The sequence below is a fragment of the Arthrobacter sp. TJ-217 genome, assembly GCF_058269255.1.
In genome coordinates, this window is the sequence record NZ_JBZCNJ010000007.1 from 56,125 (window position 1) to 113,130 (window position 57,006).

A 57,006-nucleotide genomic window follows, 5' to 3' on the forward strand; every position below is an offset into this window, starting at 1 on the left:
GATGCTCATGAGGCCTCCTCGAATTTCAGGACGACCTGGAGGGCATCCTGCGGGTTTGTGTCGAGCATGCTGAACGCGGCACCGGCGTCTTCAAGCGGCACGGTGTGCGAGATCAGGTCGATCAGGTTCAGCCGGCCGGCAACGGCGAGGTCGATGGCCGTGCTTGCCAGCCGGTACTGGTCCCAGCGGTGCTGGAGTGTCGGGGATACACCCGAGATCTGGGTTGAGATCACCTGGACACGGTTGGGGTGGAATTCCTCGCCGAGGCGCAGCCCCATTCCCTCGCCTTGGAGGAAGCCGGCGGCGCAGACCCGGGAGCTGTAGGCCACGGCCCGGATCGCCTCGTGGAGGGCGCGGTAGTTGCCGGTCACCTCGAGGCATGCATCGGCGCCCCTGCCGCCGGTGAGTTCCCGGATGCGCTCTGCGACGTTCCCTTCGGCAGGATCGATCAGGACGTCGGCGCCGAGCTTGCCGGCCAGTTCGCGCCGCTCGGCGATCCCGTCGACCGCGATGACCCGTGCCCCGTTCAGGCGGGCAAGCTGCGCCACGATCTGCCCGGGAACACCGAGCCCGAACACCGCGACCGTTTCACCGATGTGGATGTCGGCGTCGAGGACCACGTTGAGGGCGATCGCACCGATCTGCGAAAAGATGCCGATCCGCGGGTCGGCGGCGGGATCCAGGATGCGGGCGGCCGCGTATTCCTCGGTCTGCACCGTATCGGAGCGGTGGCCCCAGGTGCCCCAGATCCGGTCGCCGACGGCCACGGAGGTTACCGCGTCCCCTACCTCGACGACTTCTCCGACCTCCTCGTAGCCCCAGCCGTTGACCGGGTAGCTGAGGGTGGAGGCGCCGTCGACGAAGAGCCGGCGTTCCTGGTTCCACTGCTTCTGCAGGTAGGGGTTGCTTCCGCGGTAGGCGGTGAGCTCCGTCCCGGCCGAGATGCCCGAGTAGAGGGTGCGGATCCGCACGTCGGTGGCGCCCACCGTTGGTACCGGTTCGCTGACGACCTCCGCGACGCGCGGAGAGGTGAAACTTACAACAGAAGCCATGAAGCTGTTTTCCTTTGATCGACGGTGCTGATGGGAACGGGCCGGGTCAGCCCTTCACTGCCCCCGAGATGAACCCTTCGGCCACCTGGCGCTGCATGAGCACGAAGAGGACGACGACGGGAATGATGGTGATGAGCGTTCCGGCGGCAAGCGGACCGATGTCGAGTGAGCGGCCGCCGGTGAACTGGTAGAGCCCGGTGGTGAGCGGGCGGAATTCCCCGCCCGGCAGGTACAGCAGGGGAACGAGGAAGTTGTTCCAGTTCTGGATGAACGTGAAGACTCCGAGGGCTCCTGCTCCCGAGGTGACAAGGGGCAGCATGACCCGCACGAAGATCTGCCACTCCGAGCACCCGTCGACCCGGGCCGCCTGCTCGAGCTCCTGCGGGAGGTCGGCGAAGAACGCCCTCATGAAGAAGGTTCCGAAGGACACTCCCGTGGAGGTCAGCACCAGGATGGCCCCGGGCAGCGTGTCGAGCAGGCCCAGTCCGCGCAGCTGGAAGTAGAGGGGGATCATGTAGGCGAAGAAGGGAACGAGCAGTCCCAGCACCACGAGGTAGAACGCGAACGACCGGCCCGGGAAGGGCAGCCGGGCGAAGGTGTAGCCGGCCATCGTCGAGAGCACGACGACCAGCAGGGTGCTCGGCACCGACAGCAGGACGCTGTTCAGCAGGTAGCTGCTGAAGTCGCCGACGGTCCACGCGTTGGTGAGGTTCTCAAGGGAGAACGATGAGAAGAGTCCGAACGGGTTCGTCCGCACGTCCGTCTCGGTCTTGAGCGCCGTCGAGACGACCAGGATGACCGGAAACAGGGAGATGGCCGAGAGCACGATCAGGATGAGGTGCTTCCCGGTGAGGGCGCCCCTGCGTCGTGCCGAGAGGTGGTTCTGCCGGACCGGCGGGGCCTTCCTGTCGAGTGCGGGCCGGCCGCTTGGATGCTTTACTGCGGTTGTGTTTGTCATACGCCTGTTCCTTGGAGAGAGAGCCGCCGCTGCAGTCGGTTGAGCGCCACGGCGCAGGGGATCGACAGGGCCGTGATCAACAGCGCCAGGGTGGTTCCGTAGCTGATCTGGCTGAGCTGGAACGCGCTGGAGTAGGCATAGGTGCCGATCACGTTTGTGGCGTTGGCCGGGCCGCCGCCGGTCATGATGAAGATGATGTCGAAGACGCTGAATCCGCCCACCAGGGTGATGGTGGTGACCATCAGGAAGACCGGCATGATCTGCGGCAGGATGATGTGCTGCAGGCGCTGCACGCCGTTGGCGCCGTCGAGCCGCGCTGCGTCGACGAGTTCGACGTCAACGTTCTGCAGGGCGGAGAGGAAGATGATCAGCACGAACCCGGCGGTGGCCCAGATCGCGGTCACCAGCACCGCGTAGAGGGCCGTGTTGGGGTTGCCCAGCCAGCCGGTGGTGAGCCCGCCGAGGCCCATCGCCTGGAGCGCCTTGTTCACCCACCCGTTGACCGGGTCATAGATCCATCCCCAGACGATGCCGATCGCGACCTGGGGCAGGACGTACGGGAGGAAGAAGGCAAGCCGGTAGAAGATTCCGACATGGCGGACCTTCCAGAGCAGCAGCGCCTGGGTGAGGCCGATGAGCAGCGGGGCCGCTGTGCCGATCACGATCCAGATCGCGTTGTTGCCCAGGGCATGCCACACCTCGGGGTCGGTGAACATCCGCGTGTAGTTGTCCAGGCCCACGAACGCCGGGGCGGGGGTGATGCCGTCGAAGTCCACGAACGAGTAGTAGATCGCGTTTCCGAGCGGGAAGAGGAAGAAAAAGGTGACGACCAGCATCAGGGGCAGGATGAGTGCGATGCCGAGGCGGGCCTGCGCCTTTCGCGTGACCGTGGGGGTTGTCGAGCGGATTTCAGTGCTCATTTCACTTCTTTTCGGGAGCTTGTGCGGCGGCGTCAAGGTCTTGGGCAACCTGCTCGGGGGTCTTTTGTCCCGTCAGGATTCCCTGGAACCCGTCCCACATCGCATTGTTGAAGACGTCGGTCGTGAGGACGTCGATGTTGTAGCCGAAGTCGCCGGACCCTTCGGCGATGCGCGCCGTGTCGTCGATCACCTGGGAGAAGAGCTCGGAGACTTCGAGCCCTTCCGTGTCCACCGGGTAGGCGGGGATCGTGCCAAGGTTTTCGACCTGCCAGCGCCCGCGTTCCTCGGTCTGCATGTAGTCGAGGAGCTTCACTGCGGCGTCGGGATTCTTTGTCGCAGACGAGATGAAGGTTCCGGCGCCGAGGCCTCCGCTGAAGATGCCTTCACCGTCTTCGGCGGGGAAGGGCATGAACCCGACCTCGAAGTCGGCCGACTCCTTCAGGGATGAGACGAGCCAGCTTCCGGTGGGATCCATCGCTGCCTTGCCCGAGTAGAACAGGGCGTTGCCGTCGTCGTAGGTGAGGGCATTGGGAGTATCGGGAAGGTGTCCGGACGCCGCGAAGTCCGCCCAGGTTTCGAGGGCGGCGACGACGTCGGGCGAGGTCCACGGGGTCTTTCGATCGAGGAGGTCCTGGACGCCGTCGGCGCCGACCCGGCTTGAGAGGGCCATGCTCAGCAGGTGCCCGCCCTGCCATCCTTCCTTGTCGCTGACCGCGAAGGGGGTGACCCCGGCCTCGGCGAGGTCCGCCGCGGCGTCCTTGAGGTCTCCGAGGTTCTTCGGCTGGGCGACGTTGTGTTCCGCGAAAAGGTCCTTGTTGTAGAAGACGCCGATCTCCTCGAGCTGGGTCGGCACGCCGACCACCTTGTTGTCGAAGGTGACCCGCTCGCGGGCGAAGTCGTAGATGGTCCAGTCATTCTGCTCGTAGGCCTCGGTGAGGTCGTAGAGGAGTCCCGCCTCGGCGAGTGTCCCGGCGAAACCGGGACCGGTGTCGTAGTTGAACACGTCGGGGCCCTGACCGGAGCGCAGCTGGGTCTGGAGGACGGTCCTGATGTTGTCGGCCGGCAGGACGTCGAGCTTGACCTTGATGCCGGATTCCTCCTCGAACTTCTTGAGGTCGGCCTTGATCAGGTCAAGTTCCGCGGGGAGCTCCGGCTGGCCGATGAGGTAACGGATCTCGTTCTCCCCGGCGCCGCCCTGGCCTGAGGGTGCTGGTCCGGTGCAGCCGGTCGTCGCGAGCGTGAGGACGGCGACGGCGGCTGTTGCCGCAATCGTCGGGAATGGCTTCTTCATGGTTGACTTCCTTGTCGGTTCTTCTGTGGGGAAGCGTGCGCGCGAGAGCCCGGGTTCGCTTAGCGCGGGGGGAGCTGGTGGACCTCGTTGACGGCCACCTCGGCCCAGCCGCCGGTGGCGGCGGAGGCGAGCACCGCCTCTGTGATCGCCGCGGTGCGGACGCCGTCGTCGAAGCTGGGCATGCGCTCGACGTCGCCGGTGAGCACGCTGGCGTAGACGTCGGAGACGAAGGCCCTGAAGCAGTCGTGGTAGCCCTGGGGGTGACCGGCGGGAAGCGTTGAAAGTGACGCTGCCTCGGGGCTCAGGGTGCTTGGGTCGCGCACGACCGTCTGGCTGCCGGAGCGCTGGCCGACCCACAGGCCCTCCGGGTGTTCCTGGTCGAAGGAGACGCTTGCGCGCTCGGCGCTGATGTCGAACCAGAGGCGGTTCTTCCGCCCCGGGGAAACCTGGCTCACGACGAGCGAGCCGACGGCCCCGCGGTCGGTGCGGAAGTTGACGCACGCGATGTCCTCGGTCGTGCCGGACCCGCTGCTGGCAGGCAGGGCGCGCTTGGCGAACGCCGTGGAGGTGAGAGCCGACACTTCGGTGATCCTGTGTCCGCTGACCCATTCCACGAGGTCGCACCAGTGGGAGCCGATGTCGGCGAATGCCCGCGACGCGCCGCCCCGTGCCGGGTCGACACGCCAGTCGGTGTCTTCGGGGGTGGAAAGCCAGTCCTGGAGGTACGAGCCGTGCATGAGGTGGATGCTGCCGCTGGAGCGGGCCGTGATGCGCACCCGGGCCTCCGCAACCAGTGCGTGGTAGCGGTAGACGAAGGGAACGGCGGCCACCAGGTCCGACTCCCTGGCGAGCTCGGCGAGGCGCCGGGCTCCCGCGGCGTCGAGGGCCAGCGGCTTTTCGCAGACAACATGTTTCCCGGCGTGAAGCACCTTCGCCGCCAGCTCCTCGTGCAGGTGGTTCGGCACGCAGATGTGGACGACTTCGATGAGTGGATGGGCAATCAGGTCGTCGACCTCAAGGGCAAGGCTTTCCGGTGCCCATGACTCGGTGGCGGCCTTCGCCGTCGCAAGGCTCGATCCGCTGACAGCAACGATCTGCGCGCCGACCCTGCGCGCCGCGTCGCCATGGACGCGGCCCATCATGCCTGTACCAACAATTCCAACACCGATATGTGCCACTGAACTCCTTGGGGTGTCACCTGAATCACACAAGCCATGAGCATATGGTGCAGTTCTTATGTTGGCAATCGCAAAAAGTTATGAGAATTTTGGCATAACTCTCGGAGAAGTTTGGGATGCTTGTGAGATGGTCATCACTCCAACAGAACAGCGCAGATCTCCTTCACCCTCCGGCGGGGACCTCAGCGCCGTGCTTCAGGCGATCGCCCGGGAACCCCGATGCACCCGCACCCGCCTCGCCGCCGTCACCGGCCTTTCCCGCGGCACCGTGGCGACCCGGAGCGATGAGCTGATCGGGCTTGGACTTGTGCTTGAGGAGGTGGGGACGTCGAAGGGCGGGCGGCCTCCCGGCGAACTGCGGCTCAACGGCTCAGCGGGGGTCATCCTCGGCGCCGACGTGGGCGTGACGCAGTGCGCGCTCTCGGTGAGCGACCTCGCCGGAACGACGCTTGCCCAGGTTTCCTACTCGATCCGCATCGCCGACGGCCCGCAGCCGGTCCTCGAGGGGATCGACAAGGCCTTCCAGGCCCTGCTGCGTTCGGCCTCGAGGGAGATCCCGGAGGTCTGCGCCATTGGCATCGGCGTTCCCGGACCGGTTGAGCATTCAACCGGGACGGTCGTTCGGCCTCCGATCATGCCGGGGTGGGACGGATGCGTGGTCCCCGGGTTCTTTGCCGAGCGGTACGGCGTTGCAACCCTCGTGGACAACGACGCGAACCTCGCGGCCCTGGGCGAGTACTGGGCCCGCAACGAGGACACCGAACACATCCTTTACGTGAAGGTCAGCACCGGGATCGGGTGCGGCATTGTCAGCGCGGGCCGGCTGCACCGCGGCGCGGAGGGCGCGGCGGGGGACATCGGGCATATCCAGGTACCCGGGCACGACGGCGAGATCTGCTCCTGCGGCAACATCGGCTGTCTCGAAGCCGTCGCCGGAGGCGAAGCGCTCGCGAGGAAGCTCCGCGCCCAGGGCGTCGAAGCCGCGCGCACCGGCCGCGACGTCACCCGCCTTGCCGCCGAGGGGAATCTCTACGCGAGGAGGGCGGTGCGCGAGGCCTCCGAGAGCATCGGCAAGGTCCTCTCAATGATCGTGAGCTTTTACAACCCGACCGCCATCGTGGTCGGCGGCCCCTTCGCTGAACTCAGCGAGGAGCTGCTTGCCGGCATCCGCTCCGCGATCTACCACCGCGCCCTGCCTCTTGCCACACGGTCCCTGCGCGTTGAACCGAGCACGCAGCAGGACACCGTCGGACTGCTCGGCGCCGTGGTCCTGGCCCATGAGCACGTGCTCTCCCCCGCAGGGATCGAAGCGCTCCTCGCGGCCCGCACTGCCGCGGTTCGGGCACCCGCTCCGCGGTAGCCCGCCCGGTGCCCGCCGGGGCGCACCGGTCCGAGGAGGCCTGACCGTCAGGAGTCCGCCTTTCACTGCATACCCCCTTGGGGTATCATGAAAGGGATCCGAAGGAGGACCCCATGAGCGAAGCTCCAACTACCGAGCCTTCCGCCTACGGCTACAGTGCGGACAAGGACGCCTACCTGAAGCGCCTGAAGCGCATTGAGGGACAGGTGCGCGGCATTGCGCGGATGGTCGACGAGGACAAGTACTGCATTGACATCCTCACCCAGGTGGCGGCGGTGAACAAGGCACTCCACGCCGTCAGCCTTGGCCTGCTTGAGGACCACATCACCCACTGTGTCGTTGGCGCCGCTCAGGATGCCCAGGCGTCGGGGGATCCGCAGGGCGTCCAGGGCAAGGTCCAGGAAGCCTCCGCCGCCATCGGCCGCCTCCTGCGCTGATTCCGCCGATCCGGCCAGTAACCCGCCAACCCGATTCAAGGAGCACATCATGGAAACAACAACCGTCAGCATCTCGGGAATGACCTGCGGCCACTGCGTCGATGCGGTGACCAGCGAGCTTGAGTCCCTGGAGGGGGTGACGGCGGTCGACATCGCGCTCAACAAGGAGGGCATCTCAACTGCCACCGTCACCTCGGACGCGCCGCTGGCCCCTGCCGAGGTTGGCGAGGCCGTGGCCGAGGCCGGGTACCTCGTGGTCGCGAACGACGCCTGAGCATGGACACAGACAGGCTCCCGGCGGTGGACGGCACCCGGGTGGTGGAGCTCGACATCTCGGGGATGACCTGCGCCTCCTGTGTGGCGCGGGTGGAACGCAAACTGGGCAAGCTCGAGGGTGTCGAAGCGAGCGTGAACCTGCCCCTGGAATCGGCCGTGGTGCGGGTGCCAGCGGCGATTTCGGACCAGGACCTGCTCAACACGGTCAAGGCGACCGGATATTCGGCAAGCGTCCGGCACACGGCCGCCCACCAGCGCCCCGACGACGGCCCCACCGCGGCGGCACGCCTGCGCCCCCGGCTGGTCACGGCCGCCCTGCTCACCGCGCCGGTGCTCCTGATCTCAATGCTCCCTGCGCTCCAGTTCCCCAACTGGGGCTGGGCCGTTTTCGCCCTGTCGACCCCGGTGGTCACCTGGTCCGCCTGGCCCTTCCACCGCGCCGCGGCCGTCAACGCCCGCCACCTCTCCTCGACCATGGACACCCTCGTTTCGATCGGGGTCACCGCGGCGTATCTCTACTCGGCGTGGCAGCTCTTCACCGATCCGTCGATCACCGCCCATACCGGGATGGACATGGGTGGCCACGCCCTGTACTTCGAGGTGGCCGCCGTCGTCGTCACCTTCCTGCTGCTCGGCCGGTACCTAGAGGCGAACGCCAAGGAGCGCGCCGGTTCGGCCCTCACGGCCCTGCTCAGCCTCGGAGCGAAGGAGGCACGCGTCCTGCGCGGCGCCGACGGCGACCGGCGGGAGATCAGCATCCCGGCCGAAACGCTCATCCCCGGCGACGTTTTCGTCACCCGGCCCGGGGAAAAGATAGCAACGGACGGCATAGTGCTCGAGGGGCACAGCGCCGTGGACGCCTCGCTGCTGACCGGCGAATCGGTGCCCGTTGAAGTCTCCCCCGGCGATCCAGTCACCGGGGCGACGATCAACGCCTCCGGACGCCTCGTCGTGACGGCGACAAGGGTGGGAAGCGATACAACGCTGGCGCACATGGGCCGCCTCGTAAGCCAGGCCCAGAGCGGCAAGGCCCGCGTTGCCCGCCTCGCCGACCGCATCAGCGCAGTGTTCGTCCCGGTGGTCCTGGTTATCGCCATCGGCACCTTCGCCGCCTGGGCCCTTATCACCGGAGACCTGCAGAGCGCGTTCACCTCCGCCGTCGCCGTGCTCGTGATTGCCTGCCCGTGCGCCCTGGGGCTCGCCACGCCCACCGCCCTGCTCACCGGTTCCGGCAGGGGCGCCCAGCTCGGCATCCTGATCCGCGGCCCCCAGGTGCTCGAGGACACCCGGACCGTCGACACCATCGTTTTGGACAAGACCGGCACGGTCACCACCGGCCGGCTCGCGGTCAGCGGCACGGCCGTGCTGCACGGAGCCCTGCAGCCCCCCGAGCTGCTGCGCCTCGCCGGCGCCGTCGAATCCGCGAGCGAACACCCCATCGCCCGGGCGATCGCGGCCGCCGCCGGCGCCCCGCCCCCGGTGACCGGCTTCTCGAGCGCCCCCGGCGGTGGCGTCCGGGGCACGGTCGAGGGCTCCACCGTCATTGCCGGCCGGCAGAGCTGGCTGCGGGAAAACGGCATCGAGCTCTCCGACAACGACATTGAGGCAATGCGCCTTGCCGAGGATCAGGGGGCGACGGCGGTCTGGATCGCCGTCGACGGCAGGGCCGTCGGCCTGATCACCTTGACGGACACGGTCAAGGAGGGCTCGGCACGTGCCATCCAGCGCCTGAAGAGTCTTGGGCTGCGCCCCATCCTGCTGACCGGGGACAACGCTTCGGTTGCCGCGCGCGTCGCCGAGGCAGTCGGCATTGCGCCCGAAGACGTACGGGCCGGGGTCCTGCCCGCGGGGAAGGTCGCTGCCGTGCGCGAGCTGCAGGCGCGCGGCGCAATCGTCGCGATGGCCGGCGACGGGGTCAACGATGCTCCGGCACTGGCCCAGGCGGATCTTGGGATCGCCATGGGATCGGGCACCGACGTGGCCATCGAAGCCGCCGACCTGACCGTGATGGGCAACAGCCTGGAGCAGGTGGCCTCGGCGATCGAGCTCTCGCGCAGAACCCTCTCCACCATCAAGACCAACCTGTTCTGGGCGTTCTTCTACAACACGATCGGCATTCCGGTGGCCGCCCTCGGCCTGCTCAACCCGATGGTTGCTGGAGCCGCAATGGCAGCCAGCTCCGTGCTTGTTGTAGCGAATTCGCTGCGGCTGCGCAGGTTCGGTAAGTGAGCCCGGCCCCGCTCCCCCCACGGCGGGTTGATTTCAGGGCCGGGGAACGGGCTCCACGCTGTTGGGTAGATCCGCGGTTCCCGGACGGGCTTCAGCGGCCCGGGTGCGTCCGGCGGAGCGCAGTTCGTCGACCCGCACGCACACCACTCCGGCCATGATCAGGACCCCGCCGAGAAGCTGGACGATCTTCGGAAGCTCCCCGAGCATCAGCCAGGCCGCCAGCACGGCGAACAGGACCTCGGTCAGCGCCGCGAACGAGGCAACCTTCGGGCCCAGCCGCTGCGCGGCGATGATTCCAGTAACGTACGCCGCGACCGTCGACACCAGCACCAGCCCCGCGACCGGCACCACCCAGCTGGTCTGCCACCCGGCCAGCACCACATCGCTGAAGACGAAGTGGAGGGGCATGACGCCGGCCACTCCCAGGGCGCCGATGGTCAGCGCGCCGGTCACCATGCCGCCCGCCGCCATGACCAGCGGAGGGAGGCTGTCGTTGATGCGGGCAGACATCAGGAAGAACACCACAAGGCACACCGCCGCGCCAAGGCCGTAGAGCACCCCGACCGGATCCAGCCGCTCCTCGGCCCCGAGGTCGAGCACGAACAGCAGCCCAAGGACAGCCAGGACGGCGCCCGCAAGCGTGAGCCGGTGCGGCGGCTTCCCCGAGCGCATCCAGAACCAGCCGACGATCAGCACCGGTGCGAGATACTCGAGCAGCAGTGAGACACCCACCGACATGCGGGAAACGGCATTGAAGTAGAAGAGCTGGCAGAGCGCAATGGCTGTGACACCGTAGACCGTCACGGTCAGCACGTTGCCGCGCAGGGTCGACCAGCGGCCATGGAGCACAAATAACGCGGGGACGACCAGTACGAGGGCGGCACCGGCGATCCGGATCCCCACGGCCGCGCCGGGGCTCCACCCGGTTTCGAGGAGGGACTTGGCGAACCCGCCGGAGAGTCCGAACGTTGCCGCCGACAACAGGGCAATCCAGATGCCCGACGCAGGACGCCGCTCCATCCGCTCACCGCCTTTCATACCCACCCGATTGATGCCATGATCTTGGTGTCATGATCAAAACCTACTAATGGTCGTGACACTATCCGCGGGCAATGTCAGGAGTCAAGATGTCTTTTACCTATGACACCGAGGTAGCGCTGGTCTCGGCGGCAGCGCTGATCAACACGGGCAAGGAAGACCGCGACCAGCTCAGCACGCAGGAGGACCTTGATGCATTCCTGGCGGCGCAGCAGTTCTCCGGGTCGCGGACGCACTCGCCGGCGGAACTTGAGGCGGTGCGCGGGCTGCGGGCCGAACTGGAGGTGATCTGGCACTCCGCGGAGGACGACGCCGTGGCCAGGGTGAACCGGATCCTGCGCTCGGCGAACGCGCTGCCGCAGCTTGTCCGGCACGACCACTGGGACTGGCACCTCCACGCGACAGGACCCGAGGCCCCGCTGGTGGACCGGATGGCAACCGAGGCCGCCATGGCAATCGTCGACGTCATTCGGGCTCACGAACTGGGGCGGCTGGGCACCTGCGCGGCCGAGGACTGCAGCGCGGTGGTCCTTGATCTTTCACGCAACCGCTCAAAGCGGTTCTGCGATACGGGCAACTGCGCCAACCGCACGCACGTCAAGGCGTACCGGGCCCGCAAGGCCGGCGCCTGATCGTCACCGCCCTGCCGGCAGTGCCGGGCTCAGGCGTCGGGCCGCCGCTGGCCGTAGCGCGGCTCGGCGTCATCGGGTCCTGACCCGGTGGATCCCGGGACTGACGAACCGCCGGGCCCCTGCGTCCCGCGCTGTCCCTGCGAAGGCGCCGATGACCGGTTCACTCCCGAGCCCTTGCCCAGGTGTTCGGGGTTCGGTGCTTCAACCATCATCAGCATTGCGCAGATCATCAGCGAGACGATGAAGGCGATGCCGGCCGCTGTGAGACCAAGATCGACGCGGAGTGCCCTGCCCGCTCCGCCCGTGGCGAAGATGGTTGTGGCAAAGCCGGCCACGACGCCCAGGACCGCCGAAAAGACGAGGGGCCCCTTGACGCCGTGGCGCATCCTGCCCTGGCTGGGTTTCCCCGGTTGGCTCTTAGCCACTGAAAATCCTTCCGGTGGTGCATCAAAAGCTTCTACGTGGCGTAGAAGTGCATTGTCCTAGTTTACGGCGGAATCGGCGGTGCCCGCACCCGCTTCCTCCCGCGGCCCCTAGCCGCGCGGGGCCGTCGCTCCGGTGACCATCCAGCGGTCGTTGCGCACTCGCCAGCCCAGGGTTCCGGCGCGCGCCGCCATGTATCCAAGGCCGAAGGCGGTCCACAGCCAGACGAGGCCGGAGGATCCGGCAAGCCCGGCGGCATGGACGGCTGCCAGCAGCGGGAGGTAGAGCGCCAGGTTGAGCACGCCCGCGAGCGCGAGGTACCGCGCATCGCTTGCGCCGATCAGCACGCCGTCAAGGACGAACACCAGCCCGCACACGGGCTGGGCCGCGGCGAGGACCCACAGGCCGGCGGCAAAGGCGGCCTGCACCTGCTCGTCGGGGGTGAAAAGCTGCCCCAGGAAAGGAGCGGCGGCGGCCAATGCGCCCCCAGTGAGGGCGCCGAACCCGAGCCCCCACACCACCATGCGGCGGGTGAGCGCACCAGCGAGCGCCTTGTTTCCGGCACCGAGCTCCTTGCCGATCAGCGCCTGCGCGGCGATGGCGAGGGCGTCGAGGGCGAACGCGAGGAAGGTGAAGATCGTCATGACGAGCTGGTGGGCGGCGAGGGTGACCGGCCCCTGTGCGGTGGCAACGAACACAGTGGCCAGGATGGCAGCCCGAAGGCTGACCGTCCGCAGCATCAGCCACGACCCGACCCTGGCGGTGGAATGCACACCTCTCCAGCGCGGACGCAGCGGCACGGAGTTCCCGCGTGCCAGACGGAGGACGATCATGAGGTACACCGCCGCCATGCCCCACTGCGCGATGCTTGTGCCGAGGGCGGATCCCGCCACAGAGAGTCCCAGCCCGTAAACCAGCAGGAAGTTCAGGGCGATGTTCGCCCCGAACCCGACGCCGGCCACGATGAGCGGTGTTTTCGTGTCCTGCAGCCCCCGCAGCACGCCGGTGGCCGCGAGCACCACGAGCATGGCCGTGAGCCCGGGCATCGACCAGCGCAGGTAGTCAACGGCGAAGACGTGCACTTCGCCCCGCGCACCGAGACCTGCCACGAGGACGGGTGCATATACCCATCCGAGAATGGACAACAGCAGCCCGAGCAGCACCGCCAGGCCGAGCCCGTCGCGGCCCGCCGCGACCGCTTCGGCCCGGCGCCCGGCTCCCAGCAGCCGCGCTACGGCGGGCGTAGTTGAATATGCCAAGAAGACCATAAGTCCGACCGCGGTCTGCAGGACCGTCGATGCGAGCCCCACGCCGGCCAGTTCAGCAACGCCGAGATGGCCGACAATGGCCGAGTCGGCAAGGAGGAACAAGGGTTCGGCGATGAGCGCCCCGAGGGCGGGAACCGCAAGGCGGAGGATGCTGCGGCTGAGCTGACGGTTTCCGGGAAGGGTCTCACTCACTGGTTCAGCCTAGCCTCCGGGCGGCGGATCTCATCCGGCTTCCGTCAGCACCGCGGGTCCGCCGTCATGAATTTCTACAACGTGTAGAAATTCAATAGGGTGTGGAATGTGCCCCCACAGGCCGGCCCGCCTCGTTCAGCGCAGTTCTTCGGCGCAGGCGACCCGGCCGCGGGTGCGCCGCCCCGGGGTGTCCCAGCCCGCGGGTTGCTACTGCGTTGAAAGAAGCCGTAATGCTTTCTGATGTTTCCCGCCCCGTCATTGCCGCCACGCTTCCCGTTGTGGGCGAGCATATCGGGGAGATTGCGCGCCGGTTCTACGCGCACATGTTCGAGGCCCGGCCGGAGCTGCTCAATGGGCTCTTCAACCGGGGCAATCAGGCCGACGGCCGCCAGCAACAGGCATTGGCCGGCTCGATTGCCGCATTCGCCTCCTTCCTGGTGAACAACCCGAACGATCTGCCCGATCACCTGCTGGCGAGGATTTCCCACAAGCACGCGTCGCTCGGCCTGCGCGAGGAGCAGTACGAGGTAGTGCACGAGCACTTGATGTGGGCGATCGGGGACGTGCTTCAGCAGGCAGTGACCGCCGAGGTGGCCGCGGCCTGGGACGAGGTGTACTGGCTTATGGCCAATGCCCTCATCAACCAGGAGCGTGCCCTCTACCGCGACGCAGGGCTGACTCCCGAAACCCTCTGGCAGACCTGGAGGATCGTCCGTAAGATCCGGGAGAGCGAGGACGTGGCCACCTTCGTCCTCGAGCACCGCGATGGAAGCGCCGCGAGCCCCTCCCTTCCCGGGCAGTACGTCAGCCTCAAGGCGCTCATGCCCGACGGCGTGTGGCAGCCGCGGCAATACAGCCTTTCCCGGGCCGATGACGGAACGCACCGCCAGATCACCGTCAAGCGCGCCAACGGCCCGGCAACGCCCGACGGTGAAGTCTCAACGATGCTCCACGACAAACTCGAGGTCGGCGATGAAGTGCTGCTCTCGGCGCCTTTCGGCGACGTGATCCTTGAAGCGTCGGACCGGCCGATCGTTTTCGCGAGTGCAGGCATCGGAATCACTCCGCATGCGGGAATGATCTCCCACCTGGCCCGGACGGACGCCCGGCGGAACGTGACCTTCCTCCACGCCAACCGTGGCCCCGGCCCGATGGCCCTTCATGACCAGATCCAGACGGACCTGAGCCGGATGTCCGACGCACGGATGATCACCTGGAACACCGGCCTCACGGAATCCGGAAGCGGCGAGAATCAACTCGAGGGCAGGATGAGCCTGAGTTCCATCGAACTGCCCCCGGGTGCCGTCTACTACATCTGCGGCCCGCTGCCGTTCATGCAGTCCCTTCGAAGCACCCTCATCAACCGAGGCGTCTCCGCGAAGGCGATCCGCTACGAAGTCTTCGGACCGGACCTTTGGCTCGCAGCCCCCACCACCTGATCACCCAGGACATGCGGGGCGCCCGGAGTACCAGCCCCCGGCGTTCGAGGCAACCAATCTGCAGGACCCCCCGCTTTGAAGGGTCGATTACCGCAAGACGTGCACGTTCGACCAACGTACTGGGCGTTCCGACGGCCACTGGGAATAGGCCACGGGAAATAGTCGGTGTCCCGTGGACCGCCCCTTGACCCGCCGGATGAGAGCCCATAGGGTTCGTATACGATTTCATATTTGACGAGGAGCAGCGGGTGGAACTGGTTGACGGCGGCCTCTTGGCGAAGGCCCGCAAGGTGATCGCGGTGCACATCAACTACCCCAGCAGGGCCGCCCAACGGGGACGCACGCCTGGACAACCCTCCTACTTCCTGAAGCCCCCGTCGTCGCTGGCCCTCAGCGGTTCCGCGGTCGAGCGCCCGGCAGGCTGCGAGCTTCTCGGATTCGAGGGCGAAATTGCCCTGGTCATCGGCAGGCCTGCTCGCCGCGTGGGCATCGACGACGCGTGGAGCCACGTCGAATGGATCACCGCGAGCAATGACCTCGGGGTTTATGACCTGCGATACGCCGACAAAGGGTCCAACCTGCGGTCAAAGGGAGGCGACGGATTCACTCCCGTCGGTCCCGGGCTGATCATGGCGGACTCCGTGGATCCCGCCGCACTGCGTCTCCGCACCTGGCACAACGGCAAATTGGTTCAGGACGACACCACCAAGGACCTGCTGTTCCCCTTCAGCCGGCTCATCGCCGATCTGTCCCAGCTGCTCACCCTCGAGCGCGGCGACATCATCCTGACCGGCACTCCAGCCGGGGCCTCCGTTGCCGTCCCCGGCGATGTCATCGAGGTGGAGGTCAGCAGCGTCGGTTCAGAAGACAACGACGGAGGGATGAGCACCGGCCGTCTCACCACCAGGGTGGAGGAAGACACGACGGCGTTCGCGGACTTCGGTGCCCGCCCAAAGGTTGACGACCTCCAGCGGGAGGAGGCCTATGGCTCGCGTGAAGCCGCCGGTATCCCTGCCCCGGCGCCCGTGCTGACTCCGGCCCTCAAAACGAAGCTCGAAGGAGTGTCAACGGCTACACTTTCCTCGCAGCTCCGCAAGCGCGGCCTGAACAATGTCAGCATCGACGGCCTCACCTCGACCCGCCCGGAGAGGCGGATCGTGGGATTGGCCCGAACCCTGCGCTACGTTCCGAACAGGGAGGACCTCTTTGCCGCCCACGGCGCGGGCTACAACGCGCAGAAGCGGGCAATCGACTCGGTCAATGAGGGTGAAGTCCTCGTCATGGAGGCCCGGGGTGAGACGGGCACTGGAACCATCGGCGACATCCTCGCCCTCCGCGCCCAGGTCCGCGGCGCGGCGGCGGTCATTACCGACGGCGGCGTGCGGGATTTCTCCGCTGTCGCGGGCCTGGACATGCCCACCTACTACGCCAATCCGCACCCGGCGGTCCTTGGTCGCCGCCACATCCCGTGGGATACCGACATCACGATCGCCTGCGGCGGCACCACGGTCCAGCCCGGCGACATCATCGTTGCCGATGCTGACGGCATCCTGGTGATCCCACCGGCGCTTGCCGCGGAACTCGCCGAGGATTCAATTGCCCAGGAACGCGAGGAAGCCTTCATCGCCGAAATGGTTGAACAGGGCCACGGCGTTGATGGCCTCTATCCCATGAACGCCTCCTGGCGTGCGCTGTATGAGGAGTGGGAGGCGAAGGCCCGTGGCTGAGGCTGTCGCGGCTGCGGGTCCTGCCGCCCCCGGCAGCAAATCAGAGCAGGCCTACGCCCTGGTCAAGGCCCGGATCGTTGAGGGGACCTACTCCCCCGGTTACCGTCTCGTGCTCGCGAAAATCGCCGGGGACCTCGGGGTCAGCGTGGTGCCGGTCCGTGAAGCGATCCGCCGGCTGGAAGCCGAAGGCCTTGTGACCTTCGAACGCAACGTCGGGGCCACGGTGGCGGGGATCGATCCCACGGAGTACCTCTACACGATGCAGACCCTCAGCATCATCGAGGGTGCGGCCACCGCCCTGTCCTCTCCCCTTCTTGGGGCTGCGGACATCGCCCGGGCCCGCAGCATCAACGAAGAGATGCGGGCCTGCCTTCAGCATTTCGACCCGGTGCGCTTCACCCGGCTCAACCAGGACTTCCACAGTGTCCTCTTCGAACACTGCCCCAATCCGCACATCCTCGACCTCGTGCACCGTGGCTGGAACCGCCTGGCTTCGCTGCGCTCCTCCACCTTCCGTTTCGTCCCCGGCCGCGCGCGCCAGTCGGTTGACGAACACGAGGCCCTGCTGAAGCTCATTGAGTCCCAGGCGGGTGCCGACGACATTGAGAAAGCCGCACGTCTCCACCGCAGCGCCACCCTCGACGCCTACCTCGCGCAGTCCAGCGCCACCGACTCCCGTTAGGAACCCACGATGACGACTCCCAGCAGCACAGCGACAGAGCAGTACGTCCCGGAGGGACTCCCCTCGCACATCCAGCACTACATCAACGGCCGGTTCGTCGACTCGGTCAGTGGAAAGACCTTCGACGTCCTCGACCCGGTGTCCAACACCAACTACGCCACCGCGGCAGCCGGCCAGAAGGAGGACATCGACGCCGCCGTCGCCGCGGCGCGTGAAGCGTTCCTCAATGGTCCCTGGCCGACGATGAAGCCACGGGAACGCGCCCGGGTCCTGAACCGGATCGCCGACGCCGTCGAAGCGCAGGAGTCGCGCCTTGCCGAGCTCGAGACCTTCGACACCGGCCTGCCCATCACGCAGGCCAAGGGACAGGCGCTGCGCGCGGCGGAAAACTTCCGCTTCTTCGCGGACCTCATCGTGGCCCAGTTCGACGACGCCATGAAGGTCCCCGGCTCCCAGATCAACTACGTGAACCGCAAGCCGATCGGCGTCGCCGGGCTCATCACCCCGTGGAACACCCCCTTCATGCTCGAGTCCTGGAAGCTGGCCCCCGCCCTTGCCACCGGCAACACGGTGGTCCTCAAACCGGCCGAATTCACCCCGCTGTCGGCATCGTTGTGGGCGCAGATCTTCAAGGACGCAGGCCTGCCGGACGGCGTCTTCAACCTCGTCAACGGCCTCGGCGAGGAAGCCGGCGACGCCCTCGTGAAACACCCCGACGTGCCGCTGATCTCCTTCACCGGTGAGACCACTACCGGCCAGACGATCTTCCGCAACGCCGCGGAGAACCTCAAGGGCCTGTCAATGGAACTCGGCGGGAAGAGCCCCTGCGTGGTGTTCGCCGACGCCGACCTCGACGCCGCCATCGACTCCGCCCTGTTCGGGGTGTTCTCCCTCAACGGCGAACGCTGCACCGCCGGCTCGCGGATCCTCGTCGAACGCCCCGTCTATGACGAGTTCTGCAAGAAGTACGCCGCCAGGGCGAAGAACATCGTGGTCGGCAATCCCCACGACCCAGGGACCGAGGTCGGGGCCCTGGTCCACCCCGTGCACTTCGAGAAGGTCGCCTCCTACGTGGAGATCGGCAAGTCCGAAGGCCGGCTCCTGGCCGGCGGTGGACGGCCGGAGCACCTGCCGGAGGGCAACTACATCGCGCCCACCGTCTTCGCCGACGTTTCCCCCGATGCGCGGATCTTCCAGGAGGAGATCTTCGGCCCCGTCGTCGCGATCACCCCGTTCGACACCGACGCCGAAGCCCTCGCCCTTGCAAACAACACCCGGTACGGGCTCGCCGCGTACATCTGGACGCAGGACCTGACCCGGGCGCACACCTTCTCCCAGAACGTCGAAGCAGGCATGGTCTGGCTCAACAGCCACAACGTCCGCGACCTGCGCACCCCCTTCGGCGGGGTCAAGGCCTCCGGGCTGGGCCACGAGGGCGGCTACCGGTCCATCGACTTCTACACCGACCAGCAGGCCGTGCACATCAGCCTCGGCCCGGTCCACACCCCGAAGTTCGGCAGCGTCGAAGCGTCGGCCCTCAACGAGGGCTAACACCGCCCCCGCACTTCCTCCCCGCTTTCAACGAAGAGAGATTCCCATGAGCAATGCCGTCCCCAAGCCCTCGGTCCCCGCTCCGGACATCGTCCGCTGCGCCTACATGGACATCGTCGTCACCGACCTGGCGCGTTCCCGCCAGTTCTACGTCGACGTCCTCGGCCTGCACGTCACCGAGGAGACCGACACCGAGATCTACCTGCGCTCCCTCGAGGAGTTCATCCACCACAACCTGGTGCTGCGGCTGGGACCCGTCGCAGCCGTCGCCGCCTTCGCCTACCGGGTGCGGACACCGCAGGACGTCGACGCCGCCGAGGCCTACTACAAGGAGCTCGGCTGCCGCACGGAGCGCCGCACGGAGGGATTCACCAAGGGAATCGGCGATTCGGTCCGCGTCGAGGACCCCCTGGGCTTCCCGTACGAATTCTTCTACGAAACCGAACACGTCGAGCGCCTCACCCAGCGCTACGACCTCTACTCCGCCGGGGAACTGGTGCGCCTCGACCACTTCAACCAGGTCACCCCCGACGTCCCGCGGGGACGTGCGTACCTCGAGGACCTGGGCTTCCGTGTCTCGGAGGACATCAAGGACTCCGACGGCGTCACCTATGCCGCCTGGATGCACCGCAAGCAGACGGTCCACGACACCGCCCTGACCGGCGGCGACGGTCCGCGGATGCACCACGTCGCCTTCGCCACCCACGAAAAGCACAACATCATCCAGATCTGCGACAAGATGGGCGCCCTGCGCATCAGCGACCGTATTGAACGGGGGCCCGGACGCCACGGCGTCTCCAACGCGTTCTACCTCTACATCCTCGACCCGGACGGGCACCGCATCGAGATCTACACCCAGGACTACTACACGGGGGACCCCGACAACCCCACGGTCACCTGGGACGTGCACGACAACCAGCGCCGCGACTGGTGGGGCAACCCCGTCGTCCCGAGCTGGTACACCGAAGCCTCCCTGGTCCTTGACCTCGACGGCAATCCGCAGCCCGTGGTGGCCCGCGAGGACAAGAGCGAGATGGCCGTGACCGTCGGCGCCGACGGCTTCTCCTACACCCGCCAGCCCGACGGTGGGGAAAAGGGCTTCAAGGTGGGCGCGCAGCTCTGATCCGCAGGTTGTCCACACCGCCTTCGCCCTCTTCCAAACGCTGAACGGAGCCTGCCATGCTCGACCCATCCACAGTAGAAACGATCGCCGACGAACTCCTTGACGCTGCCCGGACCCGCACCCCTGTCCCTCTGCTGACCGCCCGCTACCCCGACATGACCGTTGAGGACTCCTACGCCGTCCAGCGGCTGTGGCGGCAACGCAACGAGGACGCCGGCCGCGTCCTGGTGGGGCGCAAGATCGGGCTCACCTCGAGGGCGATGCAGGCCGCAACCGGCATCACCGAACCCGATTACGGCGCCATCTTCGACGACATGGTGCTCGAGACCGGCTGCTCGGTGGAGTGGGCCCGCTACACGCACCCCCGGGTGGAAGTGGAGCTCGCGTTCGTGTTGAAGAAAGACCTTGCGGGTCCGGGCTGCACCATCTTCGACGTGCTGAATGCGACGGACTACGTTGTCCCCGCACTCGAAATCCTCGATTCCCGGATCGAGATGGAGGGACGCACAATCGTTGACACCATCTCCGACAACGCCGCGATGGGGGCAATGGTGATCGGAGGCAACCCGGTGCGCCCCGACGCCGTCGACCTGCGCTGGGTCTCGGCGATCCTCTACAAGAACCAGACCGTCGAGGAGACGGGCGTCGCCGCAGGGGTCCTCGACCACCCGGCCGCAGGGGTGCATTGGCTCGCCAACAAGATCGCGGGGCACGGCGACGGGCTGAAGGCCGGGGACATCATCCTCGCCGGGTCCTTCACCCGCCCCATGTGGGTTCATCAGGGCGACACCGTCCACGCCGACTTCGGACCGCTTGGGGTTGTGACATGCCGCTTCCACTAGACCATACGTTCAGGGACGCCCTCGCGGAGGCCCACGGTCCACTCGCCGGGATGTGGGTGTGCTCCGGAAGCCCGCTGGCCGCGGAGATCTGTGCGGGGTCGGGGCTTGACTGGCTCCTTGTGGATGCCGAACACAGCCCCAACGGACTTGAATCCATCCTTGCCCAGCTGCAGGCCGTTCACGGGTATCCGGTTACCACCCTGGTCCGCCCGCCGGTCAATGACCCAGTGGTCATCAAGCAGTACCTTGACCTCGGGGTCCAGAACCTGCTCATTCCGATGGTGAATTCCGCGGCGGAGGCCGAGGCCGCAGTGGCCGCGACCCGCTATCCGCCGGAGGGCGTGCGAGGCGTCGGCTCAGCCCTGGCCCGGGCCGCCCGATGGAACCGGATCCCGGACTACCTGGCCCGCGCCGGAGAAACCCTCAGCGTCACCGTCCAGATCGAATCGACGGCGGCCGTCGACGCCGTTGAGGAGATCCTGAACGTTGACGGGGTCGACGCCATCTTCCTGGGCCCCTCCGACCTCGCAGCTTCAATGGGCCTCCTCGGACAGCAGGAGCATGCCGACGTGCGCGGCGCCGTCGAGCGCTGCCTGGCCGCCGCCGGGCGGGCCGGCAAACCCGCCGGCGTCAACGCCTTCACTCCGGCGACGGCACACAGCTACCTCGATGCCGGCGCGAAGTTCATCCTCGTCGGCGCCGACGTCGCCCTGCTGGCCCGCGGCTCCGAGGCCCTCGCCGCTGAATACACCGCGCCCAGGCGTGGCTCGGCCGACGCCGGCGACCCGTCCGCAAGCTACTGACACCGGGCGTCGAGGCGCACACGTGCTCTTGTGGCGTCCGTCTCAGGGCGCGTACAGTAACATCCGATCCTCGTTCGCTTATCGAACGAAAAGTTCTATTATCGAACACGGTATGGCCGATCGGCCGTCACGATGAAGTGAGGAAACCCCGTGCAATTCCACCATCACGGATATGTGTCAGGCGATCCACGCGTCCGTCCGGCGGCCGGCGTCGGGCTTGACCGGCCCAGGGAGCTTCCGGACGAGGTCGACGTCCTGATCGTAGGGACTGGCCCTGCCGGCATGACCACCGCCGCCCAGCTCTCCCAGTTCCCGGGCATCACCACGCGCATCGTTGAGCGCCGCCCGGGCCGGCTGGCAATCGGCCAGGCGGACGGCATCCAGGCCCGCAGCGTCGAGACCTTCCAGGCCTTCGGCTTCGCGCAGCGGATCATCGACGAGGCGTACCGGATCACCGAGATGGCGTTCTGGAAGCCGGATCCCGAGGATCCGTCACGCATCATCCGCACCGCCCGTCCGGAGGACGACCCCACCGGCATCAGCGAATTCCCGCACCTCATCGTCAACCAGGCCCGCGTGCTCGATTACTTCGCGGAGTTCATGAAGAACTCCCCCACCCGGATGGAGCCCGACTACGGCTACGAGTTCGCCGGACTCGAGATAACCGGGAACGGCGAGTATCCGGTGACAGTGACGTTGGTGCACACCTCCGGCGAACATCAGGGCAGGGAGCGCACCGTGCGGGCGAAATACGTTGTGGGCGCCGACGGCGCGCGCAGCAAGGTGCGGCAGGCAATCGGCTGCACGCTGGCCGGCGACCAGGCCCGGCACGCCTGGGGGGTCATGGACGCCCTGGCGGTCACGGATTTCCCGGACATCCGCCTGAAATGCGCCATCCAGTCCGGTGAAGGTGGAAGCATCCTGCTGATCCCCCGCGAGGGCGGCCACCTGTTCCGCATGTACGTCGACCTGGGCGAGGTCGGGCCGGACGACAACGGCGCCGTGCGCGCCACCACTCTCGACCAGATCATCGCGAAGGCGAACCAGATCCTCAGCCCCTACACGCTGGATGTGCGGAACGTCGCGTGGCACAGCGTCTACGAGGTGGGCCACCGCCTCACCGACCGGTTCGACGACGTCCTCCCGGACGAGGTGGGAAGCCGCACCCCGCGCGTATTCATTACCGGGGATGCCTGCCACACCCACAGCGCCAAGGCGGGCCAGGGCATGAACGTCTCGATGCAGGACGGGTTCAACCTCGGATGGAAGCTCGGCCACGTCCTCGACGGGCGCAGCCCCGAGAGCCTGCTGGCAACCTATTCGGCGGAGCGGCAGGTCGTGGCGAAGGACCTGATCGAGTTCGACAAGGAGTGGTCAACGCTCATGGCCAAGAAGCCGGAGGAGTTTTCCGACCCTTCCGAACTCGAGGACTTCTATGTGCGCACGGGCGAGTTCCCCATGGGCTTCATGACCCAGTACGCACCCTCACTCCTCATCGCCGACCCCGTGCACCAGGACCTCGCCACGGGGTTCCCGATCGGGAAGCGATTCAAGTCGGCGCCCGTGGTGCGGGTCTGCGACGGCGTCCCCATGCACCTCGGCCACCACGCGACGGCCGACGGCCGCTGGCGGATCTACGTCTTCGCCGATGCGGCCGAGGCGGGCAGCGGCTCGGGTGTGGCCGACTTCGCCGCGTGGATTCAGAACGCTCCCGACTCTCCGCTTGCTGCCACCCCCGAGGATGCGGGGGCTGACGCGTGGTTCGACGTGAAGGTGATCTACCAACAAAACCACAGGCAGGTCGACATCGGAGGCGTACCGGCAGCGTTCAAGCCCGCGGTGGGACCGTTCGGGCTCACCGACTACGAACTGGTGTACGCCGCCGATCCGGCGTCCGACATTTTCGAACTGCGCGGCCTCGACCGCTCCGGCGTGATCGTCGTCGTCCGTCCCGACCAGTACGTGGCAAACGTCCTGCCCCTGGCGTCGATGGCCGAACTCGCGGGCTTCTTCGAGCCGCTGCTCGCACCTGTGCGCTCAGCGCGGCAGCCGGGACGGACCTTCGCCTAGCAGCGGCCCGCCGGACTGCGGGAAGCGTTTGCTACCGCAGCTGGCTCGCGATGCGTTCGGCGCCCGCGCTGAGCTCGGCGCCGATTTTCGCCGCATCCTGGTCGGACCGGATATAGACCACGGCGACGGCCGCCGGTTTTCCACCGGGCACGGTTATGGGTGCGGCAATCGAGGAAACTCCCGCTATCACTTCATCGTGGCTCTCGGCGTAGCCGCGGTTCCGGGCCAGGGCGGCTTGGGTGCGGTAGGGGATTGTCGGCGCAGCGGCCTGCCACTCCTCCTCACTCATTGCCGACTGGATGGCAATCCCAGGGGCTCCGGAGTGGACCGGGTGGCGGGAGCCGGGATGCTGGGCCACTGCCGCTCCGGAGTGGCGGGGTTCAACGGAAACCAGGGTCACGCATTCCTGGCGGTCCCACACCGCCACGAAGGCGGTCATGTTCAGGGAGTTGGCCAGCGAGGTAAGTTCAGGCAGTGCCGCTGTCTGGAGGCTGCGGGAGACATTCCGTGCCAGGACCGCCAGCCCGGGTCCCGGCTCGAACCGCCCTGTGTCGTCGCGGATCAGCAGTGAGTGGTCCTCCAAGGTGCGCAGGATCCGATAGGCGACGGAGCGGTGGACCTTCATCGCTCCAGCAAGTTCGCCGATCGTCAGCGGCCCCGGCGCTTCAGCAAGGATCTCGAGGGCGCGGATACCGCGAGACAGGGTCTGCGAGGGTGACGGCCGGGTCAGTGCGGCGTCAGCTTCCTCGCGAATGTTTGCTTCCACCGTTTCATCGTAGGCGCTGATGGGAATGCGCCCACCGCTTGTCAGGATACGGCCGCGCTCGCCGCCTCGATGGATTCGGGCGAGAGGACGTGGGTGATCGCCAGCACGGCCGCCCCCAGCACTCCGGCGCGCTGTCCGGCGACGGAGGGTACCACGCGCAGATGCTCGGTTGCCAGCGGCAGGGAGCGCCGGTAGACAACCTCGCGGATCCCGGCCAGAAGGTGTTCCCCGGCCTGGGCAAGGCTGCCGCCGATGACGATCACCGACGGGTTGGTGAGGTTCACGCAGGTCGCCAGCACGTCGCCGATGTCCCGCCCCGCCTGGCGGATCACCTGGATGGCCGCGCTGTCCCCCGACCGGACAAGCCGAATCACGTCCCCGCTGGAGGAGAGCGGCATGCCGGTCACCGCGGTGAGCGCCGCCGCGAGGGCCGGCCAGCCGGCCAGCGCCTCGAGGCATCCGGAGTTGCCACAGCGGCACATCACCTCGCCGGCCCGCGGCACCCGGACGTGGCCGAGGTCGCCCGCAGTGCCCTGGGCACCGCGTTGGAGGGTGCCGCTCGAGATGATCCCCGCACCGATCCCGGTTGCGACCTTGATAAACATCAGCTCGGTGACCTCCGGCCAGTGGAAGCTCTGTTCCCCAAGCGCCATGATGTTCACGTCGTTGTCGACAAGCACGGGGACGTCGAAGCTCGCCTGGACCCGCGCCGGAACGTCGAAACGGTCCCAGCCGGGCATGATTGGCGGATTCATCGGCCGGCCCGTCTCGTGCTCGACCGGCCCGGGGAGGCCGATCCCTATTGCCGCGAGCTCGTCCCGCCGGCGCCCCGCCTGCGCCAGCAGCGAGTCAACGGCCGCAACCAGCCACCCGAGCACAGCTTCCGGACCGTCCGCTATCTCCATCGCCGTGCTCTCGCTGGCAAGTTCGGTTCCGGAGAGATCGGCAAGGACCACCAGTGCGTGGGTGGCTCCAATGTCGGCACCAATGACGACGCGCGCTCCGGGGTTCAGCGCAAACAGCGACGGCGGCCTGCCGCCGGTCGAGACGGCGCCGCCGTAGGGCGAGACCAGACCGAGTTTCATCAGCGTCTCAACCCGGGAGGCGACGGTTGAGCGGGCCAGGCCGGTGAGCTGCGCGAGCTCCGCCCGGGTGCGCGGCTGTCCGTCGCGCAGGAGCTGGAAAACCTCGCTCGCGCCCGCCGCCGGGAGGACCGAGGTTCGCGCCGAGGTGGCGTAGGACGCTGGGCTTCGAACCACGCTTTCAGTAAAGCACGGCACACTTTCGTGAGTCACGCCACATGCATTTTTACGAGTACTACCTGTCTTTTGCATGGCTATCGACAAAAGATATGGCGTCTGTCACAGTTTTCGCATGAACGGACCTGTGTCCCCGCCGGTGCTCCGGGTGACCGGATTGTCGAAAGCCTTCTTCGGCATCCCGGTGCTCGAAGATGTGTCCCTTGAACTGAAGGCCGGTGAAGTGCACGGCCTCGTGGGGGAGAACGGTGCCGGCAAATCCACCCTCATGAAAATCCTCGCGGGCGTATACCAGCGTGATGCCGGGACGATCGAACTCGACGGCGGCCCGGTGGAATTCCACCACCCCACCCAGGCCCACCTCGCCGGCCTCTCCACCGTGTTCCAGGAATTCAACCTGCTGCCCGACCGCACTGTGGCGGAGAACATCTACCTGGGCCGTGAGCCGCGCAAAGGGCTGCTCGTCAACACGAAGGCAATGAACTCCCGCACCGCCGAACTTTTCGACCAGCTGGGCATTGGCAACATCCGCCCCACCGCCGCGGTGAGCTCACTGTCGGTGGCGCAGCAGCAGATCGTCGAGATCGCCAAGGCAGTCAGCTACGACGCCCGCATCATCTCCATGGACGAGCCGACGGCCGCCCTCGCCGGGGCCGAGGTCGACCTCCTTTACGCGATCGTCCGCCGGCTCAAGGAGCGCGGCACGGCAATCCTTTACGTCTCGCACCGGCTCAAGGAGATCTTCGACCTCTGCGACACGATCACCGTCCTGAAGGACGGACGAATCGTCGGTACAAGCCCGGCGTCGGAGCTGAACGACGCCGCCCTGGTGCGGATGATGGTCGGCCGGCCCATCGCGGCCTACTACCCCGACGAACACCCGGGCACCACGCTCGGCAAGACTCTGTTGAGCGTGGAGGGCGGAGGCAACCACCAGCTCGACTCAATCGACCTCGCACTGCGGGCCGGTGAGATCGTCGGGGTGGCCGGGCTGCAGGGCTCGGGCCGCACCGAACTCGTCGAGGCGATCTTCGGCGCCGCGCCCTTCACCCGGGGCCGGATGGTGCTGGACGGCCGGCCCTTCACCGCCACCTCCCCCCGCCAGGCGATCCGCCAGCGCATCGCCCTGATCACCGAAGACCGCAAGGCGCAGGGCCTCAGCCTCAACCAATCAATCCTCAACAACGCCCTCGGCGTGATCCGGTCGGTGTTCCCATCGCGCACGCCCGCGGCGCGGGCCGGCACCCCCGGCATCCTTTCCTCCCTCGAGGTCGTCGCACGGGACCTCGACCAGGAGGTGCAGTACCTCTCGGGCGGCAACCAGCAGAAGGTCGTGCTGGCGAAATGGCTCGCCATCGACCCGCTGGTTGTCCTGCTCGACGAGCCGACGCGCGGCATCGACGTCGGCGCGAAGCTCGCCGTCTACAGCCTGATGCGGTCCCTGGCTGCCGAAGGAAAGGCGCTGCTCATGGTTTCCAGCGAGCTGCCCGAACTACTGGGGATGAGCAGCCGGATCGTCGTCATGCGCGACGGCCGGATCGCCGGTGAACTGCCGGCGGGCTCGAGCGAAGAGCAGGTCCTGCAGCTGGCAACCGGGGCCCGAAGCGAAACGGTCCTCCCATGAAAATCACCTCGCGGCTCACCTCGACCCACATCGTCTACCTCGTCGTCCTGCTCACAATCGTCGCCGGCACCATCCTGGTCGCCGCAGCCGGGCGCAGCTTCTTCAGCGCCGGCAACATCTCATCGATCCTCACGGGAACCAGCGTCCTGGGCTTCATCGCCATCGGCCAGACCCTGGTGATCCTCGTGGGAAGCCTGGACCTCTCCGTTCCGTACGTCGTGAGCCTCACCAGCCTCCTGGCGGCCGTGATCATGGCCAACCAGGCCGGCAACATCCTTCCCGGCGTCCTTGTGGCACTGGCGGTGGCTGCGGCCATCGGCCTGGTCAACGGCCTCGTCGTCTCAGGGCTCAAGGTCCACGGCTTCATCGCCACGCTGGGCACGGGCCTGATCATCAGCGGCTACCTCGCCACCAACTACAAGGGCAGTTCCGGGCAGGCCCCGCTGGCCTTCCGGCTTGTGGGGGCGACCGGGCTTGGACCGGTGCCGATCTCCACCCTGCTCATGCTTGCCTGCGCCGCCGTCGTCCTGCTCCTGCTGGAGCGCACCCGCCTCGGACACTCGATGTACGCCGTGGGAGGGGACCTCAACGTGGCCCGCATGTCGGGCATCCACACCAACACCCCCATCATCGCCGCCCACGTGATCTGCTCCGTACTCGCCGGAATGGCCGGACTGCTGCTTGCGGCGCGGCTGGGCGTCGGCAGCCCCACCATCGGCAGCCAGGGCGGCTACGACCTGCTATCGATCGCAGCCGTCGTCCTTGGCGGAACCCTGCTCGCCGGGGGGAAGGGCTCCCTCGTCGGAACCCTCGGCGGGGTCCTGATCTTCGCGATGATCGACAACATCATGAGCGTGATGCAGATCAATCCGTTCCTCAAGGACGTCGTCCGCGGCATCGTCATCGTCGCCGCCGTCGCCGTCTACGCGGGGCGCCGCGTCATCAGCCGGCCGGCCCGCTTCGACGACACCCCGCGGGAGACCACTTCGACACGGCAGGAGGTGGGCGCGTGAGCACCCTCGCTTCGGACCGGAACGTGGAACTCAAGCGCGACCGCTCCCCTCGCAAGGACCGCCTGCTGCGCGCACTGCGCACCCCGGGAGGCGCGGTCTTTCTCCTGCTGCTGCTCCTGCTCGCCGCCGTCATCGCCGTCAATCCATCCTTCGGCGAACCGGGTTCGCTCATCCGCTTCATCGGCCGCACCGCACCGATCGCCATCGCGGCGATCGGACAGTACTTCGTCATCGTCTCGGGTGAGTTCGACCTCTCGATGGGCTCGGTGGTGACCGCCCAGGTCTTCATCGCGGGAAACCTCATCGGCCAGGACGAGGGGAGGGTCCTGCCGGTCCTGCTCCTGATGCTGGTCTTCGGTGCGTTCATCGGACTGGTCAACGGGCTCGTGACAACGCTGCTGAAGATCCCGAGCTTCATCGTGACCCTTGGCATGATGCTCGCCCTGCTGGGCCTGGTGCTCTACTGGACCGGCGGGGCCGCCACCGGGAACCCTGCCGACACGTTCCGGCAGATCGGACGCGGGGGCATCAAGGACGTTCCGGTGCTCGAGATCCTGCCCTATCCGGTGCTGATCCTCCTGGCGGTGGCCGCAGGGGCCTTCTGGCTGATGCGCCGGCCCTACGGCCGCACGCTGGTCGCCGTCGGGGACAACGCCCGCGCCGCTGCGCTCACCGGAGCACGGGTGTGGTGGATCCGCACCCGGGCATTCATGCTCTCCTCGCTCGCGGCAACAGTCTCCGGCATCATCCTCGTCGGATACGCCGGGGTACACCCCTCGGTGGGCCGCGGCTACGAGTTCACGGCCATCACAGCCGTCGTCCTGGGCGGCGTGGTGCTCGGCGGCGGGCGGGGCTGGGTGCTCTCCGCCGCAGCGGGGGCCTTCGCCCTCGAAACGCTCTTTGCCCTGCTGAATTTCGCCGGGGTCCAGTCAACGTGGCGGGACACGGTGCAGGGCGCGATCATCATCCTCGCCGTCGCCGCCAGCGCGAAGACGTGGCAGCGGCGCAGGAGCGGCGCCACCAGGTCAACCCATGAGAAGCAGCACCCAATTGCACAGCAGCCCACCGTGGGCGCCAATGAGGGAGGAACATGATGCAGCGAAGCATCTATTCGAAGGCGACAGTTGTGGCAGCCACGGCGCTGCTCGCACTGACCGCCTGTACAACCGATTCATCAGTCGAGAACCCGCCAGCCAGCGAAAGCGCGGCGGCCGGCGGCCCGACTCCGGCCGAGGACAGCGGTGACGAGTGGTTCGTCCAGGAGGTGTATGACCGGCAGTCGGAGCAGCGCTCGGCGAGCTTCGAAGGAGACCCCGAGCAGCCCTGGCTGCAGTACATCGACGGGAAAATGAAGAACACCTCCGGCCTCGCGGCGGAGGGCGCGCAGAAAGTCTGCTTCTCCAATGCCTCGATCTCCAACCCGTGGCGGCAGACCGGCTGGATCACCATGAATGAGCAGCTCAAGGTCCTCGAGGAGGACGGCGTGATCTCAGAAATGGAGACACGTGACGCCCAGGACGACGACAACACCCAGATCGCCGACATCGATTACTTCATCGCCGAAGGCAACTGCGATGCGTTCATCATCTCGCCAAACTCCACCGCCGCACTGACGCCGGCGGTCGAGCGTGCCTGCGAGACCGGCAAACCGGTTGTTGTCTTCGACCGCGGCGTCGAGACCGACTGCTACACAACGTTCATCCACCCCATCGGCGGCTACGCATGGGGCATCGACACGGCCGAATTCCTCGTCGACAACCTTCAGGAGGGCGACAAGGTCGTGGCCCTGCGGATCCTCCCAGGCGTCGACGTCCTCGAGCAGCGCTGGGCGGCTGCCGAGAAGATCTTCGAGGAGAACGGGATCGAGGCGGTCGACTACTTCACCGGAGCCGACCCCACCGAGATCAAGAAGATCATCTCCGATGAACTGGCCACCGGCGACGTGCAGGGGGTCTGGATGGACGCCGGCGACGGCGCCGTCGCGGCGATCGAGGCCTTCGAGGACGCCGGCAAGGACTACCCGGTCATGACGGGCGAAGACGAAATGAGCTTCCTGCGCAAGTGGGAGGAGACCGGGCTGACCGGCCTCGCCCCCGTCTACTCGAACTTCCAGTGGCGCACCCCGCTCCTGGCGCTCGAGAAGATCTTCGCCGGCGAGGAGATTCCCAGCGAATGGGTGCTCCCGCAGACGCCGATCCCTGAAGAGGACCGCGCCGCGTTCCTCGAAGCCAACGAGGGAATGCCTGATGGCCACTACGCCAAGTTCGGCGGCGAGGACCTTCCCGGCTACCCCGACGTGTGGCAGGAACGCACCATCCCGTGAGCATCGGGACCAGCAGGGAGGCAGGGCATGTGCGCCGCCTGATCGGGGTCAACACCTGGGTGTGGGAATCCCCGCTCACCGACGCCAACCTGCCTCCCCTGCTGGAGAAAATCGCCGGAATGGGCTTCGATGCCGTTGAACTTCCCCTTGAGAAGGCCGGGGATTTCACCGCCGGGACGGTGCGTAGCTCCCTTGCGGGGCTGCGCCCGTTCATCGTCGGTGCAATGGCGCCCGGAAGGGACCTCGTTTTCGCCGACGACACCGTGGTCAGGGAGACCCAGCGATACCTCAGCGCCTGCATCGCGCTGGCGCAGGACGTCGGCGCCCCGGCCGTCTGCGGACCGTTCTACGCCTCGACGGGGCGGCTGTGGCGGATGGACGCCGCGGAGCGTGCGGAAGCCTACGGCCAGCTGCGCCGCAACTTGGCGCCGCTGGCCGCTGAGGCCGAGTCCGCCGGCGTCGTGCTGGGCATCGAACCCCTCAACCGCTACGAGACTTCGCTGCTCAACACCACCGCCCAGGCGCTCGAAGCGCTTGAACCGCTTCTGGGCCGGGGCGTCGGACTCGCCCTTGATACCTACCATCTGGGGATCGAGGAACGCTCCTCGGCCGCAGCGGTCCGGGCTGCCGGAAGCTCTCTGGTCCACCTCCAGGTGTGCGGGAACGACCGCGGCTCCCCCGGCGGCGATCAGACGGACTGGCCCGGAATCTTCGCCGCCCTCGACGACGTCGGCTACAGCGGCCCGCTGAACATCGAAAGCTTCACCTCATCCAATGCAAGCATCGCCACCGCAGCCTCGATCTGGCGCCCGCTTGCACCCTCGCAGGACCAGCTCGCGCAGGACGGCCTGGCCTTCCTGCGCTCGGCCGCCACCGCACCCTAAGGAGAGAGCAGATGACCACCACCGCCCCTGCCGCTGCAGCCGGCCTCACCCCGGGCTCCGGACCGCGAGCGCTGGGGGTCGCGGTGCTCGGTTACTCCTTCATGGGGAAGGCCCACTCCAACGCGTGGCGCAACGTCAACGCCTTCTACCCGACCGCCAGGGTCACCCAGCAGGTCCTTGTGGGCAGGGACCGGGACCAGGTCGCCGAAGCCGCGCGCCAGTTGGGCTGGAGTGAAAGCGCAACGGACTGGCGCTCGGTGCTCGAGCGCGACGACATCGCAATCGTCGACATCTGCACCCCCGGCCATCTCCACGCCGAGCTGGCCATTGCCGCCCTGGAGGCCGGCAAGCACGTGATCGTGGAGAAGCCGCTGGCCAACTCGGTTGAGGAAGCGGAACGGATGGCCGCCGCGGCGGCGGACGCCCGCGCGAAGGGCGTCCACTCAATGGTTGCCTTCAACTACCGCCGTCTCCCTGCGCTCGCCCAGGCCCGCACGCTCATCGCCGAGGGCCGCCTCGGGGAGATCCGGCAGGTCAGGGTCAGCTACCTCCAGGACTGGCTCCGCGACGAGAACGCCCCGATGACCTGGCGGCTCCGCCGGGAGACCGCGGGCTCGGGAGCGGTCGGCGACCTCGCCTCACACGCCGTGGACCAGGTGCAGTTCCTCCTCGGGTCCGCCGTCACGGCCGTCTCCGGGACCGTCAAGACGTTCGTTGAGACCCGCGCCGGCGCGGCCGGCATAGAACAGGTCACTGTCGACGACGCCGCCTGGGCGACGCTGCACCTCGCGTCGGGCGCGGTGGCAAGCCTCGAGGTGTCGCGGTTCGCCACCGGGCGGAAGAACGCGCTGCAGATCGAGGTGTACGGTTCGCGCGGAGGCCTGGCGTTCGACCTTGAGCGGCTGAACGAGCTCCGGTACTTCGACGCCGAAGCCCCCGGACAGGTGCAGGGGTATTCGCGGATCCTCGTCACCGAGCCGTTCCACCCCTACGCGGGCAAGTGGTGGCCTCCAGGGCATATCCTCGGTTGGGACTCAACTTTCACCAGCCAGGCCGCGGACTTCCTTTCCGCGATCGACGCTGGGACGGCGCCGTCGCCGTCATTTGAGGAAGGGCTCGCGGTGCAGAGAGTGCTTGCCGCCCTCGAGGCAAGTGCTGAACGCTCAAGCGCCGTCGTCGAGCTCTGAGTTCACCCGCCAGCGGCAACCCGCGCTGACGCTTGTCCGAGACGAAGGAGCATTGAGATGGGACGAAAGTACACGCTGTTCACCGGCCAGTGGGCCGACCTGCCGTTCGAGAAAGTAGCGGAACTCGCAGGACAGTGGGGCTATGACGGGTTGGAGATCGCGGTATCCGGTGACCACCTCGACGCGTGGCGGTGGGACGATGACGCCTACATCCAGGACCGGCTGGACATCCTCGAACGCAACGGCCTGAAGGTCTGGGCCATCTCGAACCACCTCAAGGGCCAGGCTGTGTGCGACGACCCGATCGACTTCCGCCACGAGTCGATTGTGGGGCCGCGGGTCTGGGGCGACGGCACGCCCGAAGGAGTGCGTTCCCGGGCCGCGGAGGAGATGAAGCTGACGGCACGCCTGGCCCAGAAGCTGGGAGTGAAGACGGTTGTCGGCTTCACGGGTTCCTCAATCTGGCAGTACGTGGCAATGTTCCCGCCCGTGTCCCCCGAGGTCATCGAGGCCGGGTACCAGGACTTCGCCGACCGGTGGAATCCGATCCTCGACGTCTTCGACGAGTGCGGGGTCCGTTTCGCGCACGAGGTCCACCCCTCGGAGATCGCCTACGACTACTGGTCCACCCACCGTGCCCTCGAGGCGATCGGGCACCGGGAAGCCTTCGGGCTGAACTGGGACCCCAGCCACTTTATGTGGCAGCAGATCGACCCGGTCGCCTTCATCTCCGACTTCGCCGACCGCATCTACCATGTGGACTGCAAGGACACGAAGATGCGGATGGGCGGCGGACGCAACGGCATCCTCTCCTCCCACCTGCCCTGGGGCGACCAGCGGCGGGGCTGGGACTTCGTCTCGACGGGCCGCGGGGATGTGCCGTGGGAGTCAAGCTTCCGCGCGCTGACCGCGATCGGCTACGACGGGCCCATTTCCGTGGAATGGGAAGACGCAGGCATGGACCGGCTGCAGGGCGCACCGGAGGCGCTTGCCTTCCTCAAGTCCTTCGACTTCGCTCCCCCCACCGCTTCGTTCGACGCGGCCTTCAAGCAGTAGGCGCAAGGGCGCCCTGCGCACCAGGGCGCCCTGGCAGGTCACGGTTGGCGGGGGGATGGCCGAATCCAGGACCAGCCCCCGCACCCGGGCCCCGGCTCTCAGTGCGAGGGAGTTTCCCACAGCGTCGAGGAGGCCGTCTGCCCCGTGGCGGTATCGACGATGTCCTGGGCGAGGTCGGCGACCCTGCGGTTCACGGCCTGGCTCCGGGCGCTGAGCGCCTCGAAGGCCTCATCGGCGCTGAACTTATGTCGGCCCATGAGGATTCCTTTAGCCTGTTCGATCACGGCCCGGTTCCTGGCCGAATCGGCCACGGCCTGGGCCGTGGCCCGTCGGGTGTTGCGGTCCACGGGCTCGGTGAGGTCGGTGACCATCCCACGCACTCCCACAACGGATCCGGCGTCGACGATGAGGTCCCCCACGCTGAGCACCCGGTGGCGGCGGCCCCGACGGTCAATGACCGTGTGGTATCCGGCAATCGGTCCTCCGTCTGTGAGCAGACGTCCCCACAGGGCGCGCACGCCTTCCTGTTCTTCGGCCGGAACGTAGGGGAATCCCGATTCAAGGCTCGGAACCATTTCTCCCCGCCGGTACCCGTGAATCCGGTACATCTCATCGGACCATCGCAGTTCGCCGGTGTCGAAGTAGTACTCATAGGAGCCGGTGGGACAGTTCAGCAGCTGTTCAGGCCTGCGGTCCCCTTCGACGGAGGGACCGGATCCGCTGACGGAAGACACAGGGGTTACACCATTTCTGCATAGGAAGGAGGCGGGCCGCCCGCTTGGCCCGCAACACACATTAGAGCACCGGCGGCACTGCAGGCACTTAGTGAAGAAGGTGAAGCTGGTGTCCATGATTGTTCGGGGCGGCCTACTTCAGGACGACTGTCCTGTTCCCATTCAGGATGATGCGGCCTTCGCAGTGCCAGCGGACGGCGTTGCTCAATGCCTTGCACTCCGTGTCGCGGCCGGCGGCCACGAGGTCCTCCGGGCCGTAGGTGTGGTCAACCTCCACCACCTGCTGCGAGATGATCGGGCCTTCGTCCAGTTCGGCGTTCACATAGTGCGCGGTTGCGCCAACAGTCTTCACCCCGCGCGCGTAGGCCTGGTGGTACGGCTTGGCGCCCTTGAAGCTGGGCAGGAACGAGTGGTGGATATTGATCGCCCGCCCGTCCAGCCTGCGGGTCAGCCCGTCGCTGAGGACCTGCATGTACCTGGCCAGGACAACGAGTTCGACGTCGAAGTCGTCAATCAGGTCAAGCAGCCGTGCCTCGGCGGCGGGCTTGGTTGCGGCCGTGACCGGCACGTGGAAGAACGGGATCCCGTGCCACTCGACAAGCGCCTGGTGGTCGGTGTGGTTCGACACGACGGCCACCACGTCGATGGGGAGCTCCCCGATCCTGGCGCGGAACAGCAGGTCATTGAGGCAGTGGCCGAACTTCGAGACCATGATGAGGACCCGGCGGCGGGAGAGGTGCTCTTCCAGCTGCCAGCGCATGCCGTACTTGTCGGCGAGGGGAGCAAAAGCGGAGCGCAGCTGATCCACGGTTGTTGTGTCGCCGGGGGAGGCGAAGTGGACCCGCATGAAGAAGTGGCCTTCGATGCGGTCACCGAACTGTTTGTTGTCGATGATGTCGCAGCCGTGTTCGAGCAGGAAGCCGGACACGGCGTGGACGATGCCCGGCTCCTCGCGGCAGTCAAGCGTCAGGACGTGTTCCACGGTGGTGGCCGGATTCGGAGCCGGCACTTCGGATTGGATTGTCGTCATTTGTTCAGCACTCGATCACGTTCACGGCGAGGCCTCCTCTTGAGGTTTCCTTGTACTTGGATTTCATGTCTGCTCCAGTCTCGCGCATCGTCTTGATGGCCTTGTCGAGGGAGACCACGTGGCTGCCGTCCCCGTGCAGCGCAAGGCGCGCGGCGTTGATGGCCTTGACGCTGGCGATGGCGTTACGTTCGATGCACGGAATCTGCACGAGCCCGCCGACCGGGTCGCAGGTGAGCCCAAGATTGTGTTCAATGCCGACCTCGGCGGCGTTTTCGACCTGCGCGGGGGTGCCGCCGAGCACTTCGCACAGCCCCGCGGCCGCCATGGAGCAGGCGGAGCCCACCTCCCCCTGGCAGCCCACCTCCGCTCCGGAAATCGACGCGTTGATCTTGAAGAGGATTCCGACGGCGCCTGCGGCGAGCAGGAACCGGACGACGCCGTCGTCGTTGGCGCCCGGGACGAACTTGACGTAGTAGTGAAGCACCGCCGGGATGATTCCGGCGGCGCCGTTGGTGGGTGCGGTGACGATCCGGCCGCCGGCGGCGTTTTCCTCATTCACGGCGAGGGCGAAAAGGTTCACCCATTCCATGGCGAGCAGGGGGTCGGCAGGTGCCTGTGCCGGGGATGGATTCCCCGGTCCGGCGTCGGGCGCGGCTGCCGCAAGGGTCCGGAACAGGGCCGGGGCGCGCCGCTTCACCTTCAGCCCTCCGGGCAGGATGCCCTCCGCGGCGCAGCCGTTTTCGACACATTCGCGCATGACGGCCCAGAGATCCAGCAGTTTCTTCCGGAGTTCCGCTTCACTGTGCCAGGTGAGCTCGTTGGCGAGCATCACGTCGGAGATCGACATGCCTTCGCGCCGGCAGATGTCCAAGAGCTGATCCGCCATGGTGAATTGGTGCGGCAGCGCGGTGTCATCGGGAACTACGCGGTCGCCTGCATCGGATTCCCCGTCGACGACGAACCCGCCCCCGATCGAGTAAAAGCTCCGTTCGCTGAGCACGGTGCCGGCGTGGTCAAGGGCGCGGAACGTCATGCCGTTGGGATGGGCCGGCAGGGACTTCCGGCGGTGCAGCACCACGTCTTCATCCCAGTTGAAATCCACCCGGTGGTCCCCGCCGATCCAGAGTTCGGCGTCGAGCGCGGCGGCGGCCACCTGATCATCGGCGGTGGCGGTGTCGACGGTTTCAGGGTCCAGGCCCTTAAAGCCCAGGACCACCGCTTTATCCGAGCCGTGCCCCCGCCCCGTTGCGCCGAGGGAGCCGAACAGTTCGGCCTGCACCCGCTTGGTGGAGCTCAGGTGTCCGGCTTCCTTCAACCCGTCGGCGAACAACTTCGCTGCACGCATCGGGCCGACCGTGTGCGACGACGACGGTCCGATGCCGACCGAGAAAAGGTCGAGGACACTCAGAGCCATTACGGGACCTCGGGGGAGGCATACTCGCGCATTGCATCGAGGAGCCAGCGTCCCAGGAAGTCGGCGAACGAGGCCCGGGGGAAGATCCTGTAGCTTTCGCCGCCGGTCTTCCACAGGACCGCGGGGATGCCGGCGATCTCCGTTGACAGCGCGGTTCCGGCGGTGAACACCCGGGGGTGGAGGTCCAGCGAGCAGCCCTTCTCAAGGACGGCCCGGGCCCTCGGCCCCGTCAGTTCGAACGTCGTCCGGTTGGCGGAGAGGTCAACCACCTGGCCTTCGCCGTCGGCGAGCGCTTCCTTGAGTACCTGGAGGAGGTTGCCCCCGAGGGACTCGTGGGACTCGGCGGCAGCAACGACAAGGAATTCGGCGGGGCCGAGCCACAGCACGGCGGTGTCGCCGGTTCCGCTGACACCGCCCGAGGCTGCGGGCAGGCCGCCCGTGACCGAAGTGATCCGCAGTCCGGCCTCACTGGCAGGTGCAACCCTGATTCCCACCATCGTCAGGAAGGCGATTTCACCCAGTTCCACGGTGCCCCGGACGGAGCCGGTCTCAAACGCTTCGCCCAGGTGCTCGGCCGGGCTGTGGCGGGAAGCCTTGATTCTGCTCAGATTTTCGGGTGCTGCTGTTTCAGCCATCTTTACGGGTCCCTTCGGGGTCAAAAAGCACGGTTTCGGCGACGACGACGTCGACGAGCTGGTCGCCGGCGGCGGCGGTGAGGGTTTCACCGATCCGGTTGCGGCCGTTGGTGATCAGGGCCAGGGCGAAAGACCTGCCCAGGGCGGCGCTGTGGTAGCTGGAGGTCACGAACCCCTGCATCGGCACCGGCCCGTTGGCGGGGTCGGTCGGAATGCCCTTTTCGATGAGCTGGGTGCCCTCCGGAAGCCGCAGGGCGCGGTCAGCCGGCAGTACGCTGACCAGGTGCCTGCGGTCGGGGCGTGCGGCATCGGCCCTGGAGTAGGAGCGTTTGCCGATGAAGTCCTTGACCTTGGAGACCACCCATTCCATGCCCGCGTCCTGCGGGGTGACAGTGCCGTCGGTGTCCTGGCCGACGATGGGGTAACCCTTCTCCGCCCGAAGCACGTGCATGGTTTCGGTGCCGTACGGGGTGATGTCGTATTCGGCACCGGCCGCCGCGACGGCTTCCCACGTGTTCAGCCCGTACCAGGCGGGGACGTTGATTTCGTACGCCAGTTCCCCGGAGAACGAGATGCGGCAGACCCGGGCCCGTACGCCTGAGGCGAGGGTGGTCTCCCGGAAGGTCATGAACGGGAAGGCTTCGGCTTCCAGCCCTCCATCGGCGGCGAGTTCCGGTGCCACCTTGGCCAGGACCGCACGGGACCTGGGGCCGACGACGGCGATGGTGGTCCACTGCTCGGTTACCGACGTGCAGTGCACGTCGAGGTCCGGCCACTCGGTCTGCAGCCATTCCTCAAGCCAGTCCAGCACCTTCGCTGCGCCTCCGGTGGTGGTGGTCATGAAGTAGCGGTCCTCGTCCAGGCGCAGGGTCACCCCGTCGTCGAAGATCATCCCGTCCGCCATGCACATCACCCCGTAACGGGCCGAACCCGGGGCGAGCTTCTTGAACGCGTTGGTGTAGACCCGGTTCAGGAATTCACCGGCGTCCTTGCCCCGGATTTCAATCTTGCCCAGGGTTGTGGCGTCCATGAAGCCCACGGAGTTCCGGACGGCGGCGCATTCACGCAGCACCGCGGCGTCCATATCCTCCGCGTCCTGGGGGTAGTACCAGGGGCGCTTCCACTGTCCGACATCTTCGAACCGGGCTCCGTGGGCCACGTGCCACGGATGGATTGAGGTCCTGCGGGCCGGGTCGAAAAGGTCCCCGCGCTGGCGGCCGGCCAGGGCGGCGAAGGCCACCGGGGTGAACGGGGCCCGGTAGGTGGTGGTGCCGATGTCGCCGATGCCCCGGGAGGCCTCCCCTGCCTGCCGGAGCGCGGCGGCGATGACGCCGATCGCGTTCACCCCGGAGGTCTTGCCCTGATCGTTGGCGGTGCTGATCGAGGTGTAACGCTTGATGTGCTCCACCGAGCGCATGCCCGCGCCGGTGGAGCGCAGGACGTCGGCCACGGACTGATCCCGCTGGAAGTCAACGAAGTGGTGGTGCCAGTCGTCCGGGGTGCCGGTCTGCCCGGGCACCAGCCACAGTTGCCGGGTCGGGGCGGACGCCTTCGGCTCTCCGATCGGTGCAGGCCCCGGCCCGGAACCGTCGGCGGAGCCGAAGCCCGCGGCGATGGCGGCCGCGGCTCCGGCGGAGACGCCTTCGGCGAGGCAGTCGACGAGTTCGAAACTGCCGCGGCCGGAGCCCACCACCTGCTGGTTGGGAACCTTGGTGCTCGGCACGAACGCCGCCAGGTCCTCGTCCCAGCGCAGCTTGCCCTGGCGCTGGGAGTGGAGGTGGACCAGGGGGCTCCACCCGCCGGAGACTGCCAGCAGGTCGCAGGCGATCTCTTCGCTGGTGGAGGTGATCCCGCCGTCGTCGTTGATGCCGCGGACGGTGACGGACGTCAGGCGGCCGTCACCGGAGCCGGCGGCAGTAGTGTCGGCCACCGCGCTGCCGGTCAGTACCCGGGTTCCGGCGTCGACGGCGGCAGCGGCCGCGGCCGCGGCCGTGAGTCCCGGACGGGCGTCGACCACGGCAACGAGGCGGACGCCGGCGGCCCGCAGGTCGGCGGCGAGGGCGTAGGCGCTGTCGTTGGTGGTGCTGATGACCACGCGCTGTCCGGCTGCTACGGCGTAGCGGTTGAGGTAGGTGCGGACGGCCGAGGCGAGCATGATGCCGGGGCGGTCGTTGTTCTCGAAGACCAGCGGCCGTTCGTGGGCGCCGGGGGCCAGCACAACCTGGGCGGCGCGGATGTGCCAGATCCGCTGGCGGGAGACTCCCGGGGCGGCCGGGCTGGAAAGGTGGTCGGTGCGGTTCTGGACAGCGATGACGTAGTTGGCGTCGTAGGCGCCGAAGGCCGTGGTGCGGTTCATGACAGTGGATTCGGCGCCGGAAACGAGCTCGGCTTCGACGTCCGCCACCCATTCCAGGGCCGGCTTGCCTTCGATGGTTTCTGCGAGTTCAGGAGCCGTGGAGCCGGACAGGAGCGATCCTCCCAGTTCGGGCTGGTCATCGAGGAGCATCACCCGCGCACCGGTGCGGACTGCCTCGCGGGCCGCGGCGAGGCCGGCCGGTCCGCCGCCGACGACGAGGACGTCGGTGTGGACGTACTTCTTGTCGTACTCCGCGCGGTCGTCCCCGGGGTCGAGCCGGCCGAGGCCGTTGAGCAGCTCCGCCTGCAGGCCGTCCACCAGGGACACCGTGGTGGCAGGAAGCATCGACTCGGCAACATGGCCCGGGAACCGGGGCGCAATCCGCACGAGCGCGTTGGGCTCCTCAACGCCGGCGGCCAGGATGCCGCGGGGCCGGTCCTCGTAGAGCGAGTTGCCTGCCGCAATGCGGCCGTTGGCGAGCAGGGCCGAGGCGAGCGTGTCGCCGGGGTGGCCGGTGTATTCCTCCCCGTCCACGGTGAAACGCCACGAGATGGTGCGGTCGATGCGTCCCCCGGCGGTGAGGCGGGCGTTGTGGGAGGTCACTGGGTTGCTCCTTGCGGTGCGGTGCTGGTCGTGGAGAGGTCGGGCGCGGCGTTTCCGGTTGTTGTGCTGTCGGCTGCGGTGCTGGCGGTGCCGGATTCGGCGGCCGGGGCGACGGCGTCGGGCCGGGGTTCGCCCATGCGGTAGATGGCCTGGATGTCGTAGGTGACCGTATCGCGGAGCATGTTGAACCACTGCCGGCAGCCGGTGCTGTGCAGCCAGCGTTCGGCGAAGGCACCCTTGGTGTTGTCCCGGTAGAACAGGAACTCCGCCCACTGGCGGTCGTCGAGCTCGGCAGGGTTGTGGGGGTAGGGCACGTGGGCCTGGCCGCCGTAGTGGAACTCGGTCTCGTCGCGGGGCCCGCAGTTGGGGCAGGGAATCAGAAGCATGGCGGGGCTGCTTTCTAGTGCGCCACGGCGGCGGCGCCGTGCTCATCGATCAGGGCACCGGTTTCGAAGCGTTCCAGTGCGAAGGGCTTGTTGAGGTGATGGGGGGCGCCGGTGGCGATGGTGTGGGCGAAGGTGAGCCCGGCCCCGGGGGTGCCCTTGAATCCGCCGGTGCCCCAGCCGCAGTTGACGAACATGTTCTCAACCGGGGTGGTGCCGACGATCGGCGAGGCGTCGAGGGTTGTGTCGACGATCCCGCCCCAGGTGCGCAGCACATGGGCCCGGGCGAAGATGGGGAAGAGTTCCACGGCGGCGGCCATCTGGTGTTCGATCACGTGGAAGGACCCGCGCTGGCCGTACCCGTTGTAGGAGTCGACGCCGGCACCCATGACGAGCTCGCCCTTGTGTGCCTGGGAGACGTAGACGTGGACGTGGTTGGACATCACCACCGTGGGGTGGACCGGTTCGTGCAGTTCCGAGACAAGCGCCTGGAGCGGATGCGACTGGATGGGCAACCGGAAGCCTGCCATCTCCGCCAGGACGCTGCTGTGCCCGGCGGCGCAAAGGCCCACCTTTTCGGTGTGGATGGTGCCCTGGTTCGTTTGAACGCCCACCACGCGGTTGCCGTCCTTGAGGAAGCCGGTTACCTCGCAGTTCTGGATGATGTCCACCCCGAGCTCATCGCACTTGCGGGCGAAGGCCCAGGCCACGTGGTCGTGCTTGGCGATTCCGGCGCGCGGCTGGTACGTGGCGCCCATGACCGGGTAGCGGATGTTGTCGCTGATGTTGAGGATCGGGCACAGCTCCTTGACCTGCTGGGGGTCGAGCCACTCGGCGTCGACCCCGTTGAGCCGGTTCGCCCCGACCCGGCGGACGCTCTCGCGCACGTCCCCGAGGGTATGGGCGAGGTTCATGACCCCGCGCTGGCTGAAAAGGAAGTCGTAGTCGAGTTCCTCGGGCAGGATTTCCCAGAGCTTCAGGGACGCCTCGTAGATCGCCGCGCTCTCATCCCAGAGGTAGTTCGAGCGGATGATCGTGGTGTTCCGTGCCATGTTGCCACCGGCCAGCCACCCCTTCTCGAGGACGGCGATGTTCGTCATGCCGTGGTTCTTGGCCAGGTAGTAGGCGGTGGCAAGTCCGTGTCCGCCGCCGCCGACGATCACTGCGTCGTATGAGGATTTCGGCTCCGGGTTGCGCCAGAGGAAATCCGGGTGCTCCGGAAGCTGGTCAGCGCTCACAGGGCCGCTCCAATCATGTCTGTGTTCGGCTCGGTGGCTGGTTCCTCGTCGGAGCGGCCGTCACCGAGGTGGGGGTAGAGGGGGAATTTTGCTGCAAGGGTGCTGACGCGCCGCCGGAGTTCGGCGACGGTGTCTTCGCCGAGCTCGTTGTTGGTGGCCGGTGCGGTGAGCGCCGAGGCGATGATGTCCGCGACCTCGGTGAACTCGGAGGCGCCGAATCCGCGGGTGGCGAGGGCCGGGGTGCCGATCCGCAGCCCCGAGGACACCATCGGGGGGCGGGGATCGAACGGAACCGCGTTGCGGTTCACCGTGATGCCGATCCGGTGGAGGCGGTCTTCGGCCTGCTGCCCGTCGAGTTCCGAGTTGCGCAGGTCCACCAGGACAAGGTGCACATCGGTTCCGCCGTTGACTACGGAGATGCCTGCTGCTGCGACATCGTCGCTGAGGAGCCGGGAGGCCAGCGTCCGGGCGCCTTCGAGAGTGCGCTCCTGCCGCTCCTTGAATTGAGGTGAGGCCGCGATCTTGAAGGCCACAGCCTTGGCGGCGATCACGTGTTCCAGCGGCCCGCCCTGCTGGCCCGGGAACACCGCGCTGTTGATCTTGCGGGCGTATTCCTCCTTGGCGAGGATGACTCCGCCGCGTGGGCCGCCCAGGGTCTTGTGCGTGGTGGTGGTGACGACGTCGGCGTACGGCACGGGATTCGGGTGCAGGCCTGCGGCGACGAGCCCTGCGAAATGGGCCATATCCACCATCAGGTACGCGCCCACGAGGTCGGCGATCCGGCGGAACTCGGCGAAGTCCAGCTGCCGGGAGTAGGCGGACCACCCGGCCACGATCAGCTTCGGCCGGTGCTCAAGGGCGAGGGCCTCGACTTCGGCCATATCCACCATGAGATCGTGCTCGCTCACGTGGTAGGGAACCACGTTGTAAAGCTTCCCCGAGAAGTTGATACGCATCCCGTGGGTCAGATGGCCGCCGTGCGCCAAGGAGAGCCCCATGATGGTGTCGCCGGGCTCGAGCAGGGCAGACATGGCCGCGGCGTTGGCCTGCGCGCCCGAGTGCGGCTGCACGTTCGCGAACTGGGCGCCGAACAGGGCCTTCACCCGATCGATGGCAAGCTGTTCGATCACGTCGACGTGCTCACAGCCGCCGTAGTAGCGCTTGGCGGGATATCCCTCGGCGTACTTGTTGGTCAGGACCGAGCCCTGGGCCTCCATAACGGCCGCCGGGGCGAAGTTCTCAGATGCAATCATCTCCAGCGTTGACTGCTGCCGGTCCAACTCGGCGGCAATGGCCCGTTGCACTTCGACATCGACCTGCTCCAGCGAGTGGCTCAGTTGCTCCATGAGTGGTATTCCTTCTGCACGACGGCGGGTAGTCTGAAATACTTGTGATACACCACTGATATATCAGTGATGGTGTAATAGTATGTCGGACATCACTCTCGGTCAATAGGAGACAGCACCATGGCGCGGACACCGTTACTGCATCAGGAATGGCAGTGAGCATCCTCATCGAAGCGGAAGCCCCGGCCGGGCCCCAGCCGGGCGGTCTTTCTCTTGCCGAACAGGCCTACCGGCTGCTGCGGGACCGGCTGATCATGTTGGAGATTCGTCCCGGGGACATCCTTAACGAGGCGAGCATCGCCGCCGAAATGGGCATCGGCCGCACCCCCGTGCGGGAGGCGATCAAGCGCCTCGAAGGGGACCACCTCCTCGTCTCCTATCCCCGCAGGGGCACCTTCGCAACGAGTGTGGACATCACTGAACTGGCTGAAGTATCGGAAATACGGGAGCTTCTTGAGCCGCTCGCCGCGCGTCGTGCGGCCGCTGCGGCAAACGAAGAACTGCGGGCCGAACTCCGCGGCCTCGCCGAAACCATCGCCGGGCTGGACAACGCTGCAGCAGACCAGCGGACGATGATGCGCTACGACATTGCTGTCCACCGCTCGATCTACCGCGCCGCAGGAAACAAGCACCTGGAGGACGTGCTGATTCGGTACGACAACCTGGCCACGCGCATCTGGTGCCTTGTTTTAGACAGGGTGCCTTCGGTCGCGGGCCACGTGGGTGAGCACATCGGCCTCCTGAACGCCATTGCCGACGGCGACGCCGAGCTTGCCGCGGAGCTCGCCCTCAACCACGTCGTCGATTTCCAGCGCGCGATACGAAAGATCCTGTAGCACCTAAAGGCACGGTTCCTCGGGGCGGGCCCGAGGAGCCGCCCTGCTACTTCCTTCCGAACTCCACCCTGTCGGTCGTCCATGCGCGGGCCTGGTCGCTGAGGGTGAACCCGAGTCCGGGCCGGTTCGGAACGGTCATCCTGCCGTCCTTCGTCTCAAGCCGTTCGTTGAACAGGGGATTCAGCCACTCGAAGTGCTCAACCCAAGGCTCCCGGGGGTAGGCCGCGGCGAGGTGCAGGTGGATCTCCATCGCGAAGTGCGGAGCAAGCTGCAGTCCCGCCTGGTCGGCCAGGGTGGCAAGCCGCAGGAACGGCGTGATTCCGCCGATCCGTGGCGCGTCGGGTTGGATGATGTCCACCGAACGGTTCTCGATGAGGCTCACATGCTCACCGACGCTGGAAAGCATCTCCCCGGTCGCGATTGACGTGTCGAGGCGTGCGGCGAGCTGCGCGTGCCCCTCGGCGTCGTAGGCGTCGAGCGGCTCTTCGATCCAGACAAGGTTGTACTCTTCGAGCGCCCGGCCCATCCGCATCGCCGTCGGCCGGTCCCACTGCTGGTTCGCGTCGACCATGAAGGGCACGTCGGGACCGAGATGTTCGCGCAGTGCTGTGACGCGCGCGAGATCGACCTTGGAGTCCGGGTGTCCCACCTTGATTTTGATTCCGCCGATCCCCTCGGCCAGTGACTGTGATGCCCGTTCCTTGATTTCCTCGACCGGAGCCTGGAGGAACCCACCCGAGGTGTTGTAGGTCCGGACGGAGTCGCGGTATGCGCCGAGCAGCTTCGCGAGCGGCAGGCCGGCCCGCTTCGCCTTGAGGTCATAGAGCGCTATATCGAAGGCGGCGATGGCCTGGGTGGCGACGCCGCTGCGGCCCACCGACGCGCCGGCCCACAGCAGCTTCTGGTAGATGCGCCCAATGTCGCTTGGGTCCTCGCCGAGCAGGCGGTCGGCGATCTCGCGGGCGTGGGCGTACTGCGCGGGGCCACCGGCGCGCTTGGAGTAGCTGAAGCCGATCCCGGACACCCCGTTCTCGGTCAGGATCTCCGCGACGAGGAACACGATCTCCGTCATTGGCTCCTGCCGGCCGGTGAGCACCTTCGCGTCGCTGATGGGCACCGCCAGGGGTAGGACGAGCGTGGAGAGCTCAACGTGGCGGATGCGGTCGGTCGTGGCTTCGCCCCCCGATACCGCGGACAGCAGGGTCGAGGCGGGTGTTGCACTGCTCATTGGATCTCCCGGGGTTGGTTGGGTGACAAACTGAAACTGTGGCCGTGGAACGGCGGGCAAGCGGACCGAGGGCGGGACTTCAGGCGAGGAGCCATGCCGCTCCTACAAGGACCGGAACCGCTGCTGCCGACGACAGGAGGACGACGTCGCGGGCCAGCGCCGTGCCCCTGCCGTAGCGGCTGGCGAACATGAACACGTTCTGCGCCGTCGGCAGGGCCGCCATGAGGACTGCGCCGAACACGAGCTCCCGGCTCAGGCCGAAGACGTACGTGGCCGCGGCATAGGACACTGCAGGCATGACAAGTGCTTTCAGTGCCACGGCGGTGATCACCTCCGCCCTGCTGTTCCTGTCCTTCAGCGGGGTGCTGCCGTTCAGTGACATTCCAAAGGCCATGAGGACCAGGGGAACCGCGGCCCCGCCCAGCAGCATCAGTGGTTCCCAGAGAACGCCCGGCACCCTCAGCCCCGTCCAGGAGATGAGGACTCCCAGCAGGGAGGCGATGATCATTGGATTGCGGAACGGCTGGGTGAAGATCCGCCGCACGGACGGCGTCCGGCCGGAGGTCAGGTCGAGGATGGTCAGGTATGTGGGTGCGAGCACGAGCAGCTGCATCAACAGCACCGGGGCCACGGGGGTTGCGTTGCCCAGCGCGTAGACCGCGATGGGTATGCCGATGTTGTTCGCGTTGACGTAGGAGCTGGACATCGCTCCTACTGCGGTCTCCGCCGCGGGCCGGCGGAACCAGATCAGGCTGATCGCCAGGTACAGGAGTGCCGTCGTTACCGCCGCGAGGAGCGCGATCGGCACATAGGCGGAGAACACCTGCGCGAGATCGGCCTGGGCGAGGACCGTGAAGAGCAGGGCTGGATTGGTGATGAAGAATGCCGTCTGCGTCAACGCCTGGCCGGCCGACGGACCGCCGATTCCGAGGCGGCCGGCGAGGTACCCGACGACGATGACAATCGCCACGATGGTGAACCCCGCAAGAACCCCGCCCACCCCCGACCCCCTTCGTTGATGCTGCGGTTCCCCTCCGGCATTGCCGGGGGGCGGTTTCATTCGGCATCGGCTGCTTACCGCACGAGGCAGGGGCGCTTTGGATCGAACTGCCACTGGGGAACGAGGTACTGCATTGCTGCGGCATCATCGCGCGCACCGAGCCCATGCTGAAGGTAGAGCTCATGGGCCCGCTGAAGAGCCTCCCGGTCCAGTTCAATGCCCAGTCCGGGGCGGTCCGGGACCTCGATGTACCCGTTGGTGATCGTCAGAGGGTCCCGGGTGAGGGGCTGCCCGTCCTGCCAGATCCAGTGAGTGTCAAGCGCCGTGACCTTTCCGGGCGCGGCGGCACCCACATGGGTGAACATGGCAAGGGAGATGTCGAAGTGATTGTTCGAATGCGATCCCCACGTCAGACCGAAGTCGCTGCACAGCTGGGCCACCCTGACCGATCCCTGCATGGTCCAGAAGTGCGGGTCGGCAAGAGGGATGTCAACGGCGTGGGTGCGCACGGCATGGGCCATCTGGCGCCAGTCGGTGGCGATCATGTTCGTCGCCGTCGGCAGGCCGGTCGCCCGCTTGAATTCGGCCATCGTCTCCCGTCCAGAGAAACCGTTTTCGGGGCCGCAGGGATCCTCGGCGTAGGCGAGCACCCCACGCAGGTCGGAACACAGCTCGATGGCTTCCTTGAGCGGCCACCCGCCGTTCGGGTCGAGGGTGATCCTCGCGTCTGGGAACCGGGCCGCGAGCGCCTTGACGGCTTTGACCTCCTCCGCGCCGGAGAGGACGCCGCCCTTAAGCTTGAAGTCCTGGAAGCCGTAGCGCCGCTGGGCTGCCTCGGCGAGGGCCACGATGGCCTCCGGGGTCATTGCCTCCTGCCGCCGCAGCCGCTCCCAGTCATCGCGTGGGTTCTCCTCGATGAGGTAGGGAAGGTCGGTCCTGTTGCTGTCGGCGATGTAGAAGAGGTAGCCGAGCATCTGCACCTTGTCCCGCTGTTGCCCTTCACCAAGAAGTTCGGCGACAGGCACTTCGAGGTGCTGGCCCAGAAGGTCGAGCATGCCCGACTCCAGTGCGGTGACGGCGTGGATTGTGGTGCGCAGGTCGAAGGTCTGGGCTCCCCGCCCGCCGGCATCCCGGTCGGCGAATTCCTCGGCCACACGCCGGAGCAGCTGGCGGTACCGGGGAAGGGGCTGTCCAATCAGGAGGTTCCCCGCGTCCTCGATGGTGGCGCGGATCGCCTCCCCACCGGGAACTTCCCCCAGCCCGGTATTGCCGTTGCTGTCGGTGAGGATGGCGATGTTCCGGGTGAAGAACGGGCCGTGGGCACCGCTGAGGTTCAGGAGCATACTGTCGTGGCCGGCGACAGGCACTGCTTCGACCGACACGATGACCGGGGTGTTGACCGTCATGGTTCAGCCTTCCCAATTTCGAACGGTGCCGTCGACGCGTCGGTTCAGGTGCCAGGGGTTGGCCTCCTGCAGGGGTTCGGGCAGCAGCGCGTCGGGGATGTTCTGGTAGCTCACCGGGCGCTGGAACCGCTGGATGGCGAGGGTTCCCACGGAGGTCGACCGCGGGTCCGAGGTTGCAGGGAACGGCCCCCCGTGGACCATCGCATGCCCCACCTCGACGCCTGTGGGCCAGCTGTTGAAGAGGATCCGCCCCACCTTGCGCTCAAGGACCGGCAGCAGTTTCGCCGCGGCGCCGGAGTCGGCGGGGGCGGCGTGGACCGTTGCCGTGAGCTGGCCCTGGAGGATTTCTACCGCGTCAGTCAGGTCCTCGGGGCTGTCGTACCGGATGAAGACACCCGCTGCACCGAAGACCTCCTCCTGGAGTGCCGGACTGTCGATGAAGGTCCGGGTCGACGTACTGAAGAGCGCGGGGGCGGGTGCATTCTCGGTGCTGCCGGGCAGGCCTTCGGCTACCTGCTCCACGCCGGGGGCGGCCCGCAGGTCGTTGATGCCCACGCTGCACGCCGTGGCGATTCCGGCCGTCAGCATCGTCGCTCCGCGGATTTCGCCAAGTATTCCTGCTGCGGCATGGATGAAGGCGTCCCCCTCCGCGCCGGCGGGCACGAAGATCAGGCCGGGGTTTGTGCAGAACTGGCCCGAGCCCATGGTCAGCGAGCCGATGAAATCCGCCGCAAGCCTCGCGGTGTCGCCTTCTAGGCTTGCGGGCAGGACGAAGACGGGGTTGATCGAGGACATTTCGGCGTAGACGGGGATCGGTTCCGGCCGGGCCGCGGCGGTCTTCATCAGGGCGAGTCCTCCACTGCGTGAACCGGTGAAGCCGACGGCCTTGATCCGCGGGTCGGCAACAAGGGCCTGGCCGATGGTGGTGCCGGCTCCAAACACCAGGGAGAAGACCCCTCCGGGAAGGCCGCTGTCGAGGACCGCCTGCGTGATTGCCTGTCCGACGAGTTCGGCCGTGCCGGGGTGGGCGTTGTGGGCCTTCACGATGACGGGGCACCCGGCCGCAAGGGCCGAAGCGGTGTCGCCGCCCCCTGTTGAAAAAGCGAGGGGGAAGTTGCTTGCACCGAAGACGGCAACCGGGCCCAGCCCGATGTGGCGCAGGCGGATGTCGGCGCGCGGCAGGGGGCTTCTCTCCGGCTCGGCGGGATCAATGCGCGCCTGGAGATGGTCCCCCTGGCGGACGACTGCCGCGAACAGACGGAGCTGGCCGACCGTGCGGGCGCGCTCACCGTCGATCCGTCCCGCGGGAAGGCCCGTCTCCTGGACGGCGCGCTCGGTGAGGACCGGCCCGAGCGCGTCGATGTTGTCGGCGATGCGCCCGAGGAAGGCGCCGCGCTGCTCCGGTGTGGTCGCGCGGTAGGAGTCGAAGGCAGCGTCGGCGGCGGCGGCCGCCCGGGCGAGCTGTTCGGTGCTGACGAGCCCGATGGCGGGTTCGAGCTCGTCCCCGGTGGCCGGGTTGACGGCGCGGACGGTGCCGGCATCACCGAAGACGGCGGTGCCGGCGAGGATGGATTGTCCGGTGACAGCTGCGGCGGTGGTTGTGGTCATGGGTGCTCCTGGCCGATCTTCTGGATGAGGGCTGTGAGATCCGAAAGGTCGGTCTCGGTGAGGTTCTGCAGGGGCGGCCGGACCGGGCCGCCGTTGCGGCCCACGGCATCGAGCCCCGCCTTGATGATCGACACCCCGTACCCTTTCACCCGATCGCGGATATCGAGGTAGGGAATGACGAAGTCGTTGAGTTTGGCGTACACCGCGTCGCGGTCCTGGGCCACGACGTCCTTGTAGAAGGCGAGCGCGAACTCCGGCGCGAAGTTGAACATCGCCGACGAGTAGGTGCTGACCCCGAGCTGCAGAAGCGGAAGCGCGAAGGTTTCAGCCGTTGGCAGGCCGCCGATATACGCGAGGCGGTCCCCCACCCGCGCATAGATGCGGGTCATCTGCTCAATGTTCCCGATTCCATCCTTGAACCCGACGAGGTTGGGGTTGCGGTCTGCAAGGATGGCGACCGAACGGTCATTGAGGACGGCGTTGGCCCGGCTGTAGACAATGACGCCCAGGTCGGTGGAGCGGCACACCGCGCTCACATGCTCGATCAGGCCCTCCTGGTCCGCCTCGGTGAGGTAGGGCGGCATCAGCAGGATGCCGTCGGCGCCGGCCTCCTGTGCTGCGCGGGCCTGCTCGATGCCCGAGAAGGTGCCACCAGTCGCCGGTGCGATCACCGGGACCTTGCCCCCGATTTCGTCGACGGCGACCCGCACCACGCGGTCCAGTTCCCCGGTGGTCAGGGAGAAACCCTCACCGGTGCCGCCGGCCGCGAAGAGCCCGGCGACGTCGTAGCCGGCCTGCCAGGCCAGGTGGTCCCGGTAGCGATCCTCATCGAACTGGAGCTGGGCATCGAAGTGTGTGACGGGAAAGGAGAGCAGGCCTGACTTGACTTGGGTCGCCAGCTCGGCGGGATTCAGATGAGCCACAGAACAATGTCCTTAGGTGAGGGCGTCCGCGGGTTGCCACGCGGCGAAGGAATATGAATATGACGCCAGCCTAGGGAGCCGATCAATGCCTGTCTAAGATTGTTTTTGTATGGATTGATACCCTCGGGGCATAGCAGCAGCCTCGCCGGGGTTACTCCAGGTGGTCGGAGATTGCCTCAAGGACGCGGCGCAGGGCGGGGTTGCGCGACTCCTTGAGCCAGATGGCGTAAAGCTCCACCGGATCGGCGCCGAAACCGCTCGTCTCCAGGTACTCAATCCCCTCGATGCCGAGCACGGAGGCGGAGTGCGGCACGAGGGCGATGCCGCGCCCCGCTGCGACAAGGGAGATCATGGTCAGGATTTGGGCGACGGTGTGGACGTAGGTGAGGCCGCCGGCCGGCGCCAGGCCAACGATGAGGTCGTAGAAGTACTTGGCCTCGGTCGGCGAGTGCATGATGATCCGCTCCGACCGCAGGTCCTGCGCAGTGACCGGACGCCCGACCGCGGCGAGGCTGTGCCCACTCGGGACGGCAACGACAAGGGGCTCGCGGTACAGCAGGCGGGATCCGAAGAGCCCCTCATCGAAGGGCGGGCGTGCCAGCCCGAGGTCGATCTCTCCTTCAACGAGGGCCCCAACCTGCTCCCGGGTGACCATTTCCTGCAGGTCGATCTCGATTTCCGGCAGCTGGCTGGAGATCTCGTTGAGCAGCGCCCCGAGGATGCCGAAGGTGGAGGCTGCAGTAAAGCCGATCCTGACGGTGCCCGCCGAGCCGGCGGAGATGCGGCGCGCAAGATCGGGGGCGCTTTCAACGAGGGCAAGAAGCCGGCGGGCTTCGTGGAGGAAGGCCTCTCCAGCCGCGGTGAGGGTGACCCCGCGGTTGTCACGGTCGAAGAGCCGGACGTCGATGGCGCGCTCAAGCTTCTGGATCTGGCGGCTCAAGGGGGGCTGGGTCATGCGGAGACGTTCGGCCGCCCGGCCGAAGTGCAGTTCCTCTGCGACGGCGACGAATCCACGGAGCTGGTCGAGGGAGTACATAATGCCCTGAGGGTATCACTTTATACTTTATGGGGCTTAGACATGCATGGCGGCGCTTCCTATGCTTCATATGTCGGATGCGAAGTGACTCCAATCACACGATCCGGACCGCCTACGGCGACGCACTTCTCATCTAAGGAGAATTTCATGAAGAATCCCAAGCCCGGCCTCAGGTCGGCAGCAGCCGCCGGCGCCGCCGTCGTTCTCGCCGTATCGCTCTCAGCCTGTGGTGGCAACGTGGCCAATCCCGGCGCCGATTCCGAAGGCAGCGACTTTCCCTCTGGCCCGGTGACCCTGACGATCGGCCAGGATCCGGGTGGAAGCACCGACCTCATTGGACGCGCTGTCGCAGAGCACGCGGCGGAAAGCCTCGGAGTGGCGATGCCCGTGGTCAACAAGCCAGGAGCAAACGGGGCGCTCGCGACTCAGGAAGTGGCCAACTCCGAGCCGGACGGCCACACCCTGGTCCTGCTCAACGCGTCGTTGATCGCCATCACCCCACTCGCCGTGGGAGAGGACGAGGCAGTGAACCTCGATGACCTCGAGATCGTCAGCGGCATCTCCCAGGACGACTACGTGCTGGTGGCGAACGCGAAGTCGGGGCTCAAGACGATTGAGGACATCGTGGCCGCGGACAAGAGCTTCAACTTCGCGACGACCGGCGTTGGCACCGGCAGCCAGCTCGCACAGGCACTGTTGTTCAAGCAGGCAGGCGTCGAGGGAACCGATGTGCCGTTCGACGGGGGCTCGCCCGCCATGACCGCCCTGCTGGGCAATCAGGTGGACCTCGCCACCATCCAGCTCGGCGAGGCAATGCCGCAGATCGAGGCCGGGACGCTCACGCCGATCATCACCTTCTCCGAGGAGCGCAACCAGTACCTTCCCGACACCCCGACGGCCGTTGAAGCCGGCTATGACGTGCCGGTGTCACAGTACCGGGCCGTTGCCGCACCCAAGGGAACCCCCGAGCCGGTCCTCGAGAAGCTGCGTGAATCGATCACCACGGCCTTCGATTCCGAGGAGTACAAGAAATTCAACGAGGAGAACCTCTTCACCCCCCACGAGGTCGACGGCAGCCAGGTCACCGAGGAGTGGACGGCGAACGCCGCGAAGTACAAGGAACTCGTTGAGAAATACGAGATCGACCTCGGCGGCGGACAGTGACTTCCCTCTCCAAAGGTGGCAGCTCCCGCGTGGACGGCGCAAAGCCGGCCGTCCACGCGGAGGGCATGGCCGGGGAACTGGCCGAAGATCTTGTGCCGGAGGACCGCGCCGCCGAGTGGGAAGAGGAGAAGCCCCCGGCGGCGGGCCCGCTCGCCAATGTGGCCTCCGCCCTGGTGGTGGCGGCCGTTGGAACCGCGGGCATCATCGGCGCCGTGGGGATGGGCCTTGGCACACCCGCCGACCCTCGGCCGGGGATGTGGCCATTCATCATCAGCGTCGTGCTCGTGGCGCTGGCGGCCGCCCTTGCGCTTTTCGGCCGCAAGGCGGTCGACGCCGAAAAATTCTCGGGCTCAAGCCTCCAGGTGATCGCGGGGCTGGCGACCCTCATCGGTTTCGCTTCCCTGATCGACACGATCGGCTTTGAGATCCCCGCGCTGGTGCTGACACTGATCTGGCTCCGCTTCCTGGGGAAAGAGACCTGGCGCATGTCGGTCTTGCTCAGCGTGGTCATCACCGCCTGCTTCTACCTGCTCTTCGTCTTCGCACTCAACGTGCCCATCCCGCATCTTTTCTAGGGAAAACCCATGGACATTCTTGAACCGGTCGTCAACGGATTCGGCGTCGTGCTCGAACCCGTCAACCTCCTGTACTGCCTGCTCGGCGTCGTCATCGGCATGCTCATCGGCGTCCTGCCCGGGCTTGGCCCCGCAGCGACAATCGCCATCCTGCTGCCGCTGACCTATGGCGTTGAACCCGTCACGGCAATCATCATGCTCTCGGGCATCTTCTACGGAGCCCAGTACGGCGGGACGATCACCTCCGTCCTGCTGCGCCTGCCGGGTGAGGCGTCCTCGGTCGTTACGGTTTTCGACGGGTATGCGCTGGCCAGACAGGGAAAGGCCGGCACCGCCCTCGGAATCGCCGCTATCGGCTCGTTCGTCGGCGGCACCATTTCGATCATCGGACTCACCCTCCTGGCGCCCCTCGTCGCCGGATTCGCCCTCGATTTTGGACCGCCGGAGTACACAGCCCTCGCCCTGCTCGGCATCCTGCTTGTCGCAACGGTCAGCAACGGCGGCAAACTGAAAGCCCTTATTGCAGCGGCCATCGGCCTCCTCCTGGCCACCGTGGGCCGCGACGGGTTCACCGGCGGCTCCCGCTTCACCTTTGGCAGCCTCTCCCTCGCCGACGGGCTCGACTTCGTTCCCATCGCCATGGGTATCTTCGGCCTCGGCGAAATCCTCTACAACCTCGAGCAGCGCCACAACAAGGTCCAGGCTCCCTCGAAGGTCGCCAACGTCTGGCCCTCGCGAAAAGACCTCCAGCAGTCCTCCGGAGCCATCGGCCGCGGGTCGGTTCTCGGGTTCTTCCTCGGGATCCTGCCCGGCGGTGGAGCCACCCTGTCCTCGATGGCGGCGTACGCGATGGAGAAAAAGCGGGCCAAGGATCCCTCCCGGTTCGGCCGTGGAGCGATCGAGGGGGTCGCGGCCCCGGAATCGGCGAACAACGCTGCGGCAACGTCTTCGTTCATTCCGCTGCTCACTCTGGGCATCCCCGCCAACGCAACAATGGCAATCATCTTCGGGGCCCTGCTGATCCAAGGGGTCACGCCCGGCCCCCAGTTGGTCCAGAACGAACCGGAACTGTTCTGGGGCGTCGTCAACTCCATGTACATCGGCAATATCCTGCTGCTGATCATGAGCATCCCGCTCGTGGGGATTTTCGTGAAGGTCCTGCGGGTGCGCCCGGCGATCCTGGCCCCGGTGACGGTGCTCATCACACTGATCGGCGTCTACACGATCAACAACAGCATCTTCGATATCTGGCTCGTGATTGTCTTCGGCGTCCTGGGCTACCTCATGAAGAAGTTCGGCTTCGAACCGGGGCCCCTCGTTCTTGCCTTCGTTCTCGGAGCGCTGCTTGAGGAGAGCCTGCGCCGTTCGCTGCTGCTCTTTGGCGGCGACCCCACCGGGTTCATCACCCGGCCGATCTCCGGGGTCCTGCTCCTGGTCTTCGTCCTGGTGGTGCTGCTGCCCGTCGTCCAGAGCGGCTTGAAGAAGGCACGGGCCAAGAAAACCGCAAACGCGACGATTCACGACAAGGAGTCAGTATGAGCATTCTCATTGGATATGTCCCCACCCCTGAGGGAGAGGCAGCCCTGGAGGCCGGCCTTGAGGAGGCCCGGCTGAGGAACACCGGCATCGTGATCCTCAACTCCCCGCGGAAGGGAGCACCCGTAGATGCGGCGCTCGCTTCCGACGAGCAGGTCGCGGGCCTGCTCGCACGGGCGAAAGCAGTGAATATCGAAGCGGTGGTGCGCCAGCCCGGGCACACCGATGACCTGACCGAGGAATTCATGGAGATCGCCGAGGAAACCGGTGCCTCACTGATCGTTATCGGGCTGCGCCGCCGATCGCAGGTGGGCAAGTTCATCATGGGCAGCCACGCCCAGCGGATCCTCCTCCAAGCCGACCGCCCCGTCCTCGCCGTCAAAGCCCCGGACAACTCCTAGGTCCCTTTCGGTGAGGCCGGCGGCAGGCCCTGGCTTCCGCCGGCCTCACCCCGGGGACCCGGAGGAAGCCCTGCGTCCCAGGATTCCCGCCGCCTCGGCGAGGGCGTCGGCGGGCGTGGTCACATGGGGTGAAAGGCGGATCCGTCCGCTTCCGTGCTGCGTGGCGGTCATGCCGGCGTCGGCGAGGTCCGCGAGGGCGGCCGCCGCCATCCCCCCGGGGATCTCTGCGACGACGATGCCGGCCCGGCGGGCGGGCTCCACCGCTGAAACGACATGCACCCCCGCCGCATCGAGGTCGGCAAGCAGCCGTTCGACGGTCTGGCCCACCTGCGCTTCAATCCACAGGACGGTCGCCGTTTCGATGAGCTCAAGGGCTGCCGCGAAGGGCCCGACGGCGGTCGGCGAGAGGTTGGACATGGAGAACCGGAGTGCGCCCGGAAGGGGCGCATGGAGCGCGCCGTCGTAGTCGCCGGCCTCCTGAACTCCGGACCAGCCACCGAGAACGGGCCGGATGCGGTCGAGGCCCGCCTCGGACAACGCAAGCGCCCCGGCGCCCCAGCCGCCCCGGATCCATTTCTGGCCGCCGACGATGAGGGCATCGGCCACTGTCCAGTCCTGGTCCAGCACGCCGAACCCCTGAATCCCGTCGACAACCAGCAGCCGGTCCGGGCCCAGCACCTCCCGGATGGCGGCGAGATCCGCACGGTACCCGGTCCGGAAGTCGACGGCGCTCACGGCGAGCGCCACGGTGTCAGGGGTCAGCGACCGCTCCACTGTCTCGGCCGTCATGAAATCCCCGGGCGTGCCCACCCGAAGCACTTCACCGCCGCCCCTCCCCTCGGCCTTGTGCCAGGGGTACAGATTGGCGGGGAACTCTCCCGATCCGACGAGCACCGGGCCCCCGGTGATACCGAAGGCCACCTGGAACAGTCCAAAGGAGGTGTGCGGAACGAGGGTCACCCGCTCGAGCGGGAACCCGCTGAGCCGTGAGAAAGCGCTCCGGGCGCGCAGTTCGTGCCCCTGCAGCACGTCCCTCGCTCCCACCGCTCCACCTGCCGCCACATGAAGCAGCTCCACCGCGGTTTCGATAACGGTCCGCGAGGGAGGCCCGTAGCTGGCGAAGTTGAGATAGCCGCGCTCCTCGGTGAACTCGGCCCGGTAGGAGGTTCCAGGGTGTCCACTCATTTTCTTCCCCTTCAGATGTGCGGGCGGCCCGCCGGCCCGCATCGGTTCAGCCTCGTGACGCCGGCGCTGCGCGGGAAACCGGCGGGCTACCGGCTGGTTTCTCCCGCCCCGGCCCGCCCGGCGGCACCGGCCAGGGCGGCGAGCTCGGTCGAGAGGTTGGCGCGGGCCCGCCCGGACCAGAGGCGTGAACCCTCCGCCGTCGAGAACAGGGGCTCGATCGCAAGCAGGCGCTGGAGGACCTTGGCCCTGCCTGCCGCGAAGTCGGCCTCGGGCACCGAAGCGTATTCGGCCCGGACGGCCCGCAGGTACTCGCTGTACCGTGCGGGCGGGCTGCCCAGCACCGAAAGGTCGGCGTCGCACAGGAGCGCACCGGCCCGGTCCCCGGGGGCCGGCGCGTGAGTGACGGTCAGCAGCACAAGCCGGGAAACCTCGTCGATGTCATGCCGGGGAAGGCCCGCTCCGGCGAGGGCACGTTCGGCGAGCGCCGCGGAGTCGGCCTCATCCCCGCCCGCCACGCCCCGGTATACGGCGTCGTGGAACCAGGCGGCAAGCAGCACGGGACGGCGCAGGGAGGAGTCCTGGGCCGTCATCAGTGCGTCGAGCGCCTCAAGGACGGCCAGCAGATGCTCCGGCGTGTGGTATTTCCGGTGCGGTTCGCTCCACCGCTGCAGCAGTTCCGCACCGATTCCGGGCGTCCCGGGCAGGACGGCGTTCCACCTGCTCTGGAGCGTCGAGCGCAGCCGCCCCGGCCGCTTCCGGGCCGGCA

Annotated in this window: 52 protein-coding genes (2 of these 52 cut by a window edge); 25 read left to right on the forward strand and 27 right to left on the reverse strand. The window is 67.1% G+C overall.

Annotated features, from left to right (window positions below):
* The 6 genes in view from AC4D2R_RS13160 to AC4D2R_RS13185 are tightly spaced (at most 59 nt apart) and all read right to left on the reverse strand, a layout consistent with a single transcriptional unit that may run on beyond the window.
* Positions 1 to 9: the beginning of a TIM barrel protein gene (locus tag AC4D2R_RS13160; RefSeq protein ID WP_490940412.1), read on the reverse strand. The gene continues 786 nt to the left of window position 1, outside the view; the window shows 9 of its 795 coding nt (coding positions 1-9); the start codon lies at positions 7 to 9; its stop codon lies beyond the left edge, outside the window.
* Entirely contained in the window at positions 6 to 1,052 is a 1,047-nt protein-coding gene (locus tag AC4D2R_RS13165) for a zinc-dependent alcohol dehydrogenase (RefSeq protein ID WP_490940414.1), read from the reverse strand. Before AC4D2R_RS13165 ends, AC4D2R_RS13160 begins: the two co-directional genes overlap by 4 nt.
* A gap of 46 nt (positions 1,053 to 1,098) precedes the next feature.
* Positions 1,099 to 2,010 (reverse strand): carbohydrate ABC transporter permease, encoded by a 912-nt coding sequence (locus AC4D2R_RS13170; protein ID WP_490940416.1) that lies wholly within the window; start codon positions 2,008 to 2,010, stop codon positions 1,099 to 1,101.
* On the reverse strand, positions 2,007 to 2,930 hold the full coding sequence (locus AC4D2R_RS13175) for a carbohydrate ABC transporter permease (protein ID WP_490940418.1): 924 nt from the start codon (positions 2,928 to 2,930) through the stop codon (positions 2,007 to 2,009). Before AC4D2R_RS13175 ends, AC4D2R_RS13170 begins: the two co-directional genes overlap by 4 nt.
* 1 nt (position 2,931) lies before the next feature.
* The gene (locus tag AC4D2R_RS13180; RefSeq protein WP_490940419.1) at positions 2,932 to 4,221 is read right to left on the reverse strand and encodes an ABC transporter substrate-binding protein; all 1,290 of its coding nucleotides are present in this window, start codon (positions 4,219 to 4,221) and stop codon (positions 2,932 to 2,934) included.
* Positions 4,222 to 4,280: 59 nt separating this feature from the next.
* On the reverse strand, positions 4,281 to 5,399 hold the full coding sequence (locus AC4D2R_RS13185; protein ID WP_490940421.1) for a Gfo/Idh/MocA family protein: 1,119 nt from the start codon (positions 5,397 to 5,399) through the stop codon (positions 4,281 to 4,283).
* A 127-nt stretch (positions 5,400 to 5,526) separates the two neighbouring features.
* On the opposite strand from AC4D2R_RS13185, the gene AC4D2R_RS13190 reads away from it, so the two are divergent.
* The 4 genes from AC4D2R_RS13190 to AC4D2R_RS13205 all read left to right on the forward strand — a co-directional run bounded on the left by AC4D2R_RS13190 (position 5,527) and on the right by AC4D2R_RS13205 (position 9,701).
* A complete protein-coding gene (locus tag AC4D2R_RS13190) occupies positions 5,527 to 6,759 on the forward strand; it encodes an ROK family transcriptional regulator (RefSeq protein WP_490940422.1) in 1,233 nt (410 codons plus the stop codon).
* Between the two features lie 113 nt (positions 6,760 to 6,872).
* Positions 6,873 to 7,196, forward strand: coding sequence for a metal-sensitive transcriptional regulator (locus AC4D2R_RS13195; protein WP_490940424.1), 324 nt, complete (start codon positions 6,873 to 6,875; stop codon positions 7,194 to 7,196).
* 49 nt (positions 7,197 to 7,245) lie between these two features.
* Positions 7,246 to 7,470, forward strand: a complete 225-nt coding sequence (locus AC4D2R_RS13200) for a heavy-metal-associated domain-containing protein (protein WP_490940426.1) — start codon at positions 7,246 to 7,248, stop codon at positions 7,468 to 7,470.
* Positions 7,471 to 7,472: 2 nt separating this feature from the next.
* The gene (locus AC4D2R_RS13205; protein WP_490940428.1) at positions 7,473 to 9,701 is read left to right on the forward strand and encodes a heavy metal translocating P-type ATPase; all 2,229 of its coding nucleotides are present in this window, start codon (positions 7,473 to 7,475) and stop codon (positions 9,699 to 9,701) included.
* A 33-nt stretch (positions 9,702 to 9,734) separates the two neighbouring features.
* Here AC4D2R_RS13205 and AC4D2R_RS13210 read toward each other — a convergent pair whose 3' ends face one another.
* Entirely contained in the window at positions 9,735 to 10,739 is a 1,005-nt protein-coding gene (locus AC4D2R_RS13210; RefSeq protein WP_490940649.1) for an EamA family transporter, read from the reverse strand.
* Positions 10,740 to 10,828: 89 nt separating this feature from the next.
* Between AC4D2R_RS13210 and AC4D2R_RS13215 the strand changes: the two genes are divergently transcribed.
* Positions 10,829 to 11,371: a CGNR zinc finger domain-containing protein gene (locus AC4D2R_RS13215; RefSeq protein WP_490903244.1), complete on the forward strand. Its 543-nt coding sequence runs from the start codon at positions 10,829 to 10,831 to the stop codon at positions 11,369 to 11,371.
* A 29-nt stretch (positions 11,372 to 11,400) separates the two neighbouring features.
* On the opposite strand, the gene AC4D2R_RS13220 is transcribed toward AC4D2R_RS13215, so the two are convergent.
* Both AC4D2R_RS13220 and AC4D2R_RS13225 read right to left on the reverse strand, forming a co-directional pair.
* The gene (locus AC4D2R_RS13220) at positions 11,401 to 11,796 is read right to left on the reverse strand and encodes a hypothetical protein (protein WP_490940430.1); all 396 of its coding nucleotides are present in this window, start codon (positions 11,794 to 11,796) and stop codon (positions 11,401 to 11,403) included.
* Positions 11,797 to 11,904: 108 nt separating this feature from the next.
* Positions 11,905 to 13,254, reverse strand: coding sequence for an MATE family efflux transporter (locus tag AC4D2R_RS13225; RefSeq protein ID WP_490940432.1), 1,350 nt, complete (start codon positions 13,252 to 13,254; stop codon positions 11,905 to 11,907).
* Positions 13,255 to 13,484: 230 nt separating this feature from the next.
* Here AC4D2R_RS13225 and AC4D2R_RS13230 point away from each other — a divergent pair, with 230 nt between their 5' ends.
* The 8 genes from AC4D2R_RS13230 to AC4D2R_RS13265 all read left to right on the forward strand — a co-directional run bounded on the left by AC4D2R_RS13230 (position 13,485) and on the right by AC4D2R_RS13265 (position 23,491).
* On the forward strand, positions 13,485 to 14,693 hold the full coding sequence (locus tag AC4D2R_RS13230) for a globin domain-containing protein (protein ID WP_490940434.1): 1,209 nt from the start codon (positions 13,485 to 13,487) through the stop codon (positions 14,691 to 14,693).
* Between the two features lie 248 nt (positions 14,694 to 14,941).
* Positions 14,942 to 16,420 carry a fumarylacetoacetate hydrolase family protein gene (locus AC4D2R_RS13235; protein WP_490940435.1) on the forward strand — a complete coding sequence of 493 codons (1,479 nt, stop codon included), beginning with the start codon at positions 14,942 to 14,944 and terminating at the stop codon, positions 16,418 to 16,420.
* Positions 16,413 to 17,102: a GntR family transcriptional regulator gene (locus AC4D2R_RS13240; RefSeq protein WP_490940437.1), complete on the forward strand. Its 690-nt coding sequence runs from the start codon at positions 16,413 to 16,415 to the stop codon at positions 17,100 to 17,102. The genes AC4D2R_RS13235 and AC4D2R_RS13240 overlap by 8 nt, the downstream gene beginning before the upstream one ends.
* A gap of 9 nt (positions 17,103 to 17,111) precedes the next feature.
* On the forward strand, positions 17,112 to 18,653 hold the full coding sequence (gene hpaE, locus AC4D2R_RS13245) for a 5-carboxymethyl-2-hydroxymuconate semialdehyde dehydrogenase (protein WP_490940438.1): 1,542 nt from the start codon (positions 17,112 to 17,114) through the stop codon (positions 18,651 to 18,653).
* Between the two features lie 46 nt (positions 18,654 to 18,699).
* Positions 18,700 to 19,776, forward strand: coding sequence for a 3,4-dihydroxyphenylacetate 2,3-dioxygenase (hpaD, locus tag AC4D2R_RS13250; RefSeq protein WP_490940440.1), 1,077 nt, complete (start codon positions 18,700 to 18,702; stop codon positions 19,774 to 19,776).
* Between the two features lie 56 nt (positions 19,777 to 19,832).
* Complete coding sequence (gene hpaH / locus AC4D2R_RS13255) at positions 19,833 to 20,618, forward strand: 2-oxo-hept-4-ene-1,7-dioate hydratase (RefSeq protein ID WP_490940442.1); 786 nt, start codon at positions 19,833 to 19,835, stop codon at positions 20,616 to 20,618.
* Positions 20,603 to 21,421 carry an HpcH/HpaI aldolase family protein gene (locus AC4D2R_RS13260; RefSeq protein ID WP_490940443.1) on the forward strand — a complete coding sequence of 273 codons (819 nt, stop codon included), beginning with the start codon at positions 20,603 to 20,605 and terminating at the stop codon, positions 21,419 to 21,421. The genes hpaH and AC4D2R_RS13260 overlap by 16 nt, the downstream gene beginning before the upstream one ends.
* Before the next feature lie 150 nt (positions 21,422 to 21,571).
* Positions 21,572 to 23,491, forward strand: coding sequence for an FAD-binding monooxygenase (locus AC4D2R_RS13265; protein ID WP_490940445.1), 1,920 nt, complete (start codon positions 21,572 to 21,574; stop codon positions 23,489 to 23,491).
* A gap of 31 nt (positions 23,492 to 23,522) precedes the next feature.
* On the opposite strand, the gene AC4D2R_RS13270 is transcribed toward AC4D2R_RS13265, so the two are convergent.
* Together AC4D2R_RS13270 and AC4D2R_RS13275 are read right to left on the reverse strand one after the other, a co-directional pair.
* Entirely contained in the window at positions 23,523 to 24,257 is a 735-nt protein-coding gene (locus AC4D2R_RS13270; RefSeq protein ID WP_490940447.1) for an IclR family transcriptional regulator, read from the reverse strand.
* A 41-nt stretch (positions 24,258 to 24,298) separates the two neighbouring features.
* Positions 24,299 to 25,516, reverse strand: coding sequence for an ROK family transcriptional regulator (locus tag AC4D2R_RS13275; protein ID WP_490940449.1), 1,218 nt, complete (start codon positions 25,514 to 25,516; stop codon positions 24,299 to 24,301).
* A gap of 115 nt (positions 25,517 to 25,631) precedes the next feature.
* Between AC4D2R_RS13275 and AC4D2R_RS13280 the strand changes: the two genes are divergently transcribed.
* The 7 genes from AC4D2R_RS13280 to AC4D2R_RS13310 are packed head-to-tail and all read left to right on the forward strand — an operon-like array spanning position 25,632 to position 33,603.
* Positions 25,632 to 27,140, forward strand: coding sequence for a sugar ABC transporter ATP-binding protein (locus AC4D2R_RS13280; protein WP_490940451.1), 1,509 nt, complete (start codon positions 25,632 to 25,634; stop codon positions 27,138 to 27,140).
* Positions 27,137 to 28,153 carry an ABC transporter permease gene (locus tag AC4D2R_RS13285; RefSeq protein ID WP_490940453.1) on the forward strand — a complete coding sequence of 339 codons (1,017 nt, stop codon included), beginning with the start codon at positions 27,137 to 27,139 and terminating at the stop codon, positions 28,151 to 28,153. The genes AC4D2R_RS13280 and AC4D2R_RS13285 overlap by 4 nt, the downstream gene beginning before the upstream one ends.
* A 23-nt stretch (positions 28,154 to 28,176) precedes the next feature.
* The gene (locus AC4D2R_RS13290; protein ID WP_490940651.1) at positions 28,177 to 29,247 is read left to right on the forward strand and encodes an ABC transporter permease; all 1,071 of its coding nucleotides are present in this window, start codon (positions 28,177 to 28,179) and stop codon (positions 29,245 to 29,247) included.
* Positions 29,247 to 30,476, forward strand: coding sequence for a substrate-binding domain-containing protein (locus tag AC4D2R_RS13295; protein WP_490940653.1), 1,230 nt, complete (start codon positions 29,247 to 29,249; stop codon positions 30,474 to 30,476). Before AC4D2R_RS13290 ends, AC4D2R_RS13295 begins: the two co-directional genes overlap by 1 nt.
* Positions 30,477 to 30,505: 29 nt before the next feature.
* A complete protein-coding gene (locus AC4D2R_RS13300) occupies positions 30,506 to 31,360 on the forward strand; it encodes a sugar phosphate isomerase/epimerase family protein (protein WP_490940655.1) in 855 nt (284 codons plus the stop codon).
* 11 nt (positions 31,361 to 31,371) lie between these two features.
* Positions 31,372 to 32,547: a Gfo/Idh/MocA family protein gene (locus AC4D2R_RS13305; protein ID WP_490940454.1), complete on the forward strand. Its 1,176-nt coding sequence runs from the start codon at positions 31,372 to 31,374 to the stop codon at positions 32,545 to 32,547.
* Positions 32,548 to 32,604: 57 nt separating this feature from the next.
* A complete protein-coding gene (locus AC4D2R_RS13310) occupies positions 32,605 to 33,603 on the forward strand; it encodes a sugar phosphate isomerase/epimerase family protein (RefSeq protein ID WP_490903223.1) in 999 nt (332 codons plus the stop codon).
* Positions 33,604 to 33,701: 98 nt separating this feature from the next.
* On the opposite strand, the gene AC4D2R_RS13315 is transcribed toward AC4D2R_RS13310, so the two are convergent.
* The 8 genes from AC4D2R_RS13315 to glyA form a co-directional block, all read right to left on the reverse strand.
* Positions 33,702 to 34,337, reverse strand: coding sequence for a PAS and ANTAR domain-containing protein (locus AC4D2R_RS13315; protein ID WP_490940456.1), 636 nt, complete (start codon positions 34,335 to 34,337; stop codon positions 33,702 to 33,704).
* A 133-nt stretch (positions 34,338 to 34,470) separates the two neighbouring features.
* On the reverse strand, positions 34,471 to 35,367 hold the full coding sequence (gene purU, locus AC4D2R_RS13320; RefSeq protein ID WP_490940458.1) for a formyltetrahydrofolate deformylase: 897 nt from the start codon (positions 35,365 to 35,367) through the stop codon (positions 34,471 to 34,473).
* Between the two features lie 4 nt (positions 35,368 to 35,371).
* Positions 35,372 to 36,781, reverse strand: a complete 1,410-nt coding sequence (locus AC4D2R_RS13325) for an L-serine ammonia-lyase (RefSeq protein WP_490940459.1) — start codon at positions 36,779 to 36,781, stop codon at positions 35,372 to 35,374.
* Positions 36,781 to 37,416 (reverse strand): sarcosine oxidase subunit gamma, encoded by a 636-nt coding sequence (locus tag AC4D2R_RS13330; RefSeq protein WP_490940461.1) that lies wholly within the window; start codon positions 37,414 to 37,416, stop codon positions 36,781 to 36,783. Before AC4D2R_RS13330 ends, AC4D2R_RS13325 begins: the two co-directional genes overlap by 1 nt.
* Positions 37,409 to 40,375: a 2Fe-2S iron-sulfur cluster-binding protein gene (locus AC4D2R_RS13335; RefSeq protein ID WP_490940463.1), complete on the reverse strand. Its 2,967-nt coding sequence runs from the start codon at positions 40,373 to 40,375 to the stop codon at positions 37,409 to 37,411. The genes AC4D2R_RS13330 and AC4D2R_RS13335 overlap by 8 nt, the downstream gene beginning before the upstream one ends.
* Complete coding sequence (locus tag AC4D2R_RS13340) at positions 40,372 to 40,761, reverse strand: sarcosine oxidase subunit delta (RefSeq protein ID WP_490940465.1); 390 nt, start codon at positions 40,759 to 40,761, stop codon at positions 40,372 to 40,374. The genes AC4D2R_RS13335 and AC4D2R_RS13340 overlap by 4 nt, the downstream gene beginning before the upstream one ends.
* 14 nt (positions 40,762 to 40,775) lie before the next feature.
* Entirely contained in the window at positions 40,776 to 41,996 is a 1,221-nt protein-coding gene (locus tag AC4D2R_RS13345) for a sarcosine oxidase subunit beta family protein (RefSeq protein ID WP_490903214.1), read from the reverse strand.
* Complete coding sequence (gene glyA, locus AC4D2R_RS13350) at positions 41,993 to 43,342, reverse strand: serine hydroxymethyltransferase (RefSeq protein ID WP_490940467.1); 1,350 nt, start codon at positions 43,340 to 43,342, stop codon at positions 41,993 to 41,995. The genes AC4D2R_RS13345 and glyA overlap by 4 nt, the downstream gene beginning before the upstream one ends.
* Before the next feature lie 149 nt (positions 43,343 to 43,491).
* On the opposite strand from glyA, the gene AC4D2R_RS13355 reads away from it, so the two are divergent.
* The gene (locus AC4D2R_RS13355; RefSeq protein ID WP_490940469.1) at positions 43,492 to 44,178 is read left to right on the forward strand and encodes a GntR family transcriptional regulator; all 687 of its coding nucleotides are present in this window, start codon (positions 43,492 to 43,494) and stop codon (positions 44,176 to 44,178) included.
* Between the two features lie 46 nt (positions 44,179 to 44,224).
* On the opposite strand, the gene AC4D2R_RS13360 is transcribed toward AC4D2R_RS13355, so the two are convergent.
* From AC4D2R_RS13360 to AC4D2R_RS13385, 6 genes are all read right to left on the reverse strand, one after another.
* Entirely contained in the window at positions 44,225 to 45,406 is a 1,182-nt protein-coding gene (locus tag AC4D2R_RS13360) for an L-talarate/galactarate dehydratase (RefSeq protein WP_490940471.1), read from the reverse strand.
* A gap of 79 nt (positions 45,407 to 45,485) precedes the next feature.
* Positions 45,486 to 46,406, reverse strand: a complete 921-nt coding sequence (locus AC4D2R_RS13365) for an AEC family transporter (protein WP_490940473.1) — start codon at positions 46,404 to 46,406, stop codon at positions 45,486 to 45,488.
* A 74-nt stretch (positions 46,407 to 46,480) separates the two neighbouring features.
* Positions 46,481 to 47,812 carry an enolase C-terminal domain-like protein gene (locus AC4D2R_RS13370; protein WP_490940475.1) on the reverse strand — a complete coding sequence of 444 codons (1,332 nt, stop codon included), beginning with the start codon at positions 47,810 to 47,812 and terminating at the stop codon, positions 46,481 to 46,483.
* Positions 47,813 to 47,815: 3 nt separating this feature from the next.
* Positions 47,816 to 49,420, reverse strand: a complete 1,605-nt coding sequence (locus AC4D2R_RS13375; protein WP_490940477.1) for an aldehyde dehydrogenase (NADP(+)) — start codon at positions 49,418 to 49,420, stop codon at positions 47,816 to 47,818.
* Entirely contained in the window at positions 49,417 to 50,343 is a 927-nt protein-coding gene (gene kdgD, locus AC4D2R_RS13380; RefSeq protein WP_490940479.1) for a 5-dehydro-4-deoxyglucarate dehydratase, read from the reverse strand. The genes AC4D2R_RS13375 and kdgD overlap by 4 nt, the downstream gene beginning before the upstream one ends.
* 151 nt (positions 50,344 to 50,494) lie before the next feature.
* A complete protein-coding gene (locus AC4D2R_RS13385) occupies positions 50,495 to 51,379 on the reverse strand; it encodes a LysR family transcriptional regulator (RefSeq protein WP_490940481.1) in 885 nt (294 codons plus the stop codon).
* A 147-nt stretch (positions 51,380 to 51,526) separates the two neighbouring features.
* Here AC4D2R_RS13385 and AC4D2R_RS13390 point away from each other — a divergent pair, with 147 nt between their 5' ends.
* The 4 genes from AC4D2R_RS13390 to AC4D2R_RS13405 are packed head-to-tail and all read left to right on the forward strand — an operon-like array spanning position 51,527 to position 55,055.
* A complete protein-coding gene (locus AC4D2R_RS13390) occupies positions 51,527 to 52,543 on the forward strand; it encodes a tripartite tricarboxylate transporter substrate binding protein (protein ID WP_490940483.1) in 1,017 nt (338 codons plus the stop codon).
* A gap of 29 nt (positions 52,544 to 52,572) precedes the next feature.
* The gene (locus AC4D2R_RS13395; protein WP_490940485.1) at positions 52,573 to 53,118 is read left to right on the forward strand and encodes a tripartite tricarboxylate transporter TctB family protein; all 546 of its coding nucleotides are present in this window, start codon (positions 52,573 to 52,575) and stop codon (positions 53,116 to 53,118) included.
* Between the two features lie 9 nt (positions 53,119 to 53,127).
* Complete coding sequence (locus AC4D2R_RS13400; protein WP_490940487.1) at positions 53,128 to 54,657, forward strand: tripartite tricarboxylate transporter permease; 1,530 nt, start codon at positions 53,128 to 53,130, stop codon at positions 54,655 to 54,657.
* Positions 54,654 to 55,055 (forward strand): universal stress protein, encoded by a 402-nt coding sequence (locus tag AC4D2R_RS13405; RefSeq protein WP_490903197.1) that lies wholly within the window; start codon positions 54,654 to 54,656, stop codon positions 55,053 to 55,055. Before AC4D2R_RS13400 ends, AC4D2R_RS13405 begins: the two co-directional genes overlap by 4 nt.
* Positions 55,056 to 55,100: 45 nt before the next feature.
* Here the strand turns inward: AC4D2R_RS13405 and AC4D2R_RS13410 are convergent, their stop codons facing one another.
* Positions 55,101 to 56,240 carry an aminotransferase class V-fold PLP-dependent enzyme gene (locus AC4D2R_RS13410; RefSeq protein WP_490940488.1) on the reverse strand — a complete coding sequence of 380 codons (1,140 nt, stop codon included), beginning with the start codon at positions 56,238 to 56,240 and terminating at the stop codon, positions 55,101 to 55,103.
* Positions 56,241 to 56,326: 86 nt separating this feature from the next.
* Positions 56,327 to 57,006: the 3' portion of a DUF4031 domain-containing protein gene (locus AC4D2R_RS13415; RefSeq protein WP_490940490.1), read on the reverse strand. 244 nt of this gene lie beyond the right edge of the window; 680 of the gene's 924 nt are visible here — the last part of the coding sequence; its start codon lies beyond the right edge, outside the window; its stop codon occupies positions 56,327 to 56,329.

Coding starts and splice junctions, on each gene's coding strand:
- AC4D2R_RS13330 (WP_490940461.1), bottom strand. CDS start 37,416: ATGGCTGAAACAGCAGCACCCGAAAATCTGAGCAGAATCAAGGCTTCC.
- AC4D2R_RS13305 (WP_490940454.1), top strand. CDS start 31,372: ATGACCACCACCGCCCCTGCCGCTGCAGCCGGCCTCACCCCGGGCTCC.
- hpaE (WP_490940438.1), top strand. CDS start 17,112: ATGACGACTCCCAGCAGCACAGCGACAGAGCAGTACGTCCCGGAGGGA.
- AC4D2R_RS13190 (WP_490940422.1), top strand. CDS start 5,527: ATGGTCATCACTCCAACAGAACAGCGCAGATCTCCTTCACCCTCCGGC.
- AC4D2R_RS13210 (WP_490940649.1), bottom strand. CDS start 10,739: ATGAAAGGCGGTGAGCGGATGGAGCGGCGTCCTGCGTCGGGCATCTGG.
- AC4D2R_RS13410 (WP_490940488.1), bottom strand. CDS start 56,240: ATGAGTGGACACCCTGGAACCTCCTACCGGGCCGAGTTCACCGAGGAG.
- AC4D2R_RS13355 (WP_490940469.1), top strand. CDS start 43,492: ATGGCAGTGAGCATCCTCATCGAAGCGGAAGCCCCGGCCGGGCCCCAG.
- AC4D2R_RS13325 (WP_490940459.1), bottom strand. CDS start 36,781: ATGGCTCTGAGTGTCCTCGACCTTTTCTCGGTCGGCATCGGACCGTCG.
- AC4D2R_RS13385 (WP_490940481.1), bottom strand. CDS start 51,379: ATGTACTCCCTCGACCAGCTCCGTGGATTCGTCGCCGTCGCAGAGGAA.
- AC4D2R_RS13360 (WP_490940471.1), bottom strand. CDS start 45,406: ATGAGCAGTGCAACACCCGCCTCGACCCTGCTGTCCGCGGTATCGGGG.
- AC4D2R_RS13230 (WP_490940434.1), top strand. CDS start 13,485: ATGCTTTCTGATGTTTCCCGCCCCGTCATTGCCGCCACGCTTCCCGTT.
- AC4D2R_RS13195 (WP_490940424.1), top strand. CDS start 6,873: ATGAGCGAAGCTCCAACTACCGAGCCTTCCGCCTACGGCTACAGTGCG.
- hpaH (WP_490940442.1), top strand. CDS start 19,833: ATGCTCGACCCATCCACAGTAGAAACGATCGCCGACGAACTCCTTGAC.
- AC4D2R_RS13170 (WP_490940416.1), bottom strand. CDS start 2,010: ATGACAAACACAACCGCAGTAAAGCATCCAAGCGGCCGGCCCGCACTC.
- purU (WP_490940458.1), bottom strand. CDS start 35,367: ATGACGACAATCCAATCCGAAGTGCCGGCTCCGAATCCGGCCACCACC.
- AC4D2R_RS13215 (WP_490903244.1), top strand. CDS start 10,829: ATGTCTTTTACCTATGACACCGAGGTAGCGCTGGTCTCGGCGGCAGCG.
- AC4D2R_RS13370 (WP_490940475.1), bottom strand. CDS start 47,812: ATGACGGTCAACACCCCGGTCATCGTGTCGGTCGAAGCAGTGCCTGTC.
- AC4D2R_RS13205 (WP_490940428.1), top strand. CDS start 7,473: ATGGACACAGACAGGCTCCCGGCGGTGGACGGCACCCGGGTGGTGGAG.
- AC4D2R_RS13295 (WP_490940653.1), top strand. CDS start 29,247: ATGCAGCGAAGCATCTATTCGAAGGCGACAGTTGTGGCAGCCACGGCG.
- AC4D2R_RS13180 (WP_490940419.1), bottom strand. CDS start 4,221: ATGAAGAAGCCATTCCCGACGATTGCGGCAACAGCCGCCGTCGCCGTC.
- AC4D2R_RS13400 (WP_490940487.1), top strand. CDS start 53,128: ATGGACATTCTTGAACCGGTCGTCAACGGATTCGGCGTCGTGCTCGAA.
- glyA (WP_490940467.1), bottom strand. CDS start 43,342: ATGGAGCAACTGAGCCACTCGCTGGAGCAGGTCGATGTCGAAGTGCAA.
- AC4D2R_RS13285 (WP_490940453.1), top strand. CDS start 27,137: ATGAAAATCACCTCGCGGCTCACCTCGACCCACATCGTCTACCTCGTC.
- AC4D2R_RS13260 (WP_490940443.1), top strand. CDS start 20,603: ATGCCGCTTCCACTAGACCATACGTTCAGGGACGCCCTCGCGGAGGCC.
- AC4D2R_RS13165 (WP_490940414.1), bottom strand. CDS start 1,052: ATGGCTTCTGTTGTAAGTTTCACCTCTCCGCGCGTCGCGGAGGTCGTC.
- AC4D2R_RS13390 (WP_490940483.1), top strand. CDS start 51,527: ATGAAGAATCCCAAGCCCGGCCTCAGGTCGGCAGCAGCCGCCGGCGCC.
- AC4D2R_RS13405 (WP_490903197.1), top strand. CDS start 54,654: ATGAGCATTCTCATTGGATATGTCCCCACCCCTGAGGGAGAGGCAGCC.
- hpaD (WP_490940440.1), top strand. CDS start 18,700: ATGAGCAATGCCGTCCCCAAGCCCTCGGTCCCCGCTCCGGACATCGTC.
- AC4D2R_RS13375 (WP_490940477.1), bottom strand. CDS start 49,420: ATGACCACAACCACCGCCGCAGCTGTCACCGGACAATCCATCCTCGCC.
- AC4D2R_RS13310 (WP_490903223.1), top strand. CDS start 32,605: ATGGGACGAAAGTACACGCTGTTCACCGGCCAGTGGGCCGACCTGCCG.
- AC4D2R_RS13175 (WP_490940418.1), bottom strand. CDS start 2,930: ATGAGCACTGAAATCCGCTCGACAACCCCCACGGTCACGCGAAAGGCG.
- AC4D2R_RS13340 (WP_490940465.1), bottom strand. CDS start 40,761: ATGCTTCTGATTCCCTGCCCCAACTGCGGGCCCCGCGACGAGACCGAG.
- AC4D2R_RS13200 (WP_490940426.1), top strand. CDS start 7,246: ATGGAAACAACAACCGTCAGCATCTCGGGAATGACCTGCGGCCACTGC.
- AC4D2R_RS13280 (WP_490940451.1), top strand. CDS start 25,632: ATGAACGGACCTGTGTCCCCGCCGGTGCTCCGGGTGACCGGATTGTCG.